The organism is Microbacterium sp. STRO-2N (assembly GCF_057747775.1).
In genome coordinates, this window is sequence record NZ_CM173223.1 from 3630088 (window position 1) to 3687539 (window position 57452).

The window sequence follows — 57452 nt, forward strand, 5'->3', positions numbered from 1 at the left end:
CGGCCCGGCGTACACGCCGCGCAGCGGCGGCACGTCGCTGTAGTCGCGGCCGCGGCCGACGAGCACGTGCCGGTCGCCGATCTCGATGTTGTTGGTGGGGTCGAAGCCCTGCCACTCGCCCGCGAACCACTCGACCCATGCGTGCGATTCGCCGGTGACGGCCACGCCGACCTCGGCCGAAGGACGCGGGTGGAGGTATCCCGACACGTAGCGCGCGGGGATGCCGACCTCGCGCAGGGCGCCGAGCGTGATGTGCGCGATGTCCTGGCATACGCCCTTGCGCGCCTCCCACGCCTCACTGGCGGTGGAGTGCACGCCGGTGATGCCCTGCATGTACTCGACGGCATCCCCCACCGCGACCGCGATGGCGTGCGCCGCCTGCCCGGGACTGTCGTGCTCCGCCGCGATCGCGCGGGCGAACTCGGCCACCTCGGCGTGCGGCCGCGTGCGCCCGGTCTGAGTGAGCTGCTCGACGGTCGAGATCGAGCGGTCCACCTCGCGTGCGAGCGCGTCCCACGTGATGTCGATGTGCTCGAGCGGGCGCGGGCGCACCTCGACGAGCGAGCGCGCCGTGATCGTCAGCGCCGAGTGCGGTGAGAGCACGTCGAACGCCGCGACGCGCGTGCCGAAGTAGTCGACGTACTGATTGACGGATGTCGAGGGCTCGATGTCGAGCGACGAGTTGAGCACGAACTGGCTGTCGGTCGAGACCGGGAGCATGCGCGCCTCGTTGTACGACGCGGTGACATCGCCCTGATAGCCGAACCCGGTCTGGTGCTCGATGCGCAGTCTCTTCATGAGATCTCTCCGATCCAGCTGGGCTCGGCCTGCGTCGGGAAGAACCGGCCGCGAATCGCCTCGGACGCCTCGCGCGTCACCGTCTGCACGCGCTGCATGTGCTGCGGCAGCTCGTTCAGGATCTCGGAGATGGGGCGGTACTCGAGCTCGTTGCGGATCTGCCCGAGAGCCCGCAGCACCGTGTTCGAGTGGCCGACTCGGTCCGCGCGCGGATCGATGGCGCTCATGCACTCCTCGGCGCGCTGGATCGAGTAGATGATCGAGCGCGGGAACAGGCGGTCCAGCAGCAGGAACTCCGCCGCATTGCGCGCGCTGGGCATGCCGCGGTAGGTGCGCAGGTATGCCTCATAAGCCCCGCACGAACGCAGGATGGTGGTCCACGACGGACCGGATGCCTCGGTCAGCGACCGCGTGGCGAGCAGGCGCGCCGTCATGTCGGTGCGCTCGATGCTGCGTCCGAGCGTGAAGAACTGCCACGCCTCGTCCCGGCTCGTCGAGGAGTCCACGATGCCCACCGCGAGTGCAGCGCGCTCGCGCACCCACTGGAAGAACTCGTGCACCCGGTCGTTCTGCAGGCGGCGAGGCATCCGTGCGTTCGTGGTGTTGAGCGTCTCCCACAGCTCGCTCGACACGATCTCGCGCGCCCGGCGCGCGTTCTCTCGGGCGGCGGTGAGCGCATAGGCGATGCTCGACGGGTTCATGCGGTCGACGGCGAGACGCGACAGCACATCGCCGCGGCGCACGTGCTCGACGCCCTCGGGCGGCAGCGACCCCATGACGCTGAGCAGCGACCGACACGCGGTGTCCTCGTCGATCCACGGGTCTTCGAGCAGCAGCTGCAGATGGACGTCGAGGATGCGCGCGGTGCCGTCGGAGCGCTCGATGTACCGCCCGATCCAGAACAGACTTTCAGCGATGCGACTCAGCACGTTCGTCACACCTCGATCCGAGGCAGGTTGTTGAGGAGGTCGCTCTGCGACCGTATCGAAACACGACGACGCGGCTCAGCATGGCGTCCCGCCCTCGAGCATGTCCCGATCTCTGTCGTTCCCGGGCTCCCTTGTGGCGGATTGCGGGACATGGCCCGCCGCAATCGGGACACGGTGGGCATTGACGGATGCCTCGACCTGCGCCTGCTGCTGCTGCTCCCGCTGCTCGACCCGGGAGCCTGGGGCATCCTGCGGTGAGTGCGTCGGCTCGGACTGCGCGTCGTAGATGATCGGGATCGCGGCGGTGACGCTCGCCGCCTGGTCCGCGACCAGCCCCGAGACGCCTTGCCCCTGCCCGTACTCGACGTGGGCGGGGGCGGATCCGCCGATGACCCACGTGTCCTTCGAGCCGCCGCCCTGGCTCGAGTTCACGACGAGCTGACCCTCGGGCAGGGCGACGCGCGTCAGCCCGCCGGGGAGCACCCACACGTCCTCGCCGTCGTTGACGGCGAACGGCCGCAGATCCGCGTGGCGCGGGCGCATCCCGTCCTCCACGAGGGTCGGGATCGTCGAGAGCATCACGACCGGCTGGGCGATCCAGCCGCGAGGGTCGGCGAGCAGGCGCTGCCGGAGCTTGGCGAGTTCGGCGGGTGAGGCATCCGGCCCCACCACCAGGCCCTTGCCGCCCGAGCCGTCGACCGGCTTCACCACGAGCTCGTCGAGCCGGTCGAGCACCTCTTCGAGCGCCTCGGGATCCTCGAGCCGCCACGTGTCGACGTTCTTGAGGATGGGCTCCTCGGCGAGGTAGTACCGGACGAGGTCGGGCACGTAGGTGTAGAGCAGCTTGTCGTCGGCGACGCCGTTGCCGACCGCGTTGGCGATCGTGACGTTGCCCAGTCGCGCGGCGAGCATGAGGCCGGGGGCGCCGAGCATCGAGTCGGCGCGGAACTGCAGCGGATCGAGGAAGTCGTCGTCGACGCGGCGGTAGATGACGTCGACGCGCTTGGGCCCGCGGGTGGTGCGCATGAACACCTTGCCGCCGATGCAGAGCAGGTCCCGGCCCTCGACGAGCTCGACGCCCATGAGCCGCGCGAGCAGCGTGTGCTCGAAGTATGCGGAGTTGTAGACGCCCGGCGTGAGCACGACGACGTTCGGGTCCTCGATGCCCGCGGGCGCGGACGCGCGCAGCGCCGCGAGCAGCTTGTTGGGGTAGTCACCCACCGGGCGCACGCGCATCGAGACGAACAGCTCGGGCAGCGTCTGCGCCATCACGCGCCGGTTCGAGATCACATACGAGACCCCCGACGGCACGCGCACGTTGTCTTCGAGCACGCGCATCTCGCCGTGCTCGTCGCGGATGAGGTCGATGCCCGACACCTGGATGCGCACGCCGTTGGCGGGCACGATGCCGGCGGCCTGACGGTAGAAGTACTGCGAGCTCGAGATCAGCCGGGCCGGCAGCACCTCGTCGCGCACGCAGTGCTGGTGTCCGTACGCGTCGGCGAGGAAGGCCTCCAGCGCCCGCACGCGCTGCTTGACCCCCGCCTCGATGCGCGACCACTCGTCGTACGCGATGACGCGGGGCACGGCATCCAGCGGGAACGGACGCTCCTCGCCGGCGAAGTCGAAGGTGACGCCCTGCGCGAGGTACGAGCTGGCCAGCGAGTCGGTACGCCCGCGGAGCTCCTCCTGGGTCATCTGCGCGAGGGCCTGATAGAGCTCACGGTAGGCCGCGCGCGACTCGGCGGGCGCGCCCGGATGGGCGGGACTGCCGAACATCTCGTCGAACGGCGGGACGCCCGAGGGCGTCTTTCGCGGCGCCAGCGTGGAGCCGTAGCCGTCGAACAGATCACCCATGCGACGAGCCTAACCGCGCCGCGTTGCGGCCTTGTTTCGGGCGACCCTGACGGGTGCCGGCGGACGTACGCTTGCCTCGTGGCGGCGCAGCCTGCGGATCGTGCCCCGGCACCCCTGACCTGGGTGGCGGGGGTGGCCGCCGTCGTGCTCGGCGCCGGGGCGGGCGAGCTGGTCGCAGGCGCGGTGGCGCCGGCATCGAGCCCGGTCGCCGCGATCGGCTCGGCGCTCATCGACATCGCGCCGACGTGGGCGAAGGATGCCGCGATCGCGCTCTTCGGCACCGCCGACAAGATCGCGCTCATCGTCGGCATCGCGCTCGTCCTGCTCGTGGTCGCCGCGCTGGCCGGGTGGCTGCAGGCGCGGTTCCCGCCGTGGGGTCTCGTCGTCGCCGCCGGCGTCGGCGCGGTCGGCGCGGTCGTCGCCGCGACCCGGCCCAGTGCGGGCCCGCTCGCTTGGGCACCGGCCGTCGTGGCGGCCGTGGTGGCTTCGATCGCGCTGTGGCTGCTGGCACGGATGCTGCGCTCCGCCGCATCCGCCGCATCCGCCGCACCGCCGCCGGCCGACGCCGACGCCTCCGCCGCCCGGTCGTCACAGATGCACGCCGATCCCGCCGATTCGCGTGCATCCGTGACGAACGAACCGCAGCGCGCCGCGGGTGCGAGGCCACTGCCGCCGAGCCGGCGCGCGTTCTTCGCGTGGGCCGGCGCGGCGGCGGCCGCGGGGATCCTCGCGGCCGCCGTCGGCAGTGTCCGCAGCACCGCCTCGGCCACCGTCGCCGCGATCCGACGGGCGGTGCGCCTGCCGGCGGCGGCGACGGAGGCATCCCCCGTCCCCTCGGGAGCCGAGCTGGCGATACCGGGGCTCGCCCGCGTCGTGACGCCGAACGACCGGTTCTACCGCATCGACACCGCCCTCATCGTGCCGGAGGTCGACCCCGACGACTGGCGCCTGCGCGTGCACGGCATGGTCGCCGACGAGTTCGAGCTCACGTGGGACGAGCTCATGGAGCTGCCGCTCGAAGAGAGCTGGACGACGCTGGCGTGCGTCTCGAACGAGGTCGGCGGCACCCTGATCGGCAACGCGAAGTGGCTCGGGTATCCGGTGCGGTACCTGCTCGAGCGGGCGCGGCCCGCGGCGGATGCCGACATGGTGCTGTCGCGTTCGGTCGACGGGTTCACGGCATCCACTCCGCTCGAATCCCTCACCGACGGGCGCAACGCGATCCTCGCGGTGGGCATGAACGACGAGCCGCTGCCGATCGAGCACGGCTTCCCGGCGCGGCTGGTCGTGCCGGGCCTGTACGGGTACGTGTCGGCGACGAAGTGGGTCGAAAGCCTCGAGGTGACCCGCTTCGACCGGGCACGGGCGTACTGGACCGACCGCGGATGGTCCGAGCGTGGGCCGATCAAGCTGCAGTCCCGCATCGACGTGCCGCGCAAGGGGCAGGGGCTGAGCGCGGGGGATGCCGTCATCGCGGGGGTCGCATGGCACCAGGGCGTCGGCATCGCCGCGGTCGAGGTGCAGGTCGACGACGGACCATGGCAGGAGGCGACACTCGCGAGCGCGATCTCGGACGACACGTGGGTGCAATGGCGCCTGCCCTGGGAGGCGCCGGCCGGCGAACACCTGCTCCGCTGCCGCGCGACCGGCAAGGACGGGGAGCGCCAGACGCCCGATCGTGCGGCGCCCGCGCCGGACGGAGCGACCGGCTGGCACGAGCGGTTCGTGCAGGTGTTCTGACGGATTGGTTCTACCAGACGGCATCCGGCATGTAGCATGCGGAATGGCGAGACCCACTGGGGAGCGGGTCCGCCGCCTTCTGGGGAGGTTTCTTGTGCCGGATCAATTGGAGGCGCTCGTCGCGCGCCTGCGCGAGCTCGCAACACTCGACGAAGACACCGGACGACGGCGCCTGCCGCCCGAGCGCGTGCTCGGCGAGGCGCTCAGGATGAGCCGTGGCGCGCTGCGCGAGCAGCTCTCGGTGCTCGAACGGCTCGGATTCATCGACCGCACACAGGGCCGGGGCACCTACCTCGCGAGCCCTTCCTACGACTTCGTGCGCACGTACTTCCGCATCGCACGCGACCTCGGGTATCTGACGGATGCCGAGTTCTCGGAGTCGCGTCTGCTGCTCGAGGAGGCGCTGGCCGAGGCCGCCGCGCGGCGCGCCACGCCGGAGCAGGTCGCCGAGCTGCGCAGCGACGTCGACCGGATGGTGGCCTCGCAGGCGGCCGGGGACCTCGAAGACGCGCACGAGGCCGACGTCGCATTCCACCGGAGGCTGCAGCTGATCGTCGACAACTCGGTGCTGCGGTTCATTCACGAGGGCCTCAGCCATGTGCTGCGGGACGACATCGCCGCGCGCCGCCAGGAGGTGGCCGAGCGCGGCACCGGACCCGACGGTCGCGTCCGCACCGACAGCGTGCACTACGAGATCGTCGACGCGATCGCGGCCGGCGACCCCGACGGCGCCCGCCTCGCGATGCGCCGCCACTTCGGCGGCGTGGCGCTGGGCGTGCCGGCGCGCTGAAGGCCGGGTCCGCCGGCGCCGCGTCCGCCGGCGCCGCGTCCGTCGGCGCCGGGTCCGTCGGCGCCGCGGCATCGTCCGCGCCGACTCAGCCCGCGAGCACGACCCGCAGCTGCTCGATCGCCCAGTCCAGCTCGGTGCCGCGCACCACCAGCGGTGGCGCGATACGGATGGTCTGACCGTGCGTGTCCTTCACGAGCACGCCGCGCGCGATGAGCCGCTCGGCGACGTCGCGGCCGGTGCCGACCGACGGGTCGATGTCGATGCCGGCCCACAGGCCCGCGGACCGGAACCCGGTGACGCCGTGGCCCACGAGCTCCCCGAGCTTCGCCTCGAGGTGCTCGCCGAGGAGCTTCGCCCGCTGCTGGAACTCACCCGACTGCAGCATCTCGACGACGCGCAGGCCCACGGCCGCCGCGAGCGGGTTGCCCCCGAACGTCGAGCCGTGCTCGCCCGGACGGATGACGCCCAGCACATCGCGGTCCGCGACGACGGCGGAGACCGGAAGGATGCCGCCGCCCAGCGCCTTGCCGAGCAGGTACACGTCCGGCACGACGCCTTCGCGGTCGCACGCGAACGTCTCGCCGACGCGGCCGAGTCCCGACTGGATCTCGTCCGCGATGAACAGCACGCCGTGACGCGTGCAGAGTTCGCGCACGGCTCGCAGGTAGCCCTCGGGCGGCAGAACGACCCCCGCCTCGCCCTGGATCGGCTCGATCAGCACGGCCGCGGTCTCGGGAGTGATCGCCGCCTCGATGGCGGCGGCGTCCCCGAACGGCACCGGGACGAACCCGGGCGCGAACGGACCGAAGTCGCCGCGCGCGTCGGGATCGTCGCTGAAGCCGACGATCGTGGTGGTGCGGCCGTGGAAGTTCCCGTGCGCGACGACGATCGTCGCTGCATCCGGAGCGATGCCCTTCGTGCGGTAGCCCCACGCGCGCGCGACCTTGATCCCGGTCTCGACGGCCTCGGCGCCGGTGTTCATCGGCAGCACGAGATCCTTGCCGCACAGCTCGGCGAGCGCCGCGGCGAACGCACCCAGCCGGTCGTTGTGGTACGCCCGGCTGGTGAGCGTGAGCCGGTTCAGCTGCTCCTGCGCGGCAGCGACGAGAGCAGGATGCCCGTGGCCGAAGTTGAGGGCCGAATACGCCGACAGCAGGTCGAGGTAGCGCCGGCCCTCGACATCCGTCACCCACGCGCCCTCGCCCCGCGAGATCACGACCGGAAGCGGGTGGTAGTTGTGCGCGACGTGCTCGTCTTCGTCCGCGATGATGCGGGCCATGGCGGAGTCTACGGAGAGCGAGGTCATGGGTCCTTCTCTCAGCGCCGCAGCTCGAGCGTGCAGCACTTGATGCCGCCGCCGCCGAGCAGCAGCTCGGAGAGGTCGACGAGCACCGGGTTGTAGCCGCGCTCGCGCAGCTGCGCCTCGAAGCCCTTCGCGCGCGGCGAGATGATCACGTTGAGCCCGTCGCTCGCCGAGTTGAGGCCGAACACGGCTCCGTCGGCGTCGGCGACGCGGATGGCGTCCGGGTACCGCTCGGCGAGGATCGCCTGGCTGCGCTCGTCGAAGGCTCCCGGGAGGTAGGCGATGTTGGCACGGTCCGCCCCGCCAGGTCCCTCGACGGGGTCGAGCACCGAGATGGCGGTGTCGAGGTGGTAGAAGCGCGGATCGACGAGGTTGAGGCTCACGACCTCCTTGCCGAACACGTCGGCGAGCTCGCGGTGGCTGTCGCCGGTCGAACGGAAGCCGGTGCCGGCGAGAATCGTGTCGCCGACGAGCAGGAAGTCGCCCTCGCCCTCATTGACCTCGACGGGCTCGACGACCTCGAAGCCGTTGTCGCGGAACCACTCCATGAACGCCGGGCCCTCGGGCACGCGCTCCTGGAAGCGGAACTTCGCGCCGTACGCGACGCCGCCGATGACGAACCCGCCGTTGGCCGTGTAGACCATGTCGGGCAGGCCCTCGATGGGATCGATGAGGTGCACCTCGTGTCCCAGCTCGAGGTAGGTGTCGTAGAGCGCCTGCCACTGCCGCACGGCGAGCGCCGTGTCGGTGGGGTTGGCCGGCTCCATCCACGGGTTGATCTTGTAGCTGACCGTGAAGTGCTCGGGGCGGCACATCAGGTAGCGGCGGTGCTGCTGGATGCGGGTCACCGGGGCCTCGGTCGCCGAGCTGGTCGAGGGGGCTGGCGCGGTGTCGTGCATGGACATCTGTCTCCTTGCGAAGGTGCGGCGGACGCTGTCCAGAGGCCCGGCGGCTCCGATGCGTCGGATCCGAGCTGCTGCATCGGTCCGGTGCTGGTCGAAGGGCGGTCCGGGCACGCCGCACCCATTCTCTCACGGAGACTGGGCGTGGCCTGGGAACGGCGAAGAGCGCGGTCAGCCGGCGAGCACCACGACTTTGCCGACGGTGTGGCCCGCGTCGACGTGCGCGAGCGCGGCGCCGGCCTCGGCGAACGGGAACGTGCGCTCGATGACCGGGCGCACCCGCCCGTCTGCCGCGAGCGCGACGAGTTCGGCGAGCACGTCCGCCTTCGCGACGGCCGCGAGCATCACCAGCTTGCGCCGTGAACCGAGGGAGCGCAGGGATGCCCCGGCGATCCGCCCGATCGGGCCGAGCACGCGCCCTCCCTCGCCTGACACCATCACCACCCGGCCGCCGTCGCGCACGAGTCGCTGCAGATCGCGCAGGGGCGCCGCGCCGGCGATGTCGATGACCGCGTCGTAGGTCCCCGCCGGCAGGGTCGCGGCATCCGTCATCCGATAGTCGTCGGTGCGCGATGCGCCGAGCCCTTCGACCAGTGCCCGGTTCCGCTCGCCGCACAGTGCGTGCACCTCGGCGCCGCGGAGCACCGCCAGTTGCACCGCGAACGTGCCGACGCCGCCCGAGGCGCCGATGACGAGCACGCGGTGGCCGGCTTCCACGTTTCCCCGCTCGAGCGCCTGCCAGGCCGTCCCGCCCGCCACCGGCAGCGTCGCGGCGACGACAGGATCGAGCGCGGCAGGCCGAGCGACCAGTCGGGAGGCGGGCACCACCGCGTACTGCGCGAGGCCCCCTCCGGCCGGCAGCTCGCCCACGATCTCGTCGCCGACGCGGAACGATTCCACGCCGTCGCCGATCGCGACCACGGTGGCGGCGGCATCCATCCCCCGCACCGGCTGCCTCGGCCGGCGCAGCCCGAACGCGGCGCGCACGAGGAGCGGCTCGCCGCGCATGACGCGCACGTCGCCGTTGTTGAGACCCGTCGCCCGCAGGCGAACGAGCACCTCGCCGCGACGCGGCGCCGGAACACCGGTGTCGCCGAGTGCGACGACCTCGGGGCCGCCGTAGCGGGTCTGGCTCCAGGCGCGCATGGTGTCGGAGCGGAGCGCGGTGACGGGCGTCGCGGAGTCGTCGGGAGCGGTCGTGTTCATGTCAGTCCTCCGGGTAGGCGAAGAGGTCGTCGAGGCCCACGTCGAAGGCGCGGGCGATCTGAAAGGCGAGCTCGAGCGTCGGCGAGTACCGACCCTGCTCGATCGCGATGAGGGTCTGGCGGGTGACCCCGATCTGACGCGCCAGCTCGGCCTGCGTCATCCCGGCGGCCTCGCGGACGGCGCGGATCGAGTTGGTGACCTTGGTGGGCTTGACCATCAGACGAGGCCGCGGCGGTAGGCGATGACGCTCGCGATGCCGCCGACGATCGACGAGACCGCGAAGCCGAAGAACATCGTGTTCGCGATCCAGAACCAGTCGGCCTCGAATGCGCACAGGACGAGCACGCCGAGCCCGGCGATCACGAGGAACGCCTGCTGCACGCGCGTGGACATGTGCGCGATGTCACGGTCGCGCTGGTCGGACTTCCCGACGCCGTCGGGGTCCTTCATACCGGCGAACATGCCCCACAGGATGCTGAGCACGATGGCCCCCGCGATGCTCGCGCCGATCGTCCACAGCATGATCGGCACCCAGTCGACATCGGTCAGCGGGCCGCCGCCGGCCTGCTGCAGCACGACGAGCACGTATACCGTCATCGCGATCACCGAGACGATGAGACTCGTCCAGATGTTGCGTTCCTCGTAGACCACGGCCATCCTCCAGAAGTAAAAGATTCTTGACATGACGATAGCTTGGCGATGCATGCAGTGTCAAGAATCTTTGACACCGTGCGCGAAGCGGGAATCGCACGCGGCGAGACATGCGGTTTAGGATGCCTCGACCGTCGGCGCCGACAGCACCGGACACCCGAAGGGCCGCGACGTCGCCGCACTCACCTCGCCGAACAATGGAGTCTTCATGCGCAGACGCTGGATCGCGCTCATCGTCGTCGCGGCCGTCCTGGTCGTCGCCGGCGTCGGCCTGTACTGGGCGGGGCGGAGCCTCTTCCACATGCCCACCGCGAAGGGCGTCGACTCCGTCGTCGGCGAGCTCGGCGGCGAGCGCGTTCTGGGGGTGTTCGCCCATCCGGACGACGAGCAGACCGTCAACGGTCTGTTCTGGCGTGCGAAGACCCAGGACGGCGCGTACACGGCGATGGTCACCGCGACGCGGGGCGAGGCCGGACACCAGGTGCCGGTCGTGGCCCGGCAGGAGGACCTCGGCCTCGTCCGCGAGGCCGAGGCGCTGAAGAACAGCTTCAACCTCGGCGTCGACGAGCACGAGGTGTGGGACTACCCGGACGGCGGAGTGCCCGAGGCCGACGAGGAGGAGCTCGTCGAGCGGCTCGTCGACACGATGAGGCGCGTGAAGCCCGACGTCGTCGTGGGCTTCTGGCCGGAGTCGGGCGCCACCGGGCACCTCGACCACATGGAGATGGGTCGCGTGACCGAGCTCGCGATCGCCCGTCTCGCGGACGAGGGCGGCTCCTACCGCGGCCCCGACCATCTCGTCTACACGATCAGCCCGACGAAGGCCCTCGAGACCTTCGGCGGCGAGCAGGGCAGGCTCGTCGTCGAGAATCAGCCCGATCCCGAGTACGCGATGTCGGCCGAGACCGGTAAGAAGATGGAGGGCTGGCGGATCCACGCCTCGCAGGAGGACTACCTCCAGTCCACGTACATCCTCCCCGCGTGGCTCGTCTACCTGCTGTGGGACGAGGAGTTCTACCACGTGCGCGACCTGAAGGCGGACCCGCTGGGATGATCCGGATGCCGCGGGCCGCGGCATCCGGATCATCCTGTCTCTCAGCGCGGGACCGACGTGACCCCGCGCGTGCGACTCACCCCGCGGTCTCGTGGAAGAGGCGCGGCGCGAAGTCGATCAGGTTCTTCTGCCAGACGTCCCAACCGTGCGGGCCGATCGTCACCCCGGCGAACTCGTACTCGATTCCGAGCTGGTCCAGCACCGGCAGCGAGTTGATCACCGAACCGTAGGTGAAGTCGGTGATATCGCCGGTGTAGAGCCGATACAGCTCGGTCCCGGCGTTGATCGCCGCGGCGTCCACGCCGGCGGTGCCGCCGAAGCCCGCCGCGAACGTGCCGATCCACGCGAACTCGCCCGGGTGCGCCTTCAGCACCGAGACCGTCCGCGCACCGCCGGCCGAGAGTCCGGCGAGCGCCCTGTCGGCCGGGTCGCTGCTGACGTGATAGCGCTCCTCGGTCACCGGCACGACGTTCTCGAGCAGCTCACGCGGATAGTTGCTGACGTTGCCGTTCGGCATCACCACCACCATCGGCTCGATCGCACCGTCGAGCGACAGGTTGTCGAGGATCTGGCGAGCACGCCCGACCTCGACCCAGTCGGTCCAGCTCTGGCCGCCGCCGTGGTTCAGCACGAACAGCGGGTACGGCTCGGCGCGCTCGGGGTCGTACCCGGGCGGTGTCCACACGTAGGCGCTCCGCTCCTGGCCCGCCACGGTGCTCTGGTACTTCATGACGTCGAGGCTGCCGCCCTGGCCCTCGGGCACATCCGCGAGCAGGCGCGATCCCTCGCCCGGGACGAGGAAGGTGCTCCACGCCGGCTCCGAGGTCACCTTCGTCGGGTTCGACGCATCCTTCACGGACTGGCGGTCGACGATGAGCCGGTAGTGGTAGAACTTCTCCTCGAGCGGCCCCACGGTCGCGCGCCAGCGGTCGCCGACCTTGGTCATCTCGACCCGGAGCCAGCTGCCCCCCGGCGCCCAGTTCGCCCACACCGACACGTACTCGGCGTCGGCGAAGTCGGCCGTCGTCTCGAACGTCACGAAGTCGTCCTCCGTGAGCCACGGCGTCGGCGTCGTGCCCGCGGCCGGGGGCTCGAAGCGTTCCGTCAGCGCCGTGTGCCCCTCGCTCGTGGCAGGATCCGACGGCTCACCCGTGAACAGCCGCGGCGCGAAGTCGATGAGGTTCTCCTGCCACGCGTTCCAGTTGTGCCCGGCATCCGGATTGACCCCGTCGAACTGGTAGTCGAGGCCGAGGGCGTCGAACTTCTGGATCGAGTCGAACACGTCGTTGTACGCGATGTCGGTCTTGTTGCCGACATACACGCGGAACAGCTCGGTGCGGTCGTTCATCCGGTCGACCGGGATGGTGCCGAGGTCGCCGAAGCGCCCCGCACCGAAGGTGCCGATCGCCGAGAACTCGCCCGGGTGCTCGCGGAACACCTCGAACGCCTGGCCGCCGCCCATCGACAGGCCCGCAAGCGCGCGATGGTTCTTGGAGGGCGACACGTTGTAGGTGCTCTCGACGGCGGGGACGATGTTCTCGATCAGCTCGGCGGGGAAGTCGGGCACGTTGCCGTTGCCCATCACGACCAGCATGTCTTCGAGCTGTCCCGACAGCCACAGGTTGTCGAGGATCTGCTCGGCACGGCCCACCTCGACCCAGTCGCGATAGCTCTGGCCGCCGCCGTGCTGGAGGTACAGCACCGGCAGCTTCTTGCCCTTGGCCCGGTGGGTCGGCGGCACCCACACGAGCGCCTGCCGCTCTTCGCCCGCGACCGAGCTCTGATACGTCAGGGTCTCGATGGCTCCCGCCGCATCGGGAGCGTCGGCGAGGAGCGCGGCCGACTCACCCGGGATGAAGAAGGTGCTCCACTCGGGCTCCGACGCGACGCTCGTGGGGTTGCTCGTGTCCTTCAGGACCTTGCTGTCGTCACCGGTGACCTGGTAGTAGTACAAGCCCGGCTCGAAGGGGCCGTACGTCGCCGTCCAGTTCGCTCCGCTGCGCGAGAGTCCGATCTGCGCCCAGTTGTGGGACGGGCCGAAGTTGCCCTCCACGACGACCTGCGACACGGGGCCGACCGCCTGCTCCACCGCGGCGTTCGGCACCGCGATCCGGAGGTAGCCGTCGTCCTGCACGGTCACCCACGGGTCGGCCGCAGCCGCGGGAGCGGACGCCGCAAGGCCCGCCAGTGCGACGACGACGGCCGTCAGCAGAGCGGCCGTGCGTCTCATCGTCCCGAGCCGGCGTGCTGGCCGGCTCTCGGATGTGATCTCCATCGATTCCTCATCTCGTGTGAATGAACCGGCTCGGTCGAGCGGTGCACGCTCGCGCGCCGGACGGGAGACGATCGCAGACGCTGAGAGGACTGCATTTACAACGTCGTAAACCGCCGTACGCCGCCCACTCTGGCAAGGTCTGGACGGCGGGTCAAGAGGAATTTCCAACGTTGTGATCCGGATGCCGCCATCCGAAGCGCCTGGGTTTACAACGTCGTAAAGAATCCCTTTACAACGTCGTAAACCGTGGCTACCCTGGCGACGTCGGAGCCCGCGTCGAGGCGCACGACGGCTATTCAAGGAGGAACAGCAATGAGCGTTTTCCAACGGAGGATCCACGCTGGGGAAGACCCGGGGCCGGGCGTCGGCCGTCGCCGCCACCGGCTCGTGAAGCCCTTCGCCGCCCTGGGACTGACTGCGGTCATGGTGCTCGGCACCCTGCCGCTCGCCGCCCAGGCCGCGGACCCGACTCCGGGCCCGACCGTCTACGCGGACCCGAACTCGCCGACGGGCTACAGCGGGCACTTCGTCTACTACAACCCCGACGCGACGAGCGTGCGCTTCGTCGCCGACATCCTGCTTCGCAACTGGGCGGACCTGAGCGACCCGACGGTCTACCAGCCGTCGCAGTACCAGCCCGGCCTGATGCGCGGCGGCGGCGGATACGACGCCCAGATGACCAGCGTCGGGAACGGCTACTGGGAGATCGACGTGCCGCTCGCGGCCGGCGCGAACCAGTACTGGTTCTACGTCGACAACAACACGAACCACTGGGTCGCCGACCCGGCGAACTCGCCGATCTTCGCGCCGGATGGGATCACCGGCACGGCACGGCGTGCGTTCAACAAGGTGTTCGTGCCCTACGACGCCGAGAAGCAGAACTTCGAGCCCCTCGCCGCGCGCCAGATCGAGCTGCCACGTGAGGACTCGGCGAAGGGCACGTGGAGCTACGTCGAGGTCCCAGGTCTGCCCCTTCTGGGCGGCACCATCCCGCGCACCATCGGGGTGTACCTCCCGCCGGACTACGACGCCGACCGCGCTGAACCGTACAAGACGGTCTACATGCAGCATGGCGGCGGCCAGGACCAGTCCGACTGGATGAACATGGGCAACGTCCCGGTCATCATGGACAACCTGCTCGACGACGGAACCACCGAGCCCGCGGTCGTCATCACGACGAACACGAACTCCCTCGGCCCCGTGGGGAACCAGGCCGTCCTCGGCGACGCGTACCCCAACCTGCGCAACGTGGTGATCCCGTTCGTCGAGGCCAACTACAACGTCTCGACCAAGGCGATCGACCGGGCCTTCGCGGGACTGTCGGCCGGTTCCGCCGTGACCCAGAACCTGATCCGAGACGATGCCGACCAGTTCGGGTACTACGGTCCCTGGAGCGGTGGCGCGAGCGTCCCCGCTTCGACGCCGGACCTGCTCTACCCGTACATCCACTACGGCGGCGGCGCTTGGGACTTCGGTCTGCCGAACCCGAACACGGTGGCGAACCTCGACAACGTCGGGTTCATCGAGAACACGACGGTCGCCGGTGCGCACGACTTCAATGCCTGGAACCAGCTGTTCTCGATCTGGGCTCGTGACTATCTCTGGCACCCCGAGACGTTCATCCAGGACGAGATCGGGCAGCTGAAGGCCAACGTGGCGGCGACGAACCTGAACGCGGGCAACAAGAACGCCCTCACGGTCAAGCTCGAGCAGGCGCTGAAGCTCGTCGCCAACGGAGACGGCACCGGTGCCGTCGAGGTGCTGGATGGCTACGTCACGCAGGTGAGCGAGTTCCAGGCAGCCGGAAAGGTGACCGCGGAGCAGGCGACCGGGCTCGCAGCCCTGGCCGGCCAGATCACGTCCAACCTGAGCCACTGGCTGGACTGACCTCCCGCTGAAGGGGGCTGCGAGGACGCGTTCCGACAGCTCTCTTCCGGTCGGCATGGAATGACGGATGCCTCGATCCGGCGCATGAGTCGGGTCGAGGCATCCGTCGCCTGTGTCCTAGACGCCGATCGCGGGTGGCGGGGCCGTCGAATCCCGCACCACGAGGCTCGTCGCCAGCTCGATGCGCGTGACCTCCGGTGGCACGTCATCGAGGAGCCGCAGCACGATGCGGGTCGCCTGCTCCGCCATCTCGCGCAGTGGCTGATGGATCGTCGACAGCCGGGGACCGGCGAGCTCGGCGATGGCCAGGTCGTCGTACCCCACGACCGACAGATCCTGCGGCACGGCGACCCCCATCGCTCGCGCAGCCTGCAGCACGCCGAGCGCCTGCAGGTCGTTCCCCGCGAAGATCGCCGTCGGCGGGTCCGGCAGGCGGAGGAGGTCTCGCGCGTGGCGCTCGCCTCCTTCCCGCCGGAAGTCGCCGTACCGGACCCACTCCGGCTCGATCGTCGCGCCGGCCGACGTCATCGCCGCGCGGTAGCCGTCGAGTCGTGCGAGCGCGCACATCATGTCCTCGGGGCCCGTGATCGCTGCGATGCGGCGGTGTCCGAGCTCCAGCAGATGCCTCGTGGCGGTCAGTCCGCCCGACCAGTTCGCCGAGCCCACCGAGGGGACCCCCGGTGCCGGATCGCCGGCAGGGTCGATGATGACGAACGGGATGCCTCGCGCGCGGAGCTTCGCCCGATCGTCCGGCGGGATTCCGGCGAAGAGCAGGACGATGCCCGCCGGACCCCGGCGCAGCGCCGACTCGAGCCAGTCGGGTGAGGGGGCCCCGCGATCGCCGCTCACCGAGAGCGAGATCGCGAGCCCCGCCTCCGCGGCGGTCTCGCGCACGCCCTCGATGACCGCGAGCGCCCATTCTCCGTCGAGCTCATGCAGGACGACTTCGATGTACTCCCGCCGCTGCCTGCTGCGGCGGCGTCGATAGCCGCTCTCGCGGAGGCTCTCCTCCACCAGCGCGCGGGTCGCCGACGAGACGTCGGTCGCGCCGTTGAGCACCTTCGAGATCGTCGTCATCGACATGCCGGTCCGGGCGGCGATCTCCTTGAGGGTCACCCGCTGGATGCGAGCCATCTCGCCCTCGCCTCACTCGAGCGTCAGCACCGTCCACGAGACCGGCGGAAGGGTGATGCGCACGGTCCCCTCGCCGAGGTCGACCGACGTGTTCTCCTTCGGGCGCACGCGGTCGGGGTCGGCGAGCGTGTTCGCCGCATGGATGTCGTCGTCGAACAGCGACGTCGCCTGCGCACGCGAGATCCCGCTGAGCGAGAGGGTGTCGATCTCGAGCGTGACCTCCTCGGTGAGGCTGCGGTTGACGGCGAACACCGTGGTGCCCGCACCGTCGGCGTCGTGCGTCGCCACGGCGTCCACCACGGGCACGTCCCCGTACAGCTCCGTCTCGTAGGTCGGGCTGTCGAGCTTGAGCTCGAGGGCGACGTCCCGCACGAGGGTGGACGTCAGCGAGAACGGGAAGAACGTGGTCTGGCGCCACGCCGGCCCTCCCGGCTCCGTCATGATCGGCGCGATGACGTTCACCAGCTGCGCGAGGCTCGCCGCCGTCACACGGTCGGCGTGACGGATCAGCGAGATCATGAGGCTGCCGAACACGACGGCATCCAGCACCGAGTATGAGTCCTCGAGGAGACGCGGCGCGACCGGCCAGGTCTCGACATCCGTGATCCGCTCCACCTCCTGGTAGCGCGACTGGTACCAGACGTTCCACTCGTCGAACGAGATGTTGATGGTCTTGTCGCTGCCCCGCACCGCCTTCACGTGGTCGGCGGTCGCCACGACGGCCTCGATGAACCGATCCATGTTGACCGCCGAGGCCAGGAAGCTCCCGTAGTCGTCACCCCTCGGCTCGTAGTAGGCGTGGCACGAGATGAAGTCCACGTCGTCATAGGTCTGCTCGAGCACGACGCGCTCCCACTCCCCGAACGTCGGCATCTGCGCGCTCGAGCTGCCGCAGACCACGAGCTCGAGGTCCGGGTCGACCTGCCGCATGGCGCTCGCCGTGGCCGCCGCCAGCTGCGCGTACTGCTCGGCCGTGCTGTGACCCAGCTGCCACGGGCCGTCCATCTCGTTGCCGAGACACCACATCCGGATGCCGTGCGGCTCGGGATGCCCGTTGGCGACACGCTGATCGGACCAGTACGTGCCGGACCGGTGGTTGGCGTACTCGAGCACGTCGAGCGCCTCCAGTACACCGCGGGTGCCGAGGTTGACCGCGTACATCAGCTCGCCGCCGACCTTGTCGAGCCACGTCGCGAACTCGTCGAGCCCGATCTCGTTGGTCTCGGTGGAGTGCCACGCGAGATCCAGCCGGCGCGGGCGGTTCTCCCGCGGCCCGATGCCGTCCTCCCATCGGTAGCCCGACACGAAGTTGCCGCCCGGGTACCGGATGGTCGACACGCCCAGCTCCTTGACGAGCTCCACGACGTCGGCACGGAAGCCGTGTTCGTCCGCGGTCGGATGGGAGGGCTCGTAGATCCCGTCGTACACGCAGCGGCCCAGGTGCTCGACGAACGAGCCGAAGAGGCGCCGATTGACGGGTCCGACCTCGAAGTGCGGGTCGATGGTGAGGTGTGCGCGGATCATTCTTCTCTTCCAGGGCAGGCGGGACGGGGGCGCGGCGCGGCGGACCGGCTCACTTGAGGCTTCCGATCGACAGCCCGCCCTGCCAGTACTTCTGCAGCGCCAGGAAGGCGATGATGAGCGGGATCACCGAGACGAGCGAACCCAGGATGATGATGCTCCACAGGCTCTGCCCGCCCGCGGCGCCGTAGGTCGCCGCGGTGGACTGCCACAGTCCGATGCCGACGGTCACCGGGAAGAGGCGGTTGTCCGAGAGCATCACGAGCGGCAGGAAGTAGTTGTTCCATGACGCCACCGTCGACAGCAGCAGCACCGTCACGATGGCCGGGCGCAAGAGGGGCAGCGACACCTGCAGGAACGTCCGGAACTCCCCCGCCCCGTCGACGCGCGCGGCATCCAGGAGCTCGTCGGGCACCGAGTCGCGGGCGTAGACGTTCATCAGGTACACGCCGAACGGATTGAGCAGCGACGGCAGGATGACGGCCCAGATCGTGTTGGTCCACCCGGCCTGCGCGAACAGCACGAACGTCGGGATCACGAGCGCCGTGGTGGGCACCATGACGGCGCCGAGGAGGATGGCGAACGAGGCTCTCCGACCCGCGAAGCGGTACTTCGCGAAGCCGTAGCCGGCGAGCACCGAGAGCACCGTCGCCCCGATTCCCCCGACGATCGCGTAGAGGGCGGAGTTCATGAGCCAGCGCGTGTAGATCCCGCCGCCGTAGGTGAACAGGTCGACCAGGTTCTCGAGGTAGTTGATGTCGGGGGCGAACCACAGCGAGCTCGTTCCCCCGAACAGTCCGGCCGAGCTCTTCGAGCTGTTCACGATGACCCACCAGAAGGGGATCAGGAAGTAGATCATCAGCAGCGCCAGGACGATGTTCAGCGAGATGCGCCCGCGCGCGCGGGGAGACCGCCTGCGCTCGAGGGCACTGCCCGGCGCCCGGCCCGTGACGATGCGCTCGGTGGGTGTGACGCTCATGAGAAGAAGCTCCCTCGCTTGCGGGTGGCGAACAGGAAGATGTACACGCAGACGAACACGACCGCGCCCAGCGCGAACGAGATCGCCGAGCCGTAGTTGTAGTTCGCCAGCGAGAAGGCCTGCTGATAGGCGTACATGTTCGGGGTGAAGTCGTCGGGGATGGCGCCGGCGGCCAGCTGCTGCAGGATCTTCGGCTCATTGAAGAACTGCAGGGTGCCGATCAGGGCGAACACCAGGATCAGCAGCAGCGCCGGTGCGAGCAGCGGGATCTTGATCCGCAGCACGATCTGCCACTGGGAGGCTCCGTCGATCCGTGCCGCCTCGTACAGGGTCGGATCGATCCCCTGCAGCGCGGCGTACAGGATGATCATGTAATAGCCCGCCCATTGCCACGTGACGATGTTCAGCAGGCCGTAGAAGATCAGGCTCCTGCTCAGGAAATCCGGGGCCTGAGCGCCAAAAGTTTCGAAGAGCTCCGCGAGCGGACCGAAGTTGTCGCTGTAGAGGAACCCCCACATCAGCGCGCCGATCACGGTCGGGATCGCGTACGGCATGAAGATCATGAGCCGCGAGAACCGGGCGAACCGCGAGACCACGATGTCGAGGATCAGGGCGATCGCGAGCGAGACCGCCATCTGAAGCGGGATGAGGACGAGCGAGAAGCGGATGACGAACCACACGCCGTCAAGGAACGACGGGTCGGTGAACGCCTTGGCGTAGTTGCCGAAGAGGACGAACCGCGTTCCGCCGATCAGCGACTTCTGGAAGAGGCTCAGATACAGCGCGAACCCGATCGGCAGCACGAGGAAGGCGAGGAATACGATCGCGAACGGACTGACGAAGAGCCAGCCGGTGAGGTTCTGGCGCGCGTCGGCCGCGCGCCTGCGCCCCTTCTTCGTCAGGGGACTTGCTGTTGAGGAGGTCATGATTTCTCCGGGTCTGTGAAGGGATGACCGAGGGCCGGTCCGCGTGAGCACGGACCGGCCCTGGCGGGTCAGGTCACTCGACGGTGAACCCCTGTTCCTCTGCGTAGGCCACGACGGCCTCCTGCAGTGCGTCGGCCGCCTCGGAGCCGGTGGCGGATCCCTCGTTGATGCGGGCGATCTGCTCCGTGAGCTGCGAGTAGTAGTACTGACCGAGCGGCGTGTACGTCATGCCCTCGTAGGCGTTCGCCGCCGGCACGTACACCTCCTTGTTGGCCTGCTGGCCGTTGAAGAACGGCACCTCGTAGTCGAGGAACTCGTCCGACTCGAGCACGTTGACGTTCAGCGGGAAGATGATCTGGTTCTGCCAGCCGTCGTCGAGCGAGGCCTGGTCGGCGTAGACGCCGAACGCCACCTTGGCCGCGAGCTCGGGGTCGTTCGCCTGGCTCGTCACCGAGAAGGCCGAGCCGCCCCAGTTGATGGCGATGGGGCTGCTCGGATCCCACTGCGGCATGGGGGCGACCGCCCACACGCCGGCGTCCGCGCCCTCGCCGACGCCCGCGCCCTGCAGGTAGCCGGGTGCCCACGCGGCCGAGAGGTAGGTGGCGTAGTCGCCGCCGATCACGCCCGCGATGTACTCGGGGGTGAACTGGTCCTCGGTGCCGACCAGCCCCTTCTCGACGAGGCCGGCCCAGTAGTCGAGGACCTCCTTGATCTCGTCGCTGTTGAGGTTGATCCCGATCACGCCCTCGTTGGCGGGGTCGTACTCGAACGGCTGCGCGCCGTTCTGGTACATCAGCGCCGTGACCTCAGCGGGCTGGTTCGCCGCGAAGCTCGCGAAGAACGGGCCGCCGGCATCCTTCACGGCCTGCGCCGCCGCCTCGAACTCGGTCCACGTCGTCGGCGGGGTGATGCCGTACTGCTCGAAGATGTCGGTCCGGTAGATCATGCCCATCGGGCCGCCGTCGACCGGAGCGCCGTAGATGCCCTCGCCCACCGAGACGTCCTTCCAGGCGCCGGCGCTGAAGTTGTCCTTCACGTCTTCGTAGCCGAGGTCGTTCAGCTCGACGAGGGCCTCCTGCGCCTGGAAGGTCGCGATGCGGTCGGCCTCGACCATCATGACGTCAGGGGCGCCGCTGCCCGCCGAGATGGCGGTCTGGAACTTGTCGTATGCATCCCCACCGGCGCCGGCGTTCGTCCAGCAGACCTGGACCTCGTCGTTCTGCTCGTTGAAGTTGTCGACGACGAGCTCCATGTTGGGGTACCAGGCCCACATGGTGACGACCGGCAGATCCTCCTTGGGGATCGTGTTGGTGCAGTTCGTCGCGGCGTCGCCGCCATCCGCGTTGCCACCGTCGTCGCCTCCGGGAGAGCAGGCGGCGAGAGCGCCGAGCATGGCGAGCGTCGTGACCGCAGCAAGGACGTGCTTCGTCTTCACTGGAGTTTCCTTTCGATTGCGGGACTTCTTCGTCGGTGCGCGACCGTTCCGAGGTCGGCCGCTCGGGAAGCGGGCCCTGCTCGACTTCGGTCTACAACGTTGTAGAACAACTTGTGGAGACACTTTCCCACTGGGCCCGCGCCACTGTCAAGAGCGTCCCGAAAATTCCTGGGGCCGTTGCGAAACATCGTTCTGCAACGATGTAGATCCTGGCGGACGCCGTGCGACTTCGCCGGGCTGTCGACCACCGTGCTCGCGTCGGTCGGGCAGTAGAGTGAGACATCCACAGGGAAGCGGGAGCGTCGATGGGACCGACGATGCATGACGTCGCCCGGGTGGCGGGCGTCTCGATCAAGACCGTGTCGAACGTCATCAACGACTACCCGCACGTGCGTCCGGGCACCCGCGAACGGGTGATCGAGGCGATCGAGCAGCTCGACTATCGACCGAACCTCTCGGCGCGCGGCCTGCGGTCGGGGCGCACCGGGGTCATCGGTCTCGCGGTCCCGTCGCTCCGTGAGAACTACTTCGCCGAGCTCGCCGACGCCGTGATCCGCGCCGCCGAGAAGCGAGGGCTGGGCGTCATGGTCGAGCAGACCAGCGGACAGCGCGATGCCGAGCTGCAGGCGGTGGCGAGCAGCCGGCCGCGGTTCCTCGACGGCCTGCTGTTCAGTCCGGTCAGCCTCGGCCAGGAGGATGCCCCGGCACTGGCCGTCGACGGACCGCTCGTGCTCCTCGGCGAGCGGATCTTCGGCGGCCCGACCGACCACGTGACGATGCACAACATGTCTTCCGCGCAGGCCGCCGTGGAGCACCTGCTCTCGATCGGCCGGCGCCGCATCGCGCTGGTCGGCGCGGAGCTCGGCGGGGGCGAGGAGGCGAGCTCCGCGAACCTCCGCTTGAAGGGCTACATCCGCGCCCTCGAGCAGGCCGGGATCGACCTCGATCCGACTCTCGTGCGTCCCACCGAGATGTCGCGTTGGAACCGCGCCGGTGGCGCGGCGGCGATCCACCTCATGGTCCGCGAGGGCGTCGAGTTCGACGCCGTGTTCGCGCTCAGCGACACGCTGGGCCTCGGCGTGCTCCGTGCGCTGCGCGAGGAGGGCCTCACCGTGCCCGACGACGTCGCGGTGATCGGCTTCGACAACATCGACGAGAGCCGCTACTCGGTGCCGTCCATGACGACGGTCGATCCCGGCCGCGACGAGATCGCGACGATCGCGGTCGACCGGCTCATCGAGCGCATCAACGAGAAGGGTGAGCGGCGTCCGCCCGAGACCTTCAAGCCCGCCTTCCGCATCGTCGCGCGCGAATCGACCGGCTTCACGAGCGCCGACGACGAGTAGCCCGTCCCGCCGCGAGCGTCCGACGTGGGTGCTCCGCAGTCGGGAACCGCACGAACTGACGATCGAAGGCGACGAGAACCGACTGCGGAGCGTGGGGCTCCGGTCAGATCACGTCCTCCGACCACGGGTCGGGGTGGCCGAAGCGGTGCGCGGTGATGGTGACGGACTGCTCGCGCAGAAACGGCAGCAGCTCGAGCCGCCCGGCGGTCGTCACGTCGCCGTCGAAGATCGCCAGGTCGGGGTCGCCGCCCACCGCCGCCGACACCCAGCGCCGCACCTCTCCGACGCCGGCGCGGGGCCCGATCAGCCGCACTCGCGAGGGCGACGCGACGACGCCGGCGCTCTGCGCGAGCAGTGGATCTTCGGGGTCGCTCGGATTCGTGATGCGCTCGAGCCATTCCTCGTCGGTCTCGACGAAGACCTCGACGCCCTGGTCGGCGAGCGCGCGTCTGACGGCCGCGGGCAGTCCGACGGGTGCGCTGAGAGACGTGGCCGACCCCGCGCGGATGCCGGCGATCACGACGCGCAGCACGGCGGGCCAGGTCGCATCGGCCGTCGCGCGCAGCGCGACCGAGGGAACAGGCCGGTATCGGAAAAGATTCCGCTCGACGCCGAGACGCGAGACGTCCTTGACGCGGCCGAACTCGCGGTCCCACGCGATGGCGTCCGACAGGGCGCCGCGGCGCAGCCATTCGAACGAGTCGTAGTCCAGCGACGGCTGCGCAGCCTCGATGACGGCGGAGATGCGCGAGTCGAGGCCCCGCAGGTGCAGCGAGGTCGAGGCGGCTCCCCCGGTCGTCGCGCGCCAGCGGCCGAGTCCGACGAGGTAGTTGGGCCCGCCGGCCTTCGCGCCGCCGCCGACCGACGATCGCTTCCAGCCGCCGAAGGGCTGCCGCTGCACGATCGCGCCCGTGATCCCGCGGTTGACGTACAGGTTGCCGGCTTCGACGCGTTCGAGCCACAGCGCGAGGTCATCGGGATTCTGGGTGTGCAGGCCCGCGGTGAGCCCGTAGTCGACCGCGTTCTGCAGGTCGATCGCCTGCGACAGCGACGATGCGTGCATGATGCCGAGTACCGGCCCGAAGAACTCCTCGCGGTGGAAGCGCGAGCCGGGCTGCACGCCGGTGCGGATGCCGGGGGTCCAGAGGCGCCCCGCGTACTCCGGTCCGGCATCCACCGGTCGCGGCTCGACCAGCCACTGCTCGCCGTGGTCGAGCGTCGTGAGCGCCCACTCGAGCTTGCCCCGTGGCGGCTCGATGACCGGCCCGACCTCCGACAGCGGGTCCGACGGCGGCCCGACGCGCAGCGAGGTCACGGCATCCACCAGCTGACGCGCGAAGCGGCGTGAATGCCCGACGGGTCCGACGAGGATGGCGAGCGACGCCGCGGAGCACTTCTGCCCGGCGTGGCTGAACGCGCTCTTGACGAGGTCGGCGACGGCGAGGTCCAGGTCTGCCGACGGCATCACGATCATCGCGTTCTTGCCGCTGGTCTCGGCGTGCAGGTCGAGGTCGGGGCGCCACGATCGGAACAGCGCGGCGGTCTCCCACGACCCGGTGAGGATGACACGATCCACGAGCGTGTGCGTGATCAGCGTCTCGCCGAGGCCGCCCTCGTCGATGTCGACCAGCGCGAGCACGTCGCGCGGGACGCCGGCGTCCCACAGCGCCTCGGCGATGACGGCGGCGCAGCGCCGCGCCTGCGGCGCCGGCTTGAAGACGACGCCCGAGCCTGCGGCGAGCGCTGCGAGCACACCGCCGGAGGGGATCGCGATCGGGAAGTTCCAGGGCGGTGCGACGACCGTGAGCCGCGACGGCTCGAACACCGCGCCGCTCACGCGGTCGAGCTCACGCGCGGTCGCGGCGTAGTAGTTCGCGAAGTCGACGGCCTCGCTCACCTCGATGTCGGCCTCGGCGAACACCTTCCCGGTCTCGGACGCGGCCACTTCGATGAGCTCTCCGCGGCGCTCTTCGAGGGCGCGGGCGGCTTCGGCCAGCACCGCGGCGCGATCGGCAGCGGGCATCGCGCCCCACTCGGTCGAGGCATCCGTCACGCGGCGCACGATGCCGTCGAGAGTCGAGGCATCCGTCACCCGCGCAGCGGCGAGCGTCGCGTCGCCGGCGCGTGAGGTCTCGATTCGAGACAGGATGCCGCGAGCCCAGGCTCGATTGCCCGCCAGTGCGGGATCGGTGTCGGGGGCGTTTCGGAACCCGGGCGCGCCCGGCGCGCGCGTCGCGGACTCGCGCGGAGCGAAGACGGCGGTCTCCACGAACGCGTCGCCGGCGAAGACCTGCTCGGGCGCGGAACGAGGCAGTGGCGCGGTATCGTCCCCGGCGGCCGACCGCGCGATGCCGAGAACGGCCTGGGTCAGACCCGCAGGCTCGTCGTCGGCCGGCGCCGCCCTCAGCAGCCGGGCGCGGGCGCGCGGCGAATCCGCCGGGGCGGTCGCGCGATCCTGCGTGCGACGCGGCCCGGTCGCGAGGCCGGGGTCGTCGGCACGTGCGAGCGACGCGAGGAACCTGTCGCGTTCGCGCGCCACGAGCTCGGGGTCGTCGGCGAGCCGGAACGCCGCCGACAGGAAGTTCTCGTCGGACGCGTTCTCCTCCAGGCGCCGCACGAGATAGCTGATGGCCACGTCGAACTCGTCGGGATGCACCACCGGCACGTACAGGAGCACCGGGCCGACCTCACGCGAGACCACCTCGACCTGCCCCTGTGCCATGCCGAGCAGCATCTCGAACTCGACCGACTCGCGGTCCCCGCCCGCCGATCCCGACGCGCCTGCGAGCAGCCACGCGTACGCGATGTCGAAGAGGTTGTGCCCGGCCACACCGACCCGCACTGCGGCGGTGCTGTCGGGGCGCAGCGCGAATCGCAGGCAGCGGATGTAGTTGGCGTCGGTGTCGACCTTGACGTCGTACGGCGCCGGCGACCACCCGTGCATGATGGCGTCGACGTGCTCCATCGCGAGGTTCGCACCCTTGACGAGACGCACCTTGATGCGCGCCCCGCCGGCCGTCACGCGTTCGCGCGCCCACGCGGTGAGCTCCTGCAGTGCGGGGAGGGCGTCGGGGAGGTAGGCCTGCAGGACGATGCCCGCCTCGAGGTGCCGCAGCCGCGGGTCCTCGAGGAGGCGCGTGAAGACGGCGACGGTCAGGTCGAGGTCGCGGTACTCCTCCATGTCGAGGTTGATGAAGGTCCCGTCCGTCGCGGCCGTGAGGTAGAGCGGCAGGAGCCGCTCGACCACCTTCTCGACGGTCTCGTCGAACGCCCACATCGAGACGTGGCTCGCGATCGCCGAGACCTTGACCGAGACGTAGTCGACGTCGGTCCGGCGGATGAGCTCGTGGATGCCCTCGAGCCGTCGCAGCGCCTCGCGTTCGCCGAGCACGGCTTCGCCGAGCAGGTTGAGATTGAGTCGCGCGCCGCGTTCGCGGATCGCGGCGATGGCCGGGCCCAGCTTCTCGGGGCGGGCGTCGACGATGAGGTGGCCGACCAGCTCGCGCAGCGCGCGCCGCGCGAGCGGAACCACGGGGGTGGGCAGGACGGGCGCGACGGCGCCGCCGACCTGGACGGCGCCGCGCAGGTACCACGGCAGGAAGCCGGGCACGAGCGGAGCGATGCGGTGCAGCTGAGTCGCCGCGGCGGCCAGGCTCTCGGGGCGCATCACGCCGTCGACGAACCCGATCGTGAACGGCAGGCCGGTCGGGTCCTCGAGTACGCCGGCGAGCCGCTCGGCCGCCGCGTCGACCTCGACGCCGGCGCTCTCGGCGATCCACCGTTCCGCGAGTGCGACCGCACGCGCGGCGAGTTCTTCGTCGGAAGCGGGGCGGCCGGTGTCGCCCGTGCGCGGGTCGGTCACCATGGCACCAGCCTAGGCTCTGGTGCGTCGCCTGAGCCGGATCCACGCGTGGGACGATGCGGTTCGGGATACCGCTGCCAGGCGCCCCTAGGCTGGTCCCGTGTCCGAGACGCCCGACGCCACGCGTGTGCCGAAGCGCCGCTTCGAGTGGATCCGCGCGGCGAGCGACCGCGTGCCGACGAGGTGGTTCGCCGGCATCGCGACGGGCCTCTTCCTGGTCGCGACCGCCGCGTTCGGGGGACTGGCGACAGCAGCGTCGCCCGAGCTGGCGCAGCTCGAGCCGGGCGAAGCGCACGTCACGGATCAGCGCTCGCTCGCCGTGCAGCGCGCGGTGCTCATCGACGAGCTGCCCGAGGCGGGTGTCTACCCTGAGGACGGAGAGCGCGTACTCGCCCTCATCATCGACATCGAGAACCGGTGGGATGAACCGCTGAGGACCACGGGCCTCTACGGAGTGACCGTCTCGTTCTCCGTCGAGGGCGTCGATGATCCCAGGGATGTCGCCCGGATGGACGACGCCACGGGAATCGTGTACCTGCAGCCGCGTGTCCCCGCAGAGCTGGTCTACGCCTGGCCCGTCGATGCCGACGCGTTCGCCGACGGCGACACGCTGACGGTGACACTCTCGGACACCTCGCTCTACACCGGGTCGTTCGTCACGGAGGGGCAGTGGTGGAGCGATCCCGTGGCCGACGCCCGTGTTTCGCTGACGATCAAGGACATCGGCGCCGGCGACGCCGAGGAGGCCGGCGATGGGGGCTGAGCGCGCGCGACGGCCGTGGGTCGCCTGGGGCATAGGGCTGGGACTGATCGTCGCAGCCTGGTTCGTCGCGCTGGTGACACCCGGCACCGATGTCGCTCAGGCGCCGTTCACGGTGCCTGCCGTCATCGGCGAGGAAGCCGCCGGGCGCAACATCGCCGCGACGATCACCGACCTCCGCCGCGCCGACGCAGTCAGAGAGAGCGACGACTCCTGGTCGGCTGACGGCAATTGGCTCGTCGTGGACCTCGACGCCGCATCGGTCGTGTCGGAGCGCGGCGCTCTGCTGCAGCACGCCATGATCGAGATCGACGGCGTGCGGTACAGCGCGAGCGAGCGGCCCGACACGATCGCCGGCGCGCCCCTTTCAGCCGGTATCCCTCAGAGCGGCAGCCTCGCTTTCGAGCTGCCCGACGACCTCGACGCGGGGGACGGCATGCTCGAGCTGGCGGTCCGCTCCGACACGCGCCTCGATTCACTGATCCTGCTGCCGTTCGATCTCGCGGAGGTACGGCACGTCGACGATGCGGAGCTGGTCGAAACCGGGTGGGCGAATCCATGAGCGGATGGTGGCGTGCCAACGGGGCCGCGCTCGGCGTGCTGGCGATACTTGTGCCCGTCACGGCGTTCGCGATCTCGTCGAACGAGTGGGCGGGCGTAGCAGCGAATACCGCGACCCACGCCCTCCCACTCGAGCCCGGCCAGTCCATCGAGTACGGCGGCGCGACGATCGGGCCTGCGAGCGCGGAGTTCACCGAATCGCCGCTCGCCCCGCGAGGCACACGGGTCGTGTCGGTCAAGCTGCGCATCGATCCCGGGGACTCGTCGCTTCTGTGCAGCGAGCCACCGCTGCGTGAGATCGGTGGGGCGAAACGCCAATGGAACTCGGCGTCCTATGAGCTCGAGAGAGGGTGGGACGTCAATCACCCCACATCGTGCATCGACGGAGAGACGAGGCCTTACTCGCTGGAGGTCGATTACCTCGTCCCGTCCGACGCCTCCGGGCCGTTCGCGGTCGAGTTCGAGCTCGCCGAAGCGTCCCCCGAATTCGTGAGCGCGGTCGTCGAACCCTGAGATGAGTCGTCGCTTTCGGCTTCTTCGCCCGATTGTCCGTGCGACACGTACTCGCGCTGCCGAAGGCGACCGATGACGGAGTCATAGCCGCTCGCCACGAGAGCGATGCGGACGGGCTCCATGAGCACCGGCACGAGGAGGAAGATGAGCTGGTCGTTCACGAGCCAGAACTCGTCCAGGTCCTGCGGCCCGACCGTGCGAGTCACCGCCCAATCAAGCACACCCTGTAGTGCGAGGAGCAGGGTGTAGAGCAGCACGAAGCCGCCGATCAGCACCGGCCCCGTTCGCCACATCAGCACGAGGGCCTTGCCGATCGGGCGGAATCGCGACACGACCTCTTCCCACATGTCGGCGAGGCGCGCACGCACGCGGGCAGGGAGCGACCGGTAGCGCGAACGGATGCGGCGGCCCGCCTCTCCTCCGAGATCCTCGGTGGGCACTTCGGCCGCGACGGCCTGGCCGTAGACGACACCGGCGATCGTGAGCCACGCGACGGGAAGCAGGATGATCCCGCCGGCTTCGCCGAGCAGCCACTCCACCGCCTCCCAGATCCAGGCGAGCGGCAGGAACGCCGTCGCGATTGTCTCTCGGAGGTCGCCGAGCCAGACCATCGCCTGGCGAGATCCGACCCATGCCGTCACCGATCCGAGGACGATCCCGATGACCGTGACGGCGAAGTAGACCCACACGGTCTCCAGGTAAACCGCGAACACGCCGAACCACGCCGGCAGCCGATCGCGGTATCGCTTCAGCAGCCACCGAAGCGCGAACGCGACCACGACGATCCCTACCGTCAGGGGCGTCAGCACGATCTCCCCGGCCAGTCCATCGCCTGCCTGCGTCGTCTCCTCGAAGATCGCTTGTGCGGAGAGCGAGGTGCTCACCTCGAGGAGGCGGTTCGAGTACGCGGCGGCGTCCTCGCGCAGGTAACCCCACACCGCGTAGAACGCGAAGAACGGGAGGATGCCGCCCATCAGTGCGTCGAAGAACTCGCGGCGGCGCGCCCAGGCCTCGACGGGGACGGGGGCGATCGCGTTCAGTTGGCGCATCCCGTCGCGCAGCACGAGGAGCATCGCCACGAGGGCGATGAGCCGCGCGAGGATTGCGAGCGGCAGCAGCAGTGAGCCGGCGACCGCGTCGTACGCGCCGACGAATCCGGCGACCTCGATCACGGCGTAGCGGCCCAGAATCCCCGCCAGGTACCAGGCGAGCAATGCGGGCCAGTGCCGCCACAGCAGGCGGCCGATGGTCCGGAGCACGTCGAGCACGCCCCCACGCTAGCGGTGCGCGGCGCCGGACGCCGCGCACCACCCGCGGGCGCGCGTCAGGCGCGGTCGGTGTGGTCGGTGCGCGTCGGCGGATTCACCACCTCGTCGGCCGCGACCTCGTCGCGGCGGGCGGCGTCGTCGCCGTCGCGCCGGTACTCGCGCCGCAGTCCGTCGTCGCTCACCCCCGCGGGTCGCTCGACCGGTGCGTCGGCAGCACGCGTGTCGTCGACGTACGGGTCGACGTCGTCGGCCTTGCGCAGCGTCTCGGCCTGTTCGGCACGCAGCTTCTCGGCATCCGCTCGATGCTCGTCGATCGTGCCGGCGCGTCTCTCGGCGTCGATCGACGCCTCGGCGGCGCGCGCCTTCGCGGATTCCGCCGCGGCAGCAGCGGCCGCCGCGTCGGCGCGGGCACGGGCGGCCTCGGCCTCGTGCTCACGCGCTTTCAGATCGGTCTCGCGCGCGCTGGCCCGCAGCTTCTCGGCCCGTTCGTGCCGATGCTCGAGCTGCCGAGTGCGCCGCCTGCGCGACGTCATGATCATCGCGACCACCACGATCACCAGCAGGATGACGATCCCGACGATGATCCAGATCAGGGTGCTCGTATCCACGAGTGCACTCCTTCCCCTCGCGCGCCGGAGGAGGATTCCGGCGCTCCCGGGGCCCACGCAACCGCAGAGCGCGCACTCGCGGCAAACCGCTTGCGCTGCGCTGTGCGGTGCGCTAGGTGCTCAGCTCCAGACGCTGGGCGCCTCGGCGCGCGTGGGCGGGAGAGCGGATGCCGCGGCCCAGTCGTGCACCCAGTCGTCCACCTCGGGGATCCCCTCGGGGCGGCCCACCGCCGCGAACAGCTCTTCATGCGAGAGGGTCCCACCCGACCGCTTCATCATGCGCGCGCGGATGATCGCGCGGGCATACACCTCGCCGTCCACGACGGCCCGGTGCTCGAGGTACACGGCCTTGTCGTCGTGGCCGATCATGCGCGACTCGACGTCGAACCGCTGCCACAGGTTCAGCGACTTGCGGAACGTCACCGTCTCGCTCGAGACGACGGCGTACCAGCCGCGCGCCTTCATGACGTCCCACAGTCCGGTGCGCACGAGCAGGTCCCAGCGTCCGAGGTCGAACAGCGACAGGTACCGGCCGTTGTTCATGTGCTGCAGCAGGTCGATGTCGGTCGGCAGGGTGGTCAGCCGCACGCGCCCGATCTCGGTCGGCCCGAGGCGCCCGAATCGCCGCACGCGCCGCCGCGCCGACAGCATCACCATGAGGGTCCGCCAGATCACGTTCACGAGGTGCGATGGTAGCGATCCGCGCCCGATTCGCCCATTCGGTTGTCGGATGCCGACAGCCCTGTCGATCCGATCCGCTGCATTTCATGCGCGTTGGACCCTGATTTCGCCTCGTGGCACAGCCCGCGTAGAGTCTGGCCCATGGAAGCCGAACTCCAGACCGACATCGTCGTCCGTCCGGTGCGGGACGTCGACGCCGAAGCCCTCGGCCGCGTGCACGCCACCTGCTGGCACGAGACGTACGACCACCTCATCAGCAAGGCCGCGCTCGAGGCGGTCTCACCCAAGCGCATGGCCGAGCTGTGGACCCACTGGGCCGCACAGGGCCCCGAGTTCAAGATGTACGCCGCCCTCGTGAACGGCGAGATCGTCGGCTTCGCGGGGTCCGGCCCCGCACGTGACCGCGACGCTCCACGGTTCCGCGAGCTGTACTTCATCTACCTCCTCGACGCGTACCACGGCACCGGCATCGGCCAGAAGCTGTTCGACGCCGTCGTCGAGCACGACGAGCCGCTGTACCTGTGGGTCGCCGAAGACAACCCCCGCGCGCACCGCTTCTATACGCGAAACGGCTTCGCGCTCGACGGCGCATCGCACACCGAGCCCTTCCTCGGCGAGACGCTCACCGAGGTGCGCTTCGTGCGCTGACGTCCACGACGTTCGACAGGGGCGTGTCCGGTTCTCCGGGCACGCCCCTTCGACATCTCCGGGCTGTCCCGGCCCGCGATCCGGAAGACTGGAGCCATGCCGCCTCGCACTCCTCTCACCGTCTGGCCGCTCGAGGGAATCCCCGAGATCGCGGCGGGCACCGACCTCGTCGACGTCATCGCACGGGCGGCCGGCTCGGGCCTCGCCGACGGAGACATCGTCGTGGTGACCTCGAAGATCGTGTCGAAGGCGGAGGGCCGCTTCGTCGTCGCGGATGATCGCGAAGACGCCATCACCTCCGAGACGGTGCGGGTCGTGGCATCCCGCACCTCCCCCACCGGGGCGACGACGCGCATCGTCGCGAACCGGCTCGGCATGGTGTCGGCGGCGGCGGGCGTCGACGCCTCGAACACCCCAGACGGTACGGTGCTGCTGCTGCCGGTCGACCCCGACGCCTCGGCGCGGGCGATGGCCGCGGGCCTGCGCGAGCGCCTCGGCGTCGAGGTGGGAGTGATCGTGTCGGACACCCTGGGGCGCGCGTGGCGCGAGGGCCAGACCGACCATGCCATCGGCGCAGGGGGCGTCCACGTCTTCGAGGACCTTCGCGGGGCGACGGATGCCGAGGGCCGGCCGCTCGTCGTGACCATGCCGTGCGTCGCGGACGAGCTCGCTGCGGTGGCCGACCTCGTCAAGGGCAAGACGGCGCGGCTGCCGGTCGCCGTGGTCCGCGGCCGCGCGGATCTCGTCGGACCCCTCGACCTGCCGGGCGCCCGCTCGATCGTGCGTCCGCTCGAGCGCGACATGTTCCGGCTCGGTGCCGACGAGGCCTACGCCGAGGGCTTCGCCGCCGGCCAGGCGTCGGCGCGCGACGCCGTCGCCGACGCCTTCCAGTCCGGGCCTTAGTACCCGGGCCGTCAGCGCTCGGACGTCAAGACGACCTCGCCGGCCGAGACGCCGACCCGGATGGTGCTCGCGGCTCCCGGGCTCGAGCCGATGCGGTTGTCGAACCCGCCTGCGGAGACGTCCGACAGGACGTCGTAGTCCCCTTCGGGCACGGTGAGCTGGAGCGATCCGGCGCTCACCTCGACCTCCACCGAGCCGGGCTGCTCACCCGACAGACGCGCGTCGAGCGATCCGGCGCTGACGGTGAGCTCGGCCTCGCCGACGTCCTCGAGGTCCAGGTCGCCGCGGCCGGCGCTCACGTCGGCCGACACCGACTCCGCCGCGCCGGCGATGTCGAACGAGCCGGCGCCGAGCGTCACCTCGAGCTCGCCGAACGTGCCGTCGGCGATGAGGTCGCCGGCCGACAGAGACAGATCGGCGTCGATGCCCTCGAGATCGGCGGGCAGCCGCAGCACCGCGTCGCCGCTGCCGTCGCCGAACCAGCCGCCCCACCCGAACCAGCCGCCCCACCCGAACCATCCGCCACGGTCGGGCGACGCGACGACGAGGCTGTCGTCGTCGCGCTCGAAGCGCCACCGGTCGGCACCCCACGAGCTGGTGACTTCGAGCTCGGCCTCATCGACGTCGGCGAACTCGACGCGCAGGACGCCCGCGGCCGCGTCGACATCCAGGTCGTCGATGCCCGAGACCGCCGCCGTGCGCGTCGAGGTGTGCACCGATGCCGAGGCCACGGTGCCGATCACCGCCGAGAGCACGGTCCCGCCGAGGACGATGGCGCCCAGCACGATCGCGACGATCGAGACCGCTCGCGCGCCCTCGGACGGAGGCGCGACCGGCGCCGACGGACGGTCGGGGGCAGGCGGAGGCGGAGTCACGGTCGTGCTCATCGGTTCGTTCCTGTCTGCGGCGCGGAGCCGCGGGATGTCGTTCCGCCCGACGGGGTCGGGCCGACGCGTGGCGGGGCGGCCGGGGGTGGAGGCGGTGCCGGGGTGCCGTGCTCGAGATGGGCGAGAACGGCGAGCACCCTCCGGTTGCCGGATTCGTCCGGCTCGAGGTCGAGCTTCTGGAAGACGGCGGTGATGTGCTTCTCCACGCTTCCCTCCGTGACGTTCAGCGTGCGCGCGATCGCCTGGTTCGAGCGCCCCTCGGCGATGAGCGCGAGCACCGCGGACTCGCGTTCGGTCAGCCGCAGCATCCGTTCGTCCCTCGTCCTGCGGCTGAGCAGCTGGGCCACCACCTCCGGGTCGAGGACGGTGGCGCCCGCTGCGATGCGGGAGATCGCCTCGAGGAAGTCGCCGACGTCCGCGACGCGGTCCTTCAGGAGATACCCGAGCGCGCCGCCGCTGGAGGCGATGAGATCGGCGGCGTAGCGCTCCTCGACGTACTGCGACAGCACCAGCACGGCGAGCTCGGGCAGCCGGCTCCGCAGCGACAGCGCGGCGCGGATGCCCTCATCCGTCCAGCGCGGCGGCAGCCGCACGTCGATGATGCACAGCTCGGGCGCGGTCTCGTCGACCGTCTCGTCCAGTCGCGAGGCGTCCGGGAGCGCGGCGACGACATCGTGGCCGGCGTCCTCGAGGACGCGGACCAGTCCCGCCCGCAGCAGCGCGGAGTCCTCGCAGATCAGGATGCGCATGGGATGCTCACCTCCACGCTGGTCGGCCCGCCGGCTGGGCTGTCGATGCGCGCCTCGCCGCCGGCGGCGAGCACGCGGTTCACGATGCCGTCGAGGCCTCCGCCGGGGACGATGCGCGCGCCGCCCACGCCGTTGTCTTCGACGCGGGCCCACAGCACGCCGGGTTCGCGAAGCCGCGCCACGAGGCGCACCTCGGTCGCGCGGGAGTGCTTGGTGGCGTTGGTGAGCGCCTCCGCGATCGCGAAGTACGCTGCCGCCTCGGCGTTGCGGCTGCAGCGTCCGTCGAGCCGGACGTCCATGTGCACCGGGATGACGGATCGGCCGACCAGCGCCGAAAGCGCCGCGTCGAGTCCGCGATCGTCCAGGACGGACGTGTGGATGCCGCGGGCCAGCTGCCGCAGTTCGGTGATGGCCGCCTTGGTCGAGGTGTGGGCCTCCGAGATGAGCGCCTTCGCGGCGTCGGGGTCGGCGTCGATCTTCTGCTGGGCGAGGCCGAGCGTCATGCCGACCGAGACCAGCCGCGGCTGCACGCCGTCGTGGAGGTCGCGCTCGATGCGCGACCGCTCGACATCGGCGGCGCGCACGGCGCCCGCGTGCTGCACGCTGGACGTGCGGGCGGCCTCGGCGAGCTGGGCTTCCCGAGAGGGCACCATGACGGCGCGGGCGATGATGCCGTGCAGCACCGCCAGGGCGATGATGGCGGCGGCCGAGACCAGCACCGCGAGGAGGCCGACGGGGAGGACCCAGGCCAGCGGCACCTCGATGCCGCTGCGGACGAGCCGTACCGCGGACGACTGGGCGAACAGCGGCGAGAAGGCCATCACGACGCCCGAGGCCAGCACACCCGCGAGCGCCACGACGACCCAGCCGAGGATCGACGCGATGGTGAGGTTCGCGATCGCCCGCCACGTCGTGGGATCGATCGCCTGCAGCCATACGGTGCGCAGGAACCCGCCGAAACCGGTCCGGCCGCTGCTGCGGGGGCGCGGCGCGGCCAGCCCGAACCCGTACAGGCCCTCCACGCGCTGCGTCTCGACCCAGCCGACCGCGAACAGCACATACACCAGCGCGATGAGCACGAAAATGCCGATGCCGAGCACGAAGAGGAGCCCGATGCCGAGGCCCAGCATCGAGAGCAGGACCGTGAAGACGATCGCTCCCACCACGCCGAGCGCCGCGAGCTGCGCGACGGCCCCCGCGACCTGCGCAGGGCGCGTGACCGGACGGACGGGAGGAGAGGCCGGAGAGGTCATGCCTCCCACGGTAGGGCTGCGCCGCCCGCCGCGCGCCCGAGCCATCCGGAGACTCTTCTTCGGGTTATCCCCCGCCCGGCGTCCCAGCCCCCGACTAGGGTTGCCGAGATGACGACGCGCTCCGCCCGGCCCGGGAAGCCCCAGAGCACGCAGCCGCCCTCGTTCGACTTCGACGAGTCGCGGCTCACCGGACTGGCCTCCGGCGACTCGGAACAGCTCGCGTCCGAGCATCTCGACGGCACCGCATACGCCGACATCGCTCTCGACGAGTGGCGGGTCGACGTCGGGACGACGATCGACGGATGCCGATTCTCCAGGCTCGAGCTCGGCTCGTGGACGCTCCGCGGGGCGCGCATCGTCGAGTCCGTGTTCGACGGCGCCGACGTCCCGGTGGTCTCGGCCGCGCGGGCGACCCCGCGCGACGTCGAGATCCGCGACAGCAGGTTCGGCTCCATCGAGGCCTACGACGGCGCGTGGCGCGGCATCCGATTCACCCGCTGCCGGCTCGGGTTCGTGAACCTGCGCGCGACCGACCTGCTCGACGTCGCGTTCGTCGACTGCACGATCGACGAGATCGACCTGCTCGACGCGACCGCTCGGCGCGTCGCGTTCGATGGCAGCCGCGTCGGGGCGCTGAACGTCGGCGGCGCGACCCTCACCGACGTCGACCTGCGCGGCGCAGACCTTCGCGAGATCGTGGGCATGGCGGGCCTTCGCGGTGCCACGATCTCACCGGAGCAGCTTCAGCTGATGGCACCAGCGCTGGCCGAGCAGGCGGGTCTGCGCGTCGAGGACTGACGCGCGGCGTCAGCGACCCGAGACCTTGCCGAACAAGCGCGCGATCGGAGCGAGGACGAGCGGGCGGGCGGCGACCCACGCGGCGGCGATCACCACGAGCGAGGCGACGAAGAGCCAGAATCCGGTCCAGTTCGCCGCGTACGCGTCGGGATCGGGCGAGCCCTGTGCGGCGTACATGTGGTTCAGGTTGCGCAGGGCCCCGGTTGCGAACACGAGGAACACGTGCACAGCGATGAACGCGACGAAGTACAGCATCACCGGGAAGTGCACCGCGCGGGCCCATTCCACCGGGTAGGCCTTGTTGAGTCCGGTGGCGTTCTTCGGCCACACCCCCGACATGCGCACGCCGGTGATCACGGCGAGCGGCGCCGCGATGAACACGGTCGCGAAGTACGCCAGCTGCTGCAGCGAGTTGTAGTTGACCCAGCCGTTCTCGGTCGGCCAGTCCAGCGAGACGTACTGCAGCCCGGCGCTGATCGCGTTCGGGAAGACGTCCCACGACGTCGGGACTATCCGCATCCACTGCCCCGTGACGAACAGCAGCGCCACGAAGATCACGCCGTTGACCAGCCACAGGATGTCGAGCGACTGGTGGAACCACAGGGTCAGGCTGATCTTGCGCTTGCCGTTCGTGCGCGGCGACCAGAACACGGTGGGCCGCTTCTCGGTGCGCACGCGCAGCCCCGACCGGATGATGAGCACCATCAGGAACACGTTGAAGAAGTGCTGCCACCCCAGCCACGCCGGGAACCCGACCGGCGCCCCCTCGGGCAGGTGGTACTCCCCCGGATAGGCCGCCAGGTAGTCCAGGCCCCACGGCGTCGACAGCAGCCACCGCACGAACAGCACCGCGAGTGCCGCCGCGACCAGCAGCCCGCCCCCGCCGACGATGACGGCACCCGCCCACTGCGCCTTGGTGAACGGACCGACTCGCTCCGGCTCGGGCTTCGGCTCGGGCCGTGTGCGTGCTGCGGCACCCGCCCACACCGTGCGCGTGAAGGGCAGTGGCTGCGTCAGCGGCACGCCCGACGGGGTGCCCGCCCCCGCTTCGAGGGTCGAGACACGCGGGGTCGAGGCATCCGTCCCCGCGTGTTGCGCCACTCCAGCCGTAGCCGCTGCGGCCGGCGCGGCGGGCGCTTCGGGTGTCGAGACACGCGGGGTCGAGGCATCCGTCCCCGCGTGTTGCGCCACCTCAGCCGTCTGCGCCGCGGCCCGCGCGGCGGGCGCGAAACCCGCTGGCGGCCACGGCTCGCCGCCGGGCACACGGGGCAGCCCCCGTCGCAGCGCCTTCGCGCCCGTCACGGCGAGGCCTGGGGTCGCAGCCTGCGGCTCCGCGGAGACGGACGCCGCAGCCACTGCCTCCGGAGCAGCCGTGGTCGGCGGGAGTGCCGGCTCGCGAGTCCCCTGGGCCTGCACCGGAACGGATGCCGCGGCCGCTGCCCCGGGAGTGCCGGTGCCGGCACTTTCTCCAGGCGCCGATCGCACGTCGCCGGGAGCCCCCGGGCGCGTCAGCCCGGCCGGGGGCCACGGCTCGCCGCCGGGCACTCGCGGCAGACCGCGCCGCACTGCTCGCACCCCACGCGCGGCCGGTTCGGGGGTCGCGACACGCGGGGTCGAGCCATCCGTTTCCGCGTGTTGCGCCACCTGAACGGCGGGCGCGGTCGGCGACGCAGCGGCCGCCTCCGGTTCGGGGGTCGCGACACGCGGGGTCGAGGCATCCGGTTCCGCGTGTTGCGCCACCTGAACGGCGGGCGCGGTCGGCTCAGCGACCGGAAGCGACGCCACCCCCGGCTCCGCAGCGGGCTCGACCACAGCGGTGCTCACGCCGTCGGGCACGACGCCCGCGGGCGGCCACGGCTCGCCGCCGGGACGGCGGGGGAGCCCGCGCCGCACAGTGGTGCCGTAGGTCGCCATCGCTACTTGGCCTTGTTCGCCTCGAGCGCCGCGATCAGCTGCGGCACCACTTGGAACAGGTCGCCGACGACCCCGAAGTCCGCGATCTCGAAGATGGGGGCATCCGCGTCCTTGTTGATCGCGACGATGGTCTTCGCGGTCTGCATGCCGGCCTTGTGCTGGATCGCACCCGAGATGCCCAGCGCGACGTACAGCTGCGGCGACACCGACACCCCGGTCTGCCCCACCTGGTACGTCTGCGGCACATAGCCGGCGTCGACCGCGGCACGCGACGCCCCGACCGCCGCGCCGAGCGCGTCGGCCAGCTGCTCGACGAGCACGAACTTCTCACCGGAGCCCAGCCCGCGCCCGCCCGACACGACCTTCGCCGCTCCACGCAGTTCGGGACGGGACGACGACACCACCGCCGCATCCACCGACTCCACCGTCGCCGCCTTGCGGCCCGACGGCGTGACCTCGAGCTTCTCGACCTCCGGCGAGGCGACAGCCTCGGCGCGGGCATCGACCGATCCCTGGCGGATCGTGATCACCGGCGCGCCCCACGTCACCGCGGAGTCGACGTTGTACGCGCCGCCGTACACGGAATGATGCGCGACCACGCCCTCCGCGTCGCGCGAGAGGCCCACCGCGTCCACCGCGAGGCCCGACCGGGTCCGCGCGGCGAAACGGGCCGCGGCCTCGCGTCCTTCGATCGAGTGCGAGACGACCACGGCATCCGGGCGCACCAGCGCCGCGGCGGCCGTCAGGGCATCCGCCACCGGCACCGACAGACCTTCACCGGGTGCGGCGACCAGCACCTGCGCCGCGCCGAGGGCCGCGGCATCCGTCGCCAGACCCTCGTCGCCGATCACCAGGGCCACCGGCGTGCCCACCTGGGACGCGGCACCGAGGAGCTCGGCCGCCGACTTCGCCAAGCCGCCGGACGGGGTGGTGTCGAGGAGGACGAGGATCGAGTCATCTGCGAAGTTCATGTCGCCCATCTCTCACACCAGCCGGTTCTGGATCAGGAACTCGGCGAGCTTCTCGCCCGCGTCGCCCTCATCGACGATCTTGACGCCGGCCTGCCGCGGCGGCTTCTCGCTCAGTCCGATCACGATCGACCGCGACGCATCCGAGTCGTGCGGGTCGATGCCCAGATCCTCGAGCGTCAGCACCTCGAACGGCTTCTTCTTCGCGGCCATGATGCCCTTGAAGTTCGGGAACCGCGCGTCCGGCAGCGCCTCGGTGATCGAGATCACCGCGGGAAGCGATGCCGACACCGTCGCCGTCGCGCCGTCGGACGCCCGCACGCCGTTCACCGCGGCATCCGAGATATCCACGCTGTTCAGGTACGTCGCCGCGGGGACGTCGAGCAGGTCGGCCACCATCACCGGCAGCACGCCGCCGGAGCCGTCCGTGGACTGGTTGCCCGCGATCACGAGGTCGAAGCCGATCCGCCGCAGCGCCGCCGCGAGCACCTCGGCGGTCAGTCCGAGATCGGCACCGAGGAGGCCGTCGTCGACCACCTGCACCGCCGACGCGGCGCCCATCGCGAGACCCTTGCGCACCGTCGCGGACGCCGACTCGGGAGTCATCGAGAGCACCACGACCTCGGTGCCGGGCGCCTTGTCGGCGTACGACAGCGCGACCTCGAGCGCCCGCTCGCCGATCTCGTCGAGCACCGTCTCGGACGCGGCCCGGTCGGCCAGACCGGTCTCCAGCGACAGCTTGCGATCCCCGTAGGTATCCGGGACTTCCTTGACCAGGACGACGATCTTCATATCGGTCTCCTCACGCTGGGCACGAGTCTAGAGCGCGCAGCCGAATGTACCCAATCCGAGGTCATCGAGCCGACAACACCGACGCAGCTACGCCCGTGTGTATACATAAACGCCTGTTTGCAGCATCCGTCATCTCCGCCCCCGGCGCCTGCCGGTACGGTGGGAGCGGGAGGTTCACATGGCTGCGACGAAGCGTCTTCCGGTCGACCCGATCGCCGAGGCGAAGCGCCAGTGGGTCGCCCACGGTTGGGAGTCCGCCGCCGGCGGCATGACCGCCGTCACCTCGATCATCCGTGCGCAGCAGCTCATGTTCGCCCGCATCGACGCCGCGCTGAAGCCGTTCGGACTCTCGTTCGCGCGCTACGAGATGCTGCGCCTGCTCGGGTTCACGAGAGAGGGACGGATGCCGATGGCCAGTGCCATCGCGCGCCTGCAGGTGCATCCGACCAGCGTCACGAACACCGTCGACCGCCTCGCGCGCGATGGGCTCGTCTCGCGCGAACCGCACCCGGCCGACGGCCGCGCGGCCATGCTCGTGCTGACGGACGCGGGTCGTGAGCTCGTGGAGCGAGCGACGGCGGCACTGAACACCGAGGTGTTCGAGAGCCCCGGCTTGAACGAGACCGACACGACCGAACTCGTGCGGATCATCGCGCGCCTGCGCAAAGACGCCGGCGACTTCACCGACCCCAAGCCCCAGCCCGACCCCCTCTGACCCTCCCGCCCCGCCCCCGGGCCCGCCGTCTCCCCGTCCTCTCTACTCGCGAGACCGGGGACTTCCACCGAACCCGAGGGCATCGCCTTCGGGCTCGCGAAGAACCCCCGGTCTCGCGGTGAGCGGTCAGCGGCGAGCGGTGAGCGGTCAGCGGTTCTCGAACTCGGGCTGGCGCTTCTCGCGGAAGGCGGCCATGCCCTCCTTCTGGTCGGCGGTGTCGAAGAGGCTCGCGAACACATGCCGCTCGAGCCGCAGGCCCTCGGCGAGCGGGGTCTCGAGCGCGGCGTCGAGCGTCGACTTCGCGGCGTACAGCGCCGGCAGGCTCTTCGCCGCGATGGTCTCGGCGACCTTCGCGGCCTCGTCGAGGAGCTCGGCGGCGGGCACGACGCGCGACACGAGTCCGATGCGCTCGGCTTCCGCGGCATCCACCATGCGTCCCGTGAGGATGAGGTCTGCGGCCTTGTAGTATCCGACGGCGCGGATGAGCCGCTGCGAGCCGCCCATCCCGGGGATGACGCCGAGGTTGATCTCGGGCTGCCCGAATTTCGCGGTGTCGGCGGCGAGGATGAGGTCGCACATCATCGCCAGCTCGCAGCCGCCGCCGAGCGCGTAGCCCGAGACCGCCGCGATCACCGGCGTGCGCACGGCGGCGAACCGCGCCCAGCCCCCGAAGTGGTCGCCCATGAGCATGTCGACGCCGCTCTTGGACTCCATCTCCTTGATGTCGGCGCCTGCGGCGAACGCGCGCTCCGAGCCGGTCAGCACGATCGCGCCGATCCCCTCGTCCGCGTCGAACGCGGATGCCGCGACCACGACCTCGTGCATCACCTGCGTGTTCAGCGCGTTGAGCGCCTCCGGACGGTTGAGGGTGATCCATCCGACGCGTCCGCGCGTCTCGACGAGGATCGTCTGGTACTCCGTCAGCTCTTTCGCGTCGTGCTCAGCCATGGGACTCCATTCCAGTCGTGCGATGACCTCATTGTCGGGCTCGTGTCCCGAATTCTCGCCGTCGTGTCCCAGAATCGCCGCCCAGGTGGGTCCCTTGTGAGCGAAATCGGGACATGCAAGGGTTGCGCGCCCGCCGCCGAGATCGCCCGTCAGGCGGACTCGGCGCGGATCGTGTTGATGATGCCCGAGAAGTCCTGGCCGGCGCCGGGGCCGTCGGCGTAGCGGGCATAGATCTCGCGCGCGAGCATGCCCATGCGCGCCTCGACGCCCGTCGAGGCGATGGCGTGCTCGGCGAGCCCCAGGTCCTTGTTCATGAGCGCCCCGGCGAAACCGGGCTGGTAGTCGCGGTTCGCGGGACTGGTGGGGACCGGCCCCGGCACCGGGCAGTTCGTGGTCAGGGCCCAGCACTGCCCCGACGCGTTCGAGGCGACGTCGAACAGCGCCTGGTGCGAGAGCCCGAGCCGCTCGCCGAGCACGAACGCCTCGGCCACCGCGATCTGCGAGACCGCGAGGATCATGTTGTTGCAGACCTTCGCGGCCTGGCCGAGCCCCGCGCCGCCGCAGTGGACGACGCGACGGCCCATCGCCGCGAGCAGCGGCTCGGCGGCCTGGAAGTCCTCGTCGGATCCCCCGACCATGAAGGCGAGCGTGGCGTTCTCGGCGCCGACGACGCCGCCCGAGACCGGGGCATCGAGCGCCCGGTGCCCTGCGGCCTCGGCGAGCGCGTGCGCCTCGCGGGCGTCATCGACCGAGATCGTCGAGCAGTCGATGAACAGGGCGCCGGGGTCCGCGACCTTCAGCAGTCCGTCCACGCCGTCGACGCCCCGGTATGCGTCCAGCACCTGCCGGCCCGTCTGGAACATCGTGATGACGACGGATGCCGCGGCCGCGGCATCCGTGCCCGCATCTGCGACGGCGAGCCCGGCATCGCGTGCCGTCTCGACGGCGTGCGGTGAGACGTCGAAGCCGATGACCTCGTGCCCCGTGGCAGCCAGGTTCTTCGCCATGGGCAGGCCCATGTGACCCAGCCCCAGGAATGCGATCCTCATCGCGGACCTCCTCGTCCTGTCGCGGCGATCACTGTGCGAGCAGCTGTCGGCCGATGATCACGCGCATGATCTCGTTGGTTCCCTCCAGGATCTGATGAACGCGCAGATCGCGCACCACCTTCTCGATCCCGTACTCGTGGAGATAGCCGTAGCCGCCGTGCAGCTGCAGTGCCTGGTTCGCCACCGCGAAGCCCGCGTCGGTGGCGAAGCGCTTGGCCATCGCGCACTGCATGCTCGCGTCGGAGGCCTTCGCATCGAGGGCGGCTGCGGCATCCCGCACGAGTGCCCGCGCGGCGCGCAGCTCGGTGGCCATGTCGGCGAGCGCGAACTGGACGGCCTGCTTCTCGGCCAGCGGCTCGCCGAACGTGAACCGCTCGTGGACGTAGCGCAGCGCCCTGTCGAGAGCCCATTGCGCGCCGCCGAGCGAGCACGCGGCGATGTTGATGCGGCCCCCGTCGAGCGCCGACATCGCGATCTTGAAGCCCTGCCCCTCACCGCCCAGGACGTTCGCCGCCGGCACGCGCACCTCGTCGAGGATCACCTGGCGGGTCGGCTGCGCGTTCCAGCCCATCTTGTGCTCGGGCGTCCCGAACGAGAGCCCCGGAGTGCCGTCGGGCACGAGGAACGCGGTGATGCCTCGCGCGCCGGGCTCGCCGGAGCGAGCCATGACGATGTAGACCGACGACTCGCCCGCACCCGAGATGAACTGCTTGACGCCGGTGAGCACGAACTCGTCGCCGTCGCGGATCGCGCTCGTGGTGATAGCGGCGGCGTCCGACCCCGCGCCGGGCTCGGTGAGACAGTAGCTGCCGAAGTCCGTCATGGCGGTCAGGCGCGGCAGCCACTCGTGGCGCTGGGCGTCGGTGCCGTACGTGTCGATCATCCACACGACCATGTTGTGGATCGAGATGTACGCGGCGATCGCGGGATCGCCCTGGGCGAGCTCCTCGAAGATCGCGGCGGCATCGGAGCGCGTGAGGCCCGAGCCCCCGACGTCCTCGCGGACATAGACGCCGCCGAGGCCCAGCTCGCCCGCGAGGCGGAGGGTGTCGCGCGGGAAGATCGACTGCGCGTCCCACTCGAGCGCGTGCGGCTCGAGCTCCGTGCGGGCGAACTCGCGGACCGCGTCGAGGATCGCCGCGCGCTCGTCGGCAGTGAGTGCGGGTGCGGTGGGGGTGATCGTGGACACCATTGCTCCTTCACCGACCAGGGCGTCCTTGTGGGGCATCCTGATCAACGTCATCGTGCCGTCATTGGCACGGTGCTCAGTTTACATGGACGTCCATGTAATTGTTAGGGAGACCAGCAAGCGGCCCGGGCGCCGCCGCGCCCAGGCCGGTCCACGCCTCAGTCCGACTCGTCCCACGGCGCGAAGGCACGCAACTCGATCTGACCATTTCGAGCCATCGGATGCCGCGACGCGATCTCGACCGCCTCGTCGAGGTCGGAGACGTCCAGGATGTCGAAGCCGAGGATCACCTCGCTGGTCTCGGCGAACGGCCCCCGCGTCGTGAGCACCTTGCCGCCGCGCACCTTCACGACCGTCGCCTCGGCGACGGGCGCCAGCACCTCCCCGATGACGCGCTTGCCGCTCGCGTCGAGCGGGTCGACCCACAGGTCGATGTCGGACTCGTCACTCGGCTGGTCCGGCTGGGCGTCGCTGACGACGAACATCATGAACTTCATGGTCTGATCCTTCCTGGCCGGGCGGCCCGGTGCCACCCTCACCAAGGTCGTCGCTCGGCGCTCGCCCGGATCGACACTTCGTCGTGAGATTCTCGGCAGAACATCATCCCGCCGGTGGACGCGGATGAGACCCCAGACGGATGCCGCCGCCTCGGCCGCTCCGTAGCGTCGATGACGTGACCGCCACCACCTCGTCCACGCCGATCGCCCGCCGCGAGATGTCGCCCATTGCCGCGCTGCTGCTGACGATCGGCGGGAACGTGCTGGCCGTCGCGATCGCGGCGCTCGGCCTCGCGAGCATCGGCGTCGCGGCTCTGGTGGTCTTCGGCCCTCAGCTGCTCGCAGCTCTTTGACACGGCTCGCGGCGGGGATACCCTGCGGGTGTGGGCGAGCGTGCGGTGCCGATCCTGATCAGTCGCGATCTGTTCGAGACGCTGTCGTTCCTCGAGCGTCTCGGTTTCGAGAATCGGGGAGCGGCGCCCGACGTGTGGCAGTACCTCATCGTCGGTCGCGGTGACGTCGAGCTGCACTACGTCGAGGACCCGTCCGTCGATCCGCTTCGCACCTCGGCCATGGCCTACGTCTACGTCGACGACGCGCAGGCGCTGTACGACGCCTGGGCGTCGCTCGTCGCTCCTGACGAAGAGACCGGAAGCCGCATCGTCGAGCCCGTCGACACCGACTACGGCATGCGCGAGTTCGCCGTCGTCGACCCGAGCGGCAACCTGCTGCGCATCGGCAGCCAGATCTGACCGCTGCCGCGCGGTGCCGTCGCGCTGCCGAAACCTGCTCGCGCGGCCGACTGCTTCAGCAGCGTCCGCAGGTTCCGGCAGCGCCAGCGAGCCGGACCACGGTCACTCGCGGTCGACGAGCACCACCGCCGTGCGGGCCGGGATCGTCAGCGTGCCGGTGCGGGCATTCCACGTCGTCGCCTTCACCACTGCGTCCGATCCGTTCGCGAGGGCCGGTGTCAGGGCGAAGCCGCGCCCGGCGAGCTCCGGCACGACCTGGGTCACCGCGTCGGGCGAGGCGTTGAACACGACCAGCGCGCCTTCGAGCTCGGGGTCGACGTCGTCGCCCACGAGGTCGTCGATGAGCATCACGACCACGCCGGGTGCGGCATCCGGCCCGCTGTTCGGGAAGGTGACCTTCTCGTCGATGAGCTCGGCAGACCCGAGGCGCAGGAGCCCGACCTCTTCACGCACGCGCAGCAGGTCGAGAGCGGATGCCTCGGCCGCCGCGATGTCGGACGCCCCCGGCTTGTTCGCCGGGTCGGCCAGCAGCGGCGCCAGGTCGTCCCAGTGCTCGCCGTTGTCGGCCTGGCGCGGCAGCCCCGACCCGAAGGTCGACTCCTGGCCGGTCCAGTCGATGCGGTTGAACCAGTCGCCCGAGTTGTAGCTGTTGCGGTCGAGGGACTTCGAGCGCAGCAGCTCGGTGCCGGCGTGCCAGAACGACGGTGTCTGCGCGTACGCGGTGGTCGCGAGCGACAGCGTGTTCATGCGCACACGGTCGGCCATCGGGGTGTCGGCGGGCAGCTTCAGCACGCCGAGGTCGAACAGCGTCTCGTTGTCGTGTGCGTCGACGTACGTGATGATCTCGTCGGGCTGGTCGGCGTAGCCCGCCGGCGAGCCGTTGTAGTCGAACTCGTCACCCGCCTTCACGGTGCCGTCCGACGCCGTCAGCTCGAAGTCGCGCAGGTTGCCCGCGAGTCCCAGCTTGACCAGGTCCGTCTTGTGAGCGAGGTCGGCGAACGGATCGCCGGGCGCCGACTGGTCGCTGCCGTTGGGGTCGGTCGCCAGTCCCGTGCCGAAGCCCTGGTAGAACTTCGACGCCCCGTCGACCGGGCTGCCGCCATGGACGGCGTCGCGCAGGCGGTCGGTGAAGGTGCCGATGCCGGTCCCGCCGAGCTGCCCCTGCGTCGCCTGCTCGAACAGCGCGTTGTTCGCCACCTCGCCGAAGTTCCAGCCTTCGCCGTACAGGTAGATCTTCGAGCCGTCGACGCCGTCGTCCTCGATGGTCAGCTCGTCGAGCGCCTCGCGGATCGCGAGCATGTTCGCCTTGGAGTGGTGCCCCATGAGGTCGAACCGGAAGCCGTCGACCTTGTACTCGCGCGCCCACAGCACGACCGAGTCGACCATCAGCTTCTGCGCCACCTCGTGCTCGGTCGCGACGTTCTGGCAGCACGTCGAGGTCTCGACCGCGCCGGCCGCGTTGAGCCGGTGGTAGTAGCCCGGAACGACGCGGTCGAGCACGCTCTTCTCGCCCTGGCCCGACTGCGCGGTGTGATTGAACACCTGGTCGAGCACGACCTGTAGCCCCATGCCGTGGAGCGCGCCGACCATCGAGCGGAACTCCGCGACCCGCGCGCCGCCCTCGGGGTTCACCGCGTACGAGCCCTCGGGAGTCGAGAAATGGTACGGGTCGTAGCCCCAGTTGAAGCCGTCGGTGTCGGCGACCGCCTCGATGCACGCCTGCTGCGCGGCGTCTGCGGGTCCGAACGACGCGAGGTCGCACGCCGGCACCTGCTGCTTCGAGCGGTCCTCCTCGATCGTCGCGATGTCGAAGGTCGGCAGCAGATGCACCGTGTTGATACCGGCGTCGGCGAGCTGTCGCAGCTGCCGGGCACCCGCGCTGTCACGCGTGAAGGCCGTGTAGGTGCCGCGCTCGGCCTCGGGCACCGACTCGTCGGTGATCGAGAAGTCGCGCACGTGCAGCTCGTAGATCGCACGGTCGACGGGCCGCTCGATCGCGGGTGCCTTCTTCGTCTGCCACACCTTCGGACGCCACTGCTTGTCGTGCAGGTCGATCGCGACCGAGTGCTCGGAGTTCAGCGTGAGCGCGACCGAGTAGGGGTCGGTGACGACGTTGGTCTCGATGGCACCGGTGGCCGGAGCGTAGACGACGACCTCCCACGCGTACTCGTCGCCCTTCAGGCTCTTGCCGCCGGTGACGGTCCAGATTCCGGATGCCGCGTCCCGCGTCGCCTCATGACGCTGCGGGTCGCCGTCCGCCCCCGCCGCCCACGTCAGCAGGGTCGCCTGCTGGGCGGTCGGGGCCCATAGCCGGAACGTCGGCTTCTTGCCCTCGAAGGTCACGCCGAGCTCGGCGTCGTCGACGGCGTCTGCATACAGGTCGTCGAGCACACCGGGGATCTGCACGCCGGTGAACGCGGTGAGCACGTCGCCAGCGCCCCGCTGAGCGACCATGAGCTGGCCCTGCAGCAGCGCGGCGACGGCTTCGCGGTCGACGTCGGCCACGCGCAGCGCCACATATCCGGCGAGCGCGGGGAACCGCTCCTTCTGAGCGTCGTCGAGGCCGCCGTCGATGCGCGTCAACGGGATCGGGTCGGAGCCGCCGGTCACCTCGCGGTCCGCCGACACGGCGAGCGACGCATCCGTCGACGAGTACAGCTGCCACGAGGCATCGGCGGCGGGAGCACCGAGGTCGGCGGGCCACGCGATGGTCCCGGCGTCGATCCAGTGCGCGCGCAGCTCACCCGTGCCCGCGAGCGGCGGGTCGCTCGCCTTCACGGTCAGCACGTGCGTCTCGAGGTTGTAGCGGAACGTGACGACCTTGCCGGCGCTCGCGCTGAACGAGATGTTCGCGCCGCCCGGTGCACCGCCGGCGCCATAGTTCTCGGACCAGCTGCGGTTGTGCGCGACCTTGACCTCGTACGAGCCGGTGGGGAGATCATCGGTCGTGAACTGGAACACGCCGTCGCCGTCGCGGTCGAACATCATGCCGGCGAGGCACTCCGGCGCCCAGTCGCCCGCGCAGCCGAGCTCGCTCTGGAACGAGCCGGGCAGGGTGATCACAGGTCCGTCCGCCGTCGAGCGGATGTTCTTGGTCCGGGGGTCGAAGAAGAACGTGATCGGACCACCGGCGTGATTCAGCGCGATGTTCGGGCCGTTCTGCACGCCCCCGGCGCCGTAGTTCTCGTTCCAGCTCTGCTCGGTCGCGATCTTGTACTCGTAGTCACCGGCCGGGAGGTCGACCGTGAGAGTCCAGATGCCGTCGACCTCGGTCATCGCCGCGGCCGGGCACTCCGGCTGCCAGTCGCCGGGGCATCCCATCTCGGAGTTGAGGCTGCCGGGGACGCTGACGGCACCGTACTCGGTGGGCTCTTGCGGCTCCGGCTCCTCCGGCTCCTCGGGCTCCTCCTCGACCCCGGGGCTCACGCGGTTGCCGACCGACGCGTACGTGGACGCGGCGGAGTGCCGGCCCGCGGCATCCGTCGTCACGGCGCGGTACTCGACGAGCGTGCCGTTCGTGAGGCCCTCGATCGAGTGGAAGACGCGTGGGTCGGTGTCTTCGGCGGTGCCGAGGGCGTGCCATTCGTCGCCCCCGACGATGCGCCACGCGAAGCTCGTCTCCTGCCAGGTGCGGTCGTCGACATCGGCACCGACGCCCGCCGATCCTGTGACGCCGGCTCCGGCGGCCGGCAGGTTCACGCTGATCTCGGCCGGGGCCGCGGGTGCGGTCACCGGCGCGTCGGCGCGGTATACGACGGCCGACAGGGCCGGAACGGTGACGGATGCCGCGGCCGAGGCATCCGTCGTGATGCCGGTCATGCTGCCGTACACGGGAGCGAACGAGGCGCTCGCGGTGAGCGTCGTCAGGGCGACGGTCTTGTCGGCGTCGGTGTTGTTCAGGGCGACGAGGTACTCGACCTTGTCGTCGCGGTCGACCCGCGAGAAGGCATAGACGCCTGCGCCGTCATCGGCGTGCCGCTCGACCTGAGCCCCGGTCACCAGCGTCGGGTGCGCGTCGCGCAGCGCGGAGAGCTCGGCGATGCGCTCGTAGACCGGTGCCGTCGTGGCGTAGCGGTCGGTCGAGCCGGCCTGCTCGCCGGTGATGAGGTTCTGGTTCTGGTACGACGCGACCTGGCTCGCGAAGAGCGTCTGGCGCGCGTCCTTGTCGCCACCGGTGCCCGCGAAGCCCTGCTCGTCGCCGTAGTAGACGACGGGCTGGCCGCGTCCGAGGAACATCAGGTCGTGCGCGAGCAGGTCGCGCTCGAGCGCGTTCGGCGCGGACTGCAGCATGTAGCCGACGCGGCCCATGTCGTGGTTGCCGAGGAAGGTCGGCAGCGCCGTCGCCGACGAGTCCGGCGTCGTGTACCAGTCGTCCCCCGCGTACAGATGGTGCAGCCCCTCCGCGCTGTTGCCGGCGGCGAAGCTCACCGCCGCGGACTGGAACGTGAAGTCGAGCACCGAGTTCATGTCGGTGTCGCGCACGTACGGCGCGAGCTTGACCGGGTCGGCGTCGTAGACCTCACCGAACATGAAGAAGTCGGGCTTGCCGGCGGCGTGCGCGTAGTCGAGCACCTCCTTCGACCAGGCCTCCCAGAACTCGAAGTTCACGTGCTTGGCGGTGTCGATGCGGAACCCGTCGATGCCGAGGTCGATCCAGTCCTGATAGACGTCGACGAAGCCGTTCACGACGGTGGGATGCTCGGTCATGAGGTCGTCGAGGCCGTCGAAGTCGCCGTACGTCACCGACTCGCCCGCCCACGTCGAGTTGCCACGGTTGTGGTACAGCGTCGGGTCGTTCAGCCACTCCGGAGTCTTCACCGTGGCGTCCTCCGCGGTGAGCTCGGGGGTGTATGGGAACGACGTCGCGGGATCGAGCGCCGGGAACTCGGCGGTGCCCGCATACGTCGCGGGATCGAACTCCACCCCGCTCGCGTCGCGGTACGGCTCGGTCGCCTTGTCGATGTAGGAGTACTGGCCCTCGGCGTAGTCGATGACGTCGGCGGTGTGGTTCGTGATGATGTCGAAGTACACCTTGATGCCGGCCGCGTGAGCCTCGGCGATGAGCGCTTCGAGCTCTTCATTCGTGCCCAGGTGCGGGTCGATCTGCGTGAAGTCGGTGATCCAGTACCCGTGGTAGCCCGCGCTCGCGTTCGCGCCCTCGCCTTGGACCGGGCGGTTCTTGAAGCTCGGCGTCAGCCAGATCGCGCTCGTGCCGAGCCCCTTGATGTAGTCGAGGTTGGCGCGCAGCCCCGCGAGATCGCCGCCGTGGTAGAAGCCCTTGTCGGTCGGGTCGAAGCCGTGCGCCAGCCGGTCGCCGTCGATGCGGCCGGTGTCGTTGGACGCGTCACCGTTGGCGAACCGGTCGGTCATCACGAAGTAGAACTGCTCCTGGCTGCCGGGCTGGCGCACCGGCGCGGCGACGAGTGCGTCGTCGTCGGCGGAGTATCCCCCGCGGAGGCTCTTCGCCTCGAGGCCGACGCGCTTGGCCGCGTCGTCGAACACGAACCGCAGGGTCGCCGGGCCCGCGATGGTCAGCGGGATGTTGTCGCCGCCGCCGTTCAGCCCGTACGACTCGTCCCACGAGTCGTTCACCGCGACCTTGTACTCCCAGGTGCCGGCGGGGACCTCGAACTCGGCGGCGTAGAGGTTCTCGGCGCCGGTCGGCTGGAGCTCCGTGGCCGTGCACTCGGGTTGCCAGTCGCCGGGGCAGCCGAGCTCGGACTGCAGGCTGCCGACGAGCGCGAACGTCCGGTCGGCCGCGGCAGCGGGGGCTGTGGCGACCACGCCCCCGGTGACGAAGAGCGCTGCGGCGGCGATGCCCGCGGCGATGCGGCGGGCGCGTGGGGATGTCGTCTTCGACACGGTGGCTCCAGAATGCGCGGCGGCACGACGACGTGCCGGTGGGGCTGTGTGCCGCCGACACTAGCGCGGTGCCACCGGGAATTGCAAGCGCTTACATCATGAGAACGTATTCATCGAGCGGATGCCGTCGCCCGCGGCATCCGTTCGGAACACGGTTCCCGCAACCGCTTGCACACGCCGGTCGTCGAGCGAAGGGGCACGAACCGTCTCCCTTTCGCCTCGCTTCGCGGTTCCTGAGCAAGGGAGCGCCAACGACCGCGTCGAAGGGCGCTCAACGACCGGGGATGAACAGCGGCACGACCACCTCGTCGACGATCTCGGCGAGGACGTCTTCGCCGATCGCCGCGCCGTTGAACAGGAAGCGCTGGCGGAGCATCGCGTGCGCCACCTCGAGGCGCGCGGGCGTGACGGTCGCGCCGTCGATCTCGCCGCGGGCGACAGCCCGGCGCGCGATCTCCGTCATCGCCGTCACGCCGGAACCCTGCGAGCGCCGCCGCAGCGCGCGCATGCGCTCCTCATCGGCCATCGCATCGCCGAGCAGTCCACGGAGCGCCTGACCGGAGGGACCCGCCAGCAGGGCGGCGTTCTCGCGCAGGCATTCCAGGACGTCCGTGCGGAACGCGCCGGTGTCGGGCGGCGACGCCGGGTCGGGCATCGCGTGGCGCACGGCGTCGAGGGTCAGCTCCACGCGCGTGGGCCAGCGGCGGTACAGGGACGCCTTGCCGGTGCGGGCGCGCTCGGCGACCCGCTCCATCGTCAGCCCCGCATACCCCACTTCGGCGAGCTCCTCGAGCGCCGCCTCGAGGATCGCCGCGTCCAGTGCCTTTCCACGCCGCCGGGGTCGCGAGCGGTGGTCGTCGCTCATGGGCGACGCTCGGACACGGGCTCGGGTTCGGCCAGGGACGTGACGCGCCCGGTGTCGCCGTCGACCGTCACCGTCTGTCCGTCCCGGAGAACCGCGGTGCCGTCCGCTGTGCCCATGATCGCCGGGATCCCGTACTCGCGGGCGACGATGGCGGCGTGCGACGCGATGCCGCCCGAGTCGACGACGACGGCGGCCGCGCGCTGGAACAGCGGCGTCCACGACGGGTTGGTGTACGGGCAGACGAGGATGTCGCCGTCCGCGAGCCGCCCGAACTCCGCGGGCTCGCGGATGATGCGGACCGGCCCGCTCACCCGCCCGCCGCTGGCCGGCTCGCCCGCGACGAGGGCGTCACCGGCGTCGCGTGCCGGGAACGCCGCGCGGGGATCGATCATCCGCACGCCCGCGAGCTCCTCCCGCCGGGCCGACCGCGCGCGAACGAGGTCACGCAGGCGTCGACCTGCCTCCGTCGGGACGGGCTCCTCGAGCGCCTCGACCTCCTCGAGGCGCAGATGCCAGATGTCGGCCGCATCCTCCAGCACGCCGGCGGCAGCGAGGCGGCTGCCGAGCTCGTCGAGCGCCGCCCGCAGGATCGGCAGCGGACGCGTGAACTCGTAGTGCGAGTCCTCGCGGAAGGCCACACCCGCCCGCGCGCGCTCGACGAGGCGGCTCATGCGCGGGGTCGATCCTGCATCGGCGCGCGGCTTCGCCAAGGTCGTGCCCTCGGACGTGGCGAGCGCCTTGATCAGGCCGACGACGATCTCGGGCGCCTCCCCCCACGTCGGCGAGCTGGCGAGCAGGGGGGACGCCGACTCGCGGTGACCGTGCTCGGCGATGAGGGCCGCGAACTGCGGCATCCGTTCGACCACTGGAAGAAGGTCGGCGGGCTCGTCCTCAGCGAAGCGCTCGGCGAGGAGCGGGTCTGCCCGGACCGTGGCCGCCAGTGCCTCGAGGTCGCGGTTCGCCTGCTCGGTGCGGCTGCGACCGTCGAGCAGCAGATCGCCGAGTCGGAGCCTGCTGCGGCCGAGCTTGAGGGCGACGAAGAGCCGCACGACGGCGACTCCCGACCCGGGGAGGTAGTCGATGCGCAGGTCGGCGACGGGCTCCACGAGGTCGAGCGCTTCACGGGGCACGCGGATGAGCTCCGCCCAGCTCAGCACGGTGAGTTCCCTCGCAGCCAGGTCGCGCACCCGCGCGCGGTACGTGCCGTAGCGGGGGTCATCGGTCCAGCGCGCGGGGTCGAAGCGGCGCGCACGTGAGGCGACCCGGAACGGCGCGAGCAGCACGCGGGGCGTCGGATGAGGCCGAGGCGGAACGAGCTGGTAGACGACCCCGTCCTTCTCCCGCAGGAACTCCTCGAACGCACGACGGATGCCGAGACTCTCGGTGACCTTGGCCATGAGGCCCGCCGGGCCGTGCGGCACCCACGTCGACATGTCCATCGGGTACGGGCGCGTCGGGAGCAGCTCGATCAGCACCGCGGCGAGCCTCCGCTGGAGCGGGTTGAGCCGGCCGCGCAGGGGCGGCGGCGGGAGCGCCGTCATCGGTCGCGCCTGCAGGAGATGCACGCGCCCGGACTCGACCGCCCACTCGATGTCCTGGGGTCGCCCGAAGTGGCGCTCCACCTCGATGCCGTGCCGCACCAGCTCGGCGAGAACGGCGCCGTCGAGGCGGGTGAGGGCTTCGGACGTGCTCTCGTGCACGACGCCTCCGCCCGCCGCCGCGCGGACGACCGCCTCGTTGCGTCCGTGCGTGACGTGCTGAAGCTCTCCTTCACGGTCCAGGACGTAGCGGTCCGGGGTCACGAGCCCCGACACGACGGCTTCGCCGAGCCCGGCGCCTGCCTCGACGACGACCTTGCCGCGGTCGCCCGTCACCGGATCCGCCGTGAACATGACACCCGCGGCATCCGGATCGATCATGCGCTGCACCACCACCGCGATGCGGACATCGCCGGGGTCGATGCCGAGCCGTGCTCGGTACGCGACCGCGCGCTCCGTCCACAGCGAGCCCCAGCATCGGCGGACGGCATCCAGGAGCGCGCGCTGTCCGATCACATTGAGGTAGGTGTCCTGCTGGCCGGCGAACGCGGCGCCCGGCAGGTCTTCGGCCGTCGCGCTGGACCGCACCGCCACGGGGCCGCTGCCGAGCGCGGCGTAGGCATCGGCGATCGCGCGCGCGAGCGGGGCGGGCAGCTCGGCGTGCTCGTAGCTCGCGCGATCGGGCGTCGGCGCGTCCACGGCGGCGTACGCGTCGGTGGTGACGACGAAGCCGTCGGGCACCGGCATCCCGATCCTGATCAGCTCGCCGAGGTTCGCGCCCTTTCCGCCGGCGCGCTCGAGGTCGTCACGCCCGAACGAGCGCAGCGGCGCGACCAAGGCCGGGTTGTCGTGATCGCGGTGGTCGAGGGCTGCCATCGGCGTCCTTAGTGAACGGATCGTTCTCTAAGTTGAGCACGTTTTCAGGGGCCCTTCAAGCCCAGCTCGTGAATCCCGCGCGCTACAGCCGTTCGATGATCGTCGCGTTGGCCATGCCGCCGCCCTCGCACATCGTCTGCAGGCCGTAGCGGCCGCCGGTCGCCTCGAGGTGGGCGAGGAGCGTGCCGAGCAGGCGTGTGCCGGATGCGCCCACCGCGTGCCCGAGCGCGATCGCGCCGCCCCACGGATTGAGCTTCGCCGGGTCCGCGCCGAGCTCGTCGAGCCACGCGAGCGGGACCGACGCGAATGCCTCGTTCACCTCGTAGGCGTCGAGGTCGTCGATCGAGAGACCACTGCGCTCGAGGATGCGCCGGGTCGCGGGGATGGGCCCTGTCAGCATCATGATCGGGTCGTCGCCGACGACCGCGAACGCGTGGAATCGCGCTCGCGGCGTCAACCCGAGCTCGGCCGCCTTCTCCTCGCTCATGATGAGCGCCGCGGATGCCGCGTCCGTGAGCGGCGAAGAACTGCCCGCGGTGATGCGCCAGTCGAGGTCGGGGAATCGCGCCGCAAGCTCGTCGGTGCGGAACGCCGGATTCAGCCCGGCGAGGCCCTCGACGCTCGTGCCGGCGCGCACCGTCTCGTCGAACGTGACCGCATCGGGCCCATCGGCGAGCACGGGGAGCACCTGCGAGTCGAACGCGCCGCGGGTCCAGGCATCCGTCGCCCGCCGATGAGACTCGGCCGAGAACGCGTCGAGCTCCTCGCGGCCCAAGCCCCACTTCTGCGCGATGAGCTCCGCCGACACACCCTGGCCCACGAGCCCGTCAGGGTAGCGCGCACGGATGCCGGGCGCCGTCGAGCCGCCCTGGCGCGACGACCCGAGGGGCACGCGGCTCATCGATTCGACGCCCGCGGCGATCACGATGTCGTAGGCACCGGCGATCACGCCCTGCGCCGCGAAGTGCGCGGCCTGCTGACTCGACCCGCACTGCCGGTCGATCGTGACGGCCGGAACCGTCTCGTCGAACCCGGCGACGAGGACGGACTGTCGCGCGATGTTCATGGCCTGGTCGCCGATCTGGCTGACGCACCCCATGAGCACGTCGTCGATCTGCCGGGACTCCAGTCCGTTCCGCTCGAGCAGGCCGGTGAGCACCCCCGCGGCGAGGTCGACCGGGTGCACCGCGCTCAGCGCTCCCCCGGGCTTCCCCCTTCCCGACGGGGTGCGGACGACGTCGACGATGACGGCTTCGGGCATGAGAGCCTCCTTGTCTGTAAGCCTAAGCCGGTGACGGATGCCGAGGCCCGGCCCATTCGAGTGTCACGACACGCGGGATCCCACCGCCGACTCCGCGTGTTGCGCCACCCGAATCTCCACGCCGACCGGCGCCCGAACATTCATGGGTCACGACACGCGGAATGCCGACGCCGACCCCGCGTGTTGCGCCACCCGAATCTCCACGCCGACCGGCCTCCGAACGTTCAAGGGTCACGACACGCGGAATCCCACCGCCGACTCCGCGTGTTGCGCCACTCGAAGGGGGCGTCGCCGCGGACACGCGGGCGGCATTGATCCCGGATGCCTCGGCCCGGCGCCTCCGCGGCGGCCGGGGCATCCCGAATCAGCCCCGCTGGTCGGGGGTGGCGTACGTGCTGCGCTGCTCGATGATGGCGAGCGTGCACCGCGAGATGCACACGAGCTTGCCCGCCTCGTCGACGATCCGGATCTCCCACACGTGGGAGCGGCGGCCGATGTTCACGGGCGTGGCGGTCGCCGTCACCCAGCCCGTGGATACGGGGCGGATGTGGTTGGCGTTGATCTCCTGTCCGACCGCGTGGAACCGCTCGCGGTCGATCGCGAGGAAGCCGGCCCACGAGGCGAGCGTCTCGGCCAGCGCGACGGACGCCCCGCCGTGCAGGACGCCCGCGGGCTGCACGGTGCGCCGGTCCACCGGCATCCGTCCCACCAGAGCGTCGTCGCGGATCTCGACGATCTCGATGCCGAGCGCCTCGATGAGCGTGCCGCCGGCCATCGCCGCGATGTCGACCTCGGCGATGTCGCCGTGCCAGAGGCTCACCCCGCGGACTCCTCGGCGCGGTCGGCGGCGGCGAGGGTCGCGGCGTCCGCGACGTACCCGTCGATGTGCCGCTCGGCCGGACCGTTGTACTCCGACAGCGGGCGGATGAGCGCGTTCGAGGCGAGCTGCTCCATGATGTGCGCGGTCCACCCGGTCACGCGCGCCGCGACGAACAACGGCGTGAAGGTGAGCGTGTCGAAGCCGATGAGGTTGTACGCCGGACCCGACGGGTAGTCGAGGTTCGGGTAGATGCCCTTGCGCGAGACGAACTCGGACTCGAGGGCGTCGTAGAGGGCCGCCACATCGGGGCGGTCGAAGTGGAGCACCAGCTCGTCGAGCGCGGCCTTCATCGTCGGGACGCGCGAGTCGCCGCGCTTGTACACGCGGTGGCCGAAGCCCATGATCTTGCGCTTCTCGGCGAGCGCCCGGTCGAGCCAGGGGCCGACGTTCTCGGCCGAGCCGATCTCGTCGAAGATGTGCAGCACCGCCTCGTTCGCGCCGCCGTGCAGAGGTCCCTTGAGCGCGCCGATCGCGCCGACGACCGCCGAGTAGAGGTCGCTCAGGGTCGAGGCGATGACGCGGGCGGTGAACGTGGAGGCGTTGAACGAGTGCTCGGCGTACAGGATCATCGAGCGGTTGAAGGCGTCGACGACGACCTCATCGGACTCCTCGCCGAAGGTCATCCAGAGGAGGTTCGCCGCGTAGTCGAGGTCGTCGCGCGGCGCGACCGGCTGCTGACCGCGGCGACGGCGCTGGCCGTACGCGACGATCGAGGGGAGGACCGCGAACAGACGGATGCTGCGCGCGAGGTTCTCGTCCGCGCTCCCGCTCGCGTCGAGCACCGAGCCGGTGCCCGCGAGGTCGCGCGCCCCGATGAGGCTCACGGCGGTGCGCACTTCGTCCATGGGGTGGGCGTCGAGCGGCACGAGGTCGATCGCGGCCCGCACGTCGGCGGGCAGCGCCCGGTACGACCGCTCGGTGGCGCGCAGCTGCGCGAGCTGCACGTCGTCCGGGAGCTCGCCGTTCCACAGCAGGTACGCGACCGCTTCGAACGGCTGCGTGGCCGCGAGCTCCTGGACGGGATACCCGCGGTACAGCAGCGAGTTCGTCTCGGGGTTGACCTTCGAGACCGCGGTGTAGTCGACGACGACGCCGGCCAGTCCCTTCTTGATGTCGGGGTCC

At 70.5% G+C, this 57452-nt stretch carries 48 protein-coding genes (2 of these 48 only partly in view); 14 read left to right on the forward strand and 34 right to left on the reverse strand.

Annotation, left to right across the window (positions count from 1 at the left end; translation table 11 throughout):
* The 3 genes from AC3ANN_RS16695 to AC3ANN_RS16705 all read right to left on the reverse strand — a co-directional run.
* Positions 1–798, reverse strand: the 5' portion of a protein-coding gene (locus tag AC3ANN_RS16695) for a transglutaminase family protein (protein ID WP_488338504.1). The gene continues 48 nt to the left of window position 1, outside the view; only the first 798 of its 846 coding nucleotides appear in the window; it begins with the start codon at positions 796–798; the stop codon falls past the left edge of the window.
* Complete coding sequence (locus AC3ANN_RS16700) at positions 795–1727, reverse strand: alpha-E domain-containing protein (protein WP_488340859.1); 933 nt, start codon at positions 1725–1727, stop codon at positions 795–797. The genes AC3ANN_RS16695 and AC3ANN_RS16700 overlap by 4 nt, the downstream gene beginning before the upstream one ends.
* A 75-nt stretch (positions 1728–1802) precedes the next feature.
* Complete coding sequence (locus AC3ANN_RS16705; protein WP_488338505.1) at positions 1803–3584, reverse strand: circularly permuted type 2 ATP-grasp protein; 1782 nt, start codon at positions 3582–3584, stop codon at positions 1803–1805.
* A gap of 78 nt (positions 3585–3662) precedes the next feature.
* Between AC3ANN_RS16705 and AC3ANN_RS16710 the strand changes: the two genes are divergently transcribed.
* Together AC3ANN_RS16710 and AC3ANN_RS16715 are read left to right on the forward strand one after the other, a co-directional pair.
* Complete coding sequence (locus tag AC3ANN_RS16710; RefSeq protein ID WP_488338506.1) at positions 3663–5324, forward strand: molybdopterin-dependent oxidoreductase; 1662 nt, start codon at positions 3663–3665, stop codon at positions 5322–5324.
* 43 nt (positions 5325–5367) lie between these two features.
* Positions 5368–6114, forward strand: a complete 747-nt coding sequence (locus AC3ANN_RS16715; protein ID WP_488338507.1) for a FadR/GntR family transcriptional regulator — start codon at positions 5368–5370, stop codon at positions 6112–6114.
* Positions 6115–6199: 85 nt separating this feature from the next.
* Here the strand turns inward: AC3ANN_RS16715 and rocD are convergent, their stop codons facing one another.
* The 5 genes from rocD to AC3ANN_RS16740 all read right to left on the reverse strand — a co-directional run bounded on the left by rocD (position 6200) and on the right by AC3ANN_RS16740 (position 10209).
* Positions 6200–7420 (reverse strand): ornithine--oxo-acid transaminase, encoded by a 1221-nt coding sequence (gene rocD, locus AC3ANN_RS16720; protein WP_488338508.1) that lies wholly within the window; start codon positions 7418–7420, stop codon positions 6200–6202.
* Positions 7421–7431: 11 nt separating this feature from the next.
* Positions 7432–8316 (reverse strand): dimethylargininase, encoded by an 885-nt coding sequence (gene ddaH, locus AC3ANN_RS16725; RefSeq protein ID WP_488340860.1) that lies wholly within the window; start codon positions 8314–8316, stop codon positions 7432–7434.
* 174 nt (positions 8317–8490) lie between these two features.
* Positions 8491–9525: an NAD(P)-dependent alcohol dehydrogenase gene (locus AC3ANN_RS16730; RefSeq protein ID WP_488338509.1), complete on the reverse strand. Its 1035-nt coding sequence runs from the start codon at positions 9523–9525 to the stop codon at positions 8491–8493.
* Position 9526: 1 nt separating this feature from the next.
* On the reverse strand, positions 9527–9742 hold the full coding sequence (locus AC3ANN_RS16735; protein WP_488338510.1) for a helix-turn-helix transcriptional regulator: 216 nt from the start codon (positions 9740–9742) through the stop codon (positions 9527–9529).
* The gene (locus tag AC3ANN_RS16740) at positions 9742–10209 is read right to left on the reverse strand and encodes a hypothetical protein (RefSeq protein WP_488338511.1); all 468 of its coding nucleotides are present in this window, start codon (positions 10207–10209) and stop codon (positions 9742–9744) included. The genes AC3ANN_RS16735 and AC3ANN_RS16740 overlap by 1 nt, the downstream gene beginning before the upstream one ends.
* Before the next feature lie 175 nt (positions 10210–10384).
* On the opposite strand from AC3ANN_RS16740, the gene AC3ANN_RS16745 reads away from it, so the two are divergent.
* Complete coding sequence (locus AC3ANN_RS16745; protein WP_488338512.1) at positions 10385–11230, forward strand: PIG-L deacetylase family protein; 846 nt, start codon at positions 10385–10387, stop codon at positions 11228–11230.
* Between the two features lie 76 nt (positions 11231–11306).
* On the opposite strand, the gene AC3ANN_RS16750 is transcribed toward AC3ANN_RS16745, so the two are convergent.
* Positions 11307–13505, reverse strand: coding sequence for an alpha/beta hydrolase-fold protein (locus AC3ANN_RS16750; RefSeq protein ID WP_488338513.1), 2199 nt, complete (start codon positions 13503–13505; stop codon positions 11307–11309).
* A 312-nt stretch (positions 13506–13817) separates the two neighbouring features.
* Here AC3ANN_RS16750 and AC3ANN_RS16755 point away from each other — a divergent pair, with 312 nt between their 5' ends.
* Positions 13818–15392: an alpha/beta hydrolase gene (locus AC3ANN_RS16755; RefSeq protein ID WP_488338514.1), complete on the forward strand. Its 1575-nt coding sequence runs from the start codon at positions 13818–13820 to the stop codon at positions 15390–15392.
* 117 nt (positions 15393–15509) lie between these two features.
* On the opposite strand, the gene AC3ANN_RS16760 is transcribed toward AC3ANN_RS16755, so the two are convergent.
* The 5 genes from AC3ANN_RS16760 to AC3ANN_RS16780 form a co-directional block, all read right to left on the reverse strand.
* Positions 15510–16526 carry a LacI family DNA-binding transcriptional regulator gene (locus AC3ANN_RS16760; protein WP_488338515.1) on the reverse strand — a complete coding sequence of 339 codons (1017 nt, stop codon included), beginning with the start codon at positions 16524–16526 and terminating at the stop codon, positions 15510–15512.
* A 12-nt stretch (positions 16527–16538) separates the two neighbouring features.
* Positions 16539–18050 (reverse strand): arabinosylfuranosidase ArfA, encoded by a 1512-nt coding sequence (arfA, locus tag AC3ANN_RS16765; RefSeq protein WP_488338516.1) that lies wholly within the window; start codon positions 18048–18050, stop codon positions 16539–16541.
* A 49-nt stretch (positions 18051–18099) separates the two neighbouring features.
* The gene (locus tag AC3ANN_RS16770) at positions 18100–19026 is read right to left on the reverse strand and encodes a carbohydrate ABC transporter permease (RefSeq protein WP_488338517.1); all 927 of its coding nucleotides are present in this window, start codon (positions 19024–19026) and stop codon (positions 18100–18102) included.
* Entirely contained in the window at positions 19023–19952 is a 930-nt protein-coding gene (locus AC3ANN_RS16775) for a carbohydrate ABC transporter permease (RefSeq protein WP_488338518.1), read from the reverse strand. The genes AC3ANN_RS16770 and AC3ANN_RS16775 overlap by 4 nt, the downstream gene beginning before the upstream one ends.
* 73 nt (positions 19953–20025) lie before the next feature.
* The gene (locus AC3ANN_RS16780; protein ID WP_488338519.1) at positions 20026–21387 is read right to left on the reverse strand and encodes an ABC transporter substrate-binding protein; all 1362 of its coding nucleotides are present in this window, start codon (positions 21385–21387) and stop codon (positions 20026–20028) included.
* Between the two features lie 317 nt (positions 21388–21704).
* Here AC3ANN_RS16780 and AC3ANN_RS16785 point away from each other — a divergent pair, with 317 nt between their 5' ends.
* Complete coding sequence (locus tag AC3ANN_RS16785; RefSeq protein WP_488338520.1) at positions 21705–22733, forward strand: LacI family DNA-binding transcriptional regulator; 1029 nt, start codon at positions 21705–21707, stop codon at positions 22731–22733.
* A 103-nt stretch (positions 22734–22836) separates the two neighbouring features.
* Here the strand turns inward: AC3ANN_RS16785 and AC3ANN_RS16790 are convergent, their stop codons facing one another.
* Complete coding sequence (locus tag AC3ANN_RS16790) at positions 22837–26598, reverse strand: proline dehydrogenase family protein (RefSeq protein WP_488338521.1); 3762 nt, start codon at positions 26596–26598, stop codon at positions 22837–22839.
* A 97-nt stretch (positions 26599–26695) separates the two neighbouring features.
* Between AC3ANN_RS16790 and AC3ANN_RS16795 the strand changes: the two genes are divergently transcribed.
* Genes AC3ANN_RS16795 through AC3ANN_RS16805 form a run of 3 tightly spaced genes read left to right on the forward strand, consistent with a single transcriptional unit; the run spans position 26696 to position 28429 of the window.
* Positions 26696–27358 (forward strand): hypothetical protein, encoded by a 663-nt coding sequence (locus AC3ANN_RS16795; protein WP_488338522.1) that lies wholly within the window; start codon positions 26696–26698, stop codon positions 27356–27358.
* On the forward strand, positions 27348–27917 hold the full coding sequence (locus tag AC3ANN_RS16800) for a hypothetical protein (RefSeq protein ID WP_488338523.1): 570 nt from the start codon (positions 27348–27350) through the stop codon (positions 27915–27917). The genes AC3ANN_RS16795 and AC3ANN_RS16800 overlap by 11 nt, the downstream gene beginning before the upstream one ends.
* Positions 27914–28429, forward strand: coding sequence for a hypothetical protein (locus tag AC3ANN_RS16805; protein ID WP_488338524.1), 516 nt, complete (start codon positions 27914–27916; stop codon positions 28427–28429). Before AC3ANN_RS16800 ends, AC3ANN_RS16805 begins: the two co-directional genes overlap by 4 nt.
* Here AC3ANN_RS16805 and AC3ANN_RS16810 read toward each other — a convergent pair.
* The 3 genes from AC3ANN_RS16810 to AC3ANN_RS16820 all read right to left on the reverse strand — a co-directional run bounded on the left by AC3ANN_RS16810 (position 28333) and on the right by AC3ANN_RS16820 (position 30986).
* Positions 28333–29697, reverse strand: coding sequence for a hypothetical protein (locus tag AC3ANN_RS16810; protein ID WP_488338525.1), 1365 nt, complete (start codon positions 29695–29697; stop codon positions 28333–28335). The genes AC3ANN_RS16805 and AC3ANN_RS16810 overlap by 97 nt on opposite strands.
* Positions 29698–29753: 56 nt before the next feature.
* On the reverse strand, positions 29754–30305 hold the full coding sequence (locus AC3ANN_RS16815; RefSeq protein ID WP_488338526.1) for a hypothetical protein: 552 nt from the start codon (positions 30303–30305) through the stop codon (positions 29754–29756).
* Between the two features lie 120 nt (positions 30306–30425).
* Entirely contained in the window at positions 30426–30986 is a 561-nt protein-coding gene (locus AC3ANN_RS16820) for a thioesterase family protein (RefSeq protein WP_488338527.1), read from the reverse strand.
* Between the two features lie 141 nt (positions 30987–31127).
* Between AC3ANN_RS16820 and AC3ANN_RS16825 the strand changes: the two genes are divergently transcribed.
* Both AC3ANN_RS16825 and cofE read left to right on the forward strand, forming a co-directional pair.
* A complete protein-coding gene (locus AC3ANN_RS16825) occupies positions 31128–31634 on the forward strand; it encodes a GNAT family N-acetyltransferase (RefSeq protein WP_488338528.1) in 507 nt (168 codons plus the stop codon).
* A gap of 96 nt (positions 31635–31730) precedes the next feature.
* Positions 31731–32537, forward strand: a complete 807-nt coding sequence (cofE, locus tag AC3ANN_RS16830) for a coenzyme F420-0:L-glutamate ligase (protein WP_488338529.1) — start codon at positions 31731–31733, stop codon at positions 32535–32537.
* A gap of 11 nt (positions 32538–32548) precedes the next feature.
* Here the strand turns inward: cofE and AC3ANN_RS16835 are convergent, their stop codons facing one another.
* From AC3ANN_RS16835 to AC3ANN_RS16845, 3 genes are read right to left on the reverse strand one after another with little or no spacing between them, the layout of a single operon-like run.
* Positions 32549–33424 carry a DUF4097 family beta strand repeat-containing protein gene (locus tag AC3ANN_RS16835; protein WP_488338530.1) on the reverse strand — a complete coding sequence of 292 codons (876 nt, stop codon included), beginning with the start codon at positions 33422–33424 and terminating at the stop codon, positions 32549–32551.
* Entirely contained in the window at positions 33421–34173 is a 753-nt protein-coding gene (locus AC3ANN_RS16840) for a response regulator (RefSeq protein ID WP_488338531.1), read from the reverse strand. The genes AC3ANN_RS16835 and AC3ANN_RS16840 overlap by 4 nt, the downstream gene beginning before the upstream one ends.
* Positions 34161–35426, reverse strand: a complete 1266-nt coding sequence (locus AC3ANN_RS16845; RefSeq protein ID WP_488338532.1) for a sensor histidine kinase — start codon at positions 35424–35426, stop codon at positions 34161–34163. Before AC3ANN_RS16845 ends, AC3ANN_RS16840 begins: the two co-directional genes overlap by 13 nt.
* A 108-nt stretch (positions 35427–35534) precedes the next feature.
* Here AC3ANN_RS16845 and AC3ANN_RS16850 point away from each other — a divergent pair, with 108 nt between their 5' ends.
* Positions 35535–36224, forward strand: coding sequence for a pentapeptide repeat-containing protein (locus AC3ANN_RS16850; protein ID WP_488338533.1), 690 nt, complete (start codon positions 35535–35537; stop codon positions 36222–36224).
* Between the two features lie 9 nt (positions 36225–36233).
* Here AC3ANN_RS16850 and AC3ANN_RS16855 read toward each other — a convergent pair whose 3' ends face one another.
* Genes AC3ANN_RS16855 through AC3ANN_RS16865 form a run of 3 tightly spaced genes read right to left on the reverse strand, consistent with a single transcriptional unit; the run spans position 36234 to position 39898 of the window.
* Complete coding sequence (locus AC3ANN_RS16855) at positions 36234–38138, reverse strand: cytochrome b/b6 domain-containing protein (RefSeq protein WP_488338534.1); 1905 nt, start codon at positions 38136–38138, stop codon at positions 36234–36236.
* Positions 38139–38140: 2 nt separating this feature from the next.
* Positions 38141–39109, reverse strand: coding sequence for an electron transfer flavoprotein subunit alpha/FixB family protein (locus AC3ANN_RS16860; RefSeq protein WP_488338535.1), 969 nt, complete (start codon positions 39107–39109; stop codon positions 38141–38143).
* A 12-nt stretch (positions 39110–39121) separates the two neighbouring features.
* Positions 39122–39898, reverse strand: coding sequence for an electron transfer flavoprotein subunit beta/FixA family protein (locus AC3ANN_RS16865; RefSeq protein WP_488338536.1), 777 nt, complete (start codon positions 39896–39898; stop codon positions 39122–39124).
* A gap of 178 nt (positions 39899–40076) precedes the next feature.
* Here AC3ANN_RS16865 and AC3ANN_RS16870 point away from each other — a divergent pair, with 178 nt between their 5' ends.
* Positions 40077–40613 carry a MarR family winged helix-turn-helix transcriptional regulator gene (locus AC3ANN_RS16870; protein ID WP_488338537.1) on the forward strand — a complete coding sequence of 179 codons (537 nt, stop codon included), beginning with the start codon at positions 40077–40079 and terminating at the stop codon, positions 40611–40613.
* Between the two features lie 147 nt (positions 40614–40760).
* Here the strand turns inward: AC3ANN_RS16870 and AC3ANN_RS16875 are convergent, their stop codons facing one another.
* The 4 genes from AC3ANN_RS16875 to AC3ANN_RS16890 form a co-directional block, all read right to left on the reverse strand.
* The gene (locus AC3ANN_RS16875; RefSeq protein WP_488340861.1) at positions 40761–41537 is read right to left on the reverse strand and encodes an enoyl-CoA hydratase; all 777 of its coding nucleotides are present in this window, start codon (positions 41535–41537) and stop codon (positions 40761–40763) included.
* A gap of 173 nt (positions 41538–41710) precedes the next feature.
* On the reverse strand, positions 41711–42610 hold the full coding sequence (gene mmsB, locus AC3ANN_RS16880; RefSeq protein ID WP_488338538.1) for a 3-hydroxyisobutyrate dehydrogenase: 900 nt from the start codon (positions 42608–42610) through the stop codon (positions 41711–41713).
* A 28-nt stretch (positions 42611–42638) separates the two neighbouring features.
* The gene (locus tag AC3ANN_RS16885; RefSeq protein ID WP_488340862.1) at positions 42639–43790 is read right to left on the reverse strand and encodes an acyl-CoA dehydrogenase family protein; all 1152 of its coding nucleotides are present in this window, start codon (positions 43788–43790) and stop codon (positions 42639–42641) included.
* 167 nt (positions 43791–43957) lie between these two features.
* Positions 43958–44296, reverse strand: a complete 339-nt coding sequence (locus AC3ANN_RS16890; RefSeq protein WP_488338539.1) for a YciI family protein — start codon at positions 44294–44296, stop codon at positions 43958–43960.
* A 176-nt stretch (positions 44297–44472) separates the two neighbouring features.
* Here AC3ANN_RS16890 and AC3ANN_RS16895 point away from each other — a divergent pair, with 176 nt between their 5' ends.
* Positions 44473–44649 carry a hypothetical protein gene (locus AC3ANN_RS16895; protein WP_488338540.1) on the forward strand — a complete coding sequence of 59 codons (177 nt, stop codon included), beginning with the start codon at positions 44473–44475 and terminating at the stop codon, positions 44647–44649.
* A gap of 30 nt (positions 44650–44679) precedes the next feature.
* Positions 44680–45048 carry a bleomycin resistance protein gene (locus tag AC3ANN_RS16900; protein WP_488338541.1) on the forward strand — a complete coding sequence of 123 codons (369 nt, stop codon included), beginning with the start codon at positions 44680–44682 and terminating at the stop codon, positions 45046–45048.
* Positions 45049–45150: 102 nt separating this feature from the next.
* Here AC3ANN_RS16900 and pulA read toward each other — a convergent pair whose 3' ends face one another.
* From pulA to AC3ANN_RS16930, 6 genes are all read right to left on the reverse strand, one after another.
* Positions 45151–50910, reverse strand: a complete 5760-nt coding sequence (gene pulA / locus AC3ANN_RS16905) for a pullulanase-type alpha-1,6-glucosidase (protein ID WP_488338542.1) — start codon at positions 50908–50910, stop codon at positions 45151–45153.
* Positions 50911–51181: 271 nt separating this feature from the next.
* Positions 51182–51775 (reverse strand): TetR/AcrR family transcriptional regulator, encoded by a 594-nt coding sequence (locus AC3ANN_RS16910; RefSeq protein WP_488338543.1) that lies wholly within the window; start codon positions 51773–51775, stop codon positions 51182–51184.
* Complete coding sequence (locus tag AC3ANN_RS16915) at positions 51772–54189, reverse strand: PEP/pyruvate-binding domain-containing protein (RefSeq protein ID WP_488338544.1); 2418 nt, start codon at positions 54187–54189, stop codon at positions 51772–51774. The genes AC3ANN_RS16910 and AC3ANN_RS16915 overlap by 4 nt, the downstream gene beginning before the upstream one ends.
* An 82-nt stretch (positions 54190–54271) precedes the next feature.
* Positions 54272–55450, reverse strand: a complete 1179-nt coding sequence (locus tag AC3ANN_RS16920) for a thiolase family protein (RefSeq protein ID WP_488338545.1) — start codon at positions 55448–55450, stop codon at positions 54272–54274.
* A 364-nt stretch (positions 55451–55814) separates the two neighbouring features.
* On the reverse strand, positions 55815–56270 hold the full coding sequence (locus AC3ANN_RS16925) for a hotdog fold thioesterase (RefSeq protein ID WP_488338546.1): 456 nt from the start codon (positions 56268–56270) through the stop codon (positions 55815–55817).
* Positions 56267–57452 carry the 3' portion of a bifunctional 2-methylcitrate synthase/citrate synthase gene (locus tag AC3ANN_RS16930; protein WP_488338547.1) on the reverse strand. It continues 2 nt past the right edge of the window, so the window shows 1186 of its 1188 coding nt (coding positions 3–1188); only part of the start codon is in view: it crosses the right edge, with 1 base visible at position 57452; it ends in the stop codon at positions 56267–56269. Before AC3ANN_RS16930 ends, AC3ANN_RS16925 begins: the two co-directional genes overlap by 4 nt.

Bases quoted from the DNA above. Each gene is read 5' to 3' on its own strand.
- AC3ANN_RS16705 (WP_488338505.1), bottom strand. From the start codon at position 3,584: ATGGGTGATCTGTTCGACGGCTACGGCTCCACGCTGGCGCCGCGAAAG.
- AC3ANN_RS16715 (WP_488338507.1), top strand. From the start codon at position 5,368: ATGGCGAGACCCACTGGGGAGCGGGTCCGCCGCCTTCTGGGGAGGTTT.
- rocD (WP_488338508.1), bottom strand. From the start codon at position 7,420: ATGACCTCGCTCTCCGTAGACTCCGCCATGGCCCGCATCATCGCGGAC.
- ddaH (WP_488340860.1), bottom strand. From the start codon at position 8,316: ATGCACGACACCGCGCCAGCCCCCTCGACCAGCTCGGCGACCGAGGCC.
- AC3ANN_RS16730 (WP_488338509.1), bottom strand. From the start codon at position 9,525: ATGAACACGACCGCTCCCGACGACTCCGCGACGCCCGTCACCGCGCTC.
- AC3ANN_RS16735 (WP_488338510.1), bottom strand. From the start codon at position 9,742: ATGGTCAAGCCCACCAAGGTCACCAACTCGATCCGCGCCGTCCGCGAG.
- AC3ANN_RS16740 (WP_488338511.1), bottom strand. From the start codon at position 10,209: ATGTCAAGAATCTTTTACTTCTGGAGGATGGCCGTGGTCTACGAGGAA.
- AC3ANN_RS16745 (WP_488338512.1), top strand. From the start codon at position 10,385: ATGCGCAGACGCTGGATCGCGCTCATCGTCGTCGCGGCCGTCCTGGTC.
- AC3ANN_RS16750 (WP_488338513.1), bottom strand. From the start codon at position 13,505: ATGGAGATCACATCCGAGAGCCGGCCAGCACGCCGGCTCGGGACGATG.
- AC3ANN_RS16755 (WP_488338514.1), top strand. From the start codon at position 13,818: ATGAGCGTTTTCCAACGGAGGATCCACGCTGGGGAAGACCCGGGGCCG.
- AC3ANN_RS16760 (WP_488338515.1), bottom strand. From the start codon at position 16,526: ATGGCTCGCATCCAGCGGGTGACCCTCAAGGAGATCGCCGCCCGGACC.
- arfA (WP_488338516.1), bottom strand. From the start codon at position 18,050: ATGATCCGCGCACACCTCACCATCGACCCGCACTTCGAGGTCGGACCC.
- AC3ANN_RS16770 (WP_488338517.1), bottom strand. From the start codon at position 19,026: ATGAGCGTCACACCCACCGAGCGCATCGTCACGGGCCGGGCGCCGGGC.
- AC3ANN_RS16775 (WP_488338518.1), bottom strand. From the start codon at position 19,952: ATGACCTCCTCAACAGCAAGTCCCCTGACGAAGAAGGGGCGCAGGCGC.
- AC3ANN_RS16785 (WP_488338520.1), top strand. From the start codon at position 21,705: ATGCATGACGTCGCCCGGGTGGCGGGCGTCTCGATCAAGACCGTGTCG.
- AC3ANN_RS16790 (WP_488338521.1), bottom strand. From the start codon at position 26,598: ATGGTGACCGACCCGCGCACGGGCGACACCGGCCGCCCCGCTTCCGAC.
- AC3ANN_RS16800 (WP_488338523.1), top strand. From the start codon at position 27,348: ATGGGGGCTGAGCGCGCGCGACGGCCGTGGGTCGCCTGGGGCATAGGG.
- AC3ANN_RS16805 (WP_488338524.1), top strand. From the start codon at position 27,914: ATGAGCGGATGGTGGCGTGCCAACGGGGCCGCGCTCGGCGTGCTGGCG.
- AC3ANN_RS16825 (WP_488338528.1), top strand. From the start codon at position 31,128: ATGGAAGCCGAACTCCAGACCGACATCGTCGTCCGTCCGGTGCGGGAC.
- cofE (WP_488338529.1), top strand. From the start codon at position 31,731: ATGCCGCCTCGCACTCCTCTCACCGTCTGGCCGCTCGAGGGAATCCCC.
- AC3ANN_RS16835 (WP_488338530.1), bottom strand. From the start codon at position 33,424: ATGAGCACGACCGTGACTCCGCCTCCGCCTGCCCCCGACCGTCCGTCG.
- AC3ANN_RS16840 (WP_488338531.1), bottom strand. From the start codon at position 34,173: ATGCGCATCCTGATCTGCGAGGACTCCGCGCTGCTGCGGGCGGGACTG.
- AC3ANN_RS16845 (WP_488338532.1), bottom strand. From the start codon at position 35,426: ATGACCTCTCCGGCCTCTCCTCCCGTCCGTCCGGTCACGCGCCCTGCG.
- AC3ANN_RS16850 (WP_488338533.1), top strand. From the start codon at position 35,535: ATGACGACGCGCTCCGCCCGGCCCGGGAAGCCCCAGAGCACGCAGCCG.
- AC3ANN_RS16855 (WP_488338534.1), bottom strand. From the start codon at position 38,138: ATGGCGACCTACGGCACCACTGTGCGGCGCGGGCTCCCCCGCCGTCCC.
- AC3ANN_RS16860 (WP_488338535.1), bottom strand. From the start codon at position 39,109: ATGAACTTCGCAGATGACTCGATCCTCGTCCTCCTCGACACCACCCCG.
- AC3ANN_RS16865 (WP_488338536.1), bottom strand. From the start codon at position 39,898: ATGAAGATCGTCGTCCTGGTCAAGGAAGTCCCGGATACCTACGGGGAT.
- AC3ANN_RS16870 (WP_488338537.1), top strand. From the start codon at position 40,077: ATGGCTGCGACGAAGCGTCTTCCGGTCGACCCGATCGCCGAGGCGAAG.
- mmsB (WP_488338538.1), bottom strand. From the start codon at position 42,610: ATGAGGATCGCATTCCTGGGGCTGGGTCACATGGGCCTGCCCATGGCG.
- AC3ANN_RS16890 (WP_488338539.1), bottom strand. From the start codon at position 44,296: ATGAAGTTCATGATGTTCGTCGTCAGCGACGCCCAGCCGGACCAGCCG.
- AC3ANN_RS16910 (WP_488338543.1), bottom strand. From the start codon at position 51,775: ATGAGCGACGACCACCGCTCGCGACCCCGGCGGCGTGGAAAGGCACTG.
- AC3ANN_RS16915 (WP_488338544.1), bottom strand. From the start codon at position 54,189: ATGGCAGCCCTCGACCACCGCGATCACGACAACCCGGCCTTGGTCGCG.
- AC3ANN_RS16920 (WP_488338545.1), bottom strand. From the start codon at position 55,450: ATGCCCGAAGCCGTCATCGTCGACGTCGTCCGCACCCCGTCGGGAAGG.